The organism is Streptomyces lacaronensis, assembly GCF_047337785.1.
In the GTDB taxonomy this organism is placed as follows: Bacteria; Actinomycetota; Actinomycetes; order Streptomycetales; family Streptomycetaceae; genus Streptomyces; species Streptomyces lycopersici.
Window position 1 is genome coordinate 12,017,129 of the sequence record NZ_JBLHDK010000003.1, and the last position, 55,309, is coordinate 12,072,437.

Consider the following 55,309-nt stretch of genomic DNA (forward strand, 5'->3'; position numbering starts at 1 on the left):
CTCCCAGCGGCAGGACGCGCCCAGCAAGCTGTCCGCGCAGCCGGTCTCCGGCAGTGTCGGTTTCGGCGAGCCAGTCGGCAGTGATCAGCAGTCCGGCGTGCTCGGCGACCTCCTCGGGTGGCAGGGCGGTGACCGCGGCGGCCTGGTCCAGGTGCGGCCCGCCGTCCTCGGCGCGTCCGAGGCGGCCGTCGGGGCGGGCGTGGGCGGCGGTACACAGGGCCAGGAGCCGGGGGGCGGCGCCCAGCTTCTTCTTGCGGAGCTTCCGGTCACCGACGACTTTCTGGGCCCAGCCAGAGATCCTCGCGCGGCTGGTCTTGCCGAAAGTGAACGGGCGGGGCTGCTCAGGCAACAGCGTGGGGACGGTGACCTCGACGGGGTCCTCGGGGCGGGAGGCCATCACCTCGGCGACGGTTCCCGGCAGGCGCAGCCAGCCGCCGGTGACCAGCCGCCCAAGCACCCGCTCGGCATCGTCTTGGAGCCAGCCGGTCAGATCCTGGCCGGTGACGTTCCCGGTACCGGCGCGCGCGGCCCGCAGGGTGAGCATGAGCACCGCCAGGCGCACCTCGGCCCCCGGGTGTGGGGAGTGGGCGGCAACGTAGTCCAGCACGGCTCGGGCGGGCACGCCCTGTTGCCGGGTCAGCAGCCGTTCCACCAGATGGTTACCGCTCACCCTGTCACCGACCACCGGCTGGTTGCCGCCTGCCGTGTCACCGACCGTCTGGCCGCCACGGTTGGCGTGCATCTCGCGGGTGGTCTGCGCGGCCTTCTCGGCACGCTTCGCCTCGTGGCGCAGGGCGCCGTCGCCACTGACGTCGGCCCACGAGGCGAAGGCGCGGGCCTTGCGCTCGTGGAGCCTGGCGAGGAGAGCCGGGTCGGGTTCGGCGCGCTGCTGGTAGGCGCGGAAGGCGTCCCCGAGCTCGATGAGCTCCATCCGCAGGACGTCGGGCTGAAGGTCGTGCGGCACGATCCGCTCCGCGATCTTCCCCCACCGCTTCGCCCGCCGGGATGCCCCGCCCGGGGAGGCGGCGCGGGCACGAGGGACCGACGTCGGCGCAGACGCAGCACCGGCCGCGGGGGATGGGCCGTGGTCGGAGAAGACCGCCGCCGCACCATGACCGACCGTGTCGCCTGAGGGATCCCGCTGTGCGGCCGGTTTCCCCGCCGCCTGGTCCGTCCCGGCCGGGGCCGTACGGGCCGCGGGCGGGGCGGTGTCCAGGACACGGCAGCCGGGAGTAGCGGCCGCGCACCGAGCGCACGTCTCCGCGATCCGCCACAGCCTTCCGGCACGGTCCGCGTACACGGTCAGGACCACCGGGCCGCCGCACTTCACCGCTTCTGCCGCCGACCGCGGCCTGCCCCGCTGCCCGGCGACGGGGCTGGTGCCGGTGTCGGGGGTGTGCCATGCGCAGTCGGCGGCGCGGCAGGCGCACCACGCTTCGCCGCGCGGCCCGCCGCCTGTGCGAATGCGGGCCAGGTGCATGTTGACGTGTTCAACTGCGGCCTTGCGTCCCGCGGCGGCGCCGGGGAAGCGTTGATCGGCGCAGGCCGGGCGGGAGCAGGAGAGCCGGACCGAGCCGGCGGAAGGGCGGCCGTAGGGGTCCAGGCGCACCGTCCATACCCGCCCTGCGACGCGGTCCTCCTGCCATGCGCCGGTCTCCACCGCCATGTACGTAACTCCCAGCATTGCTTGATCCGTTGCCCGGGTGGTCCCCCATCATCGGGGATGATCGCCGATCAGCCCCCAGGGAGCGGAAGTTTCAGCCCGGCGTGCCCTGGCAGCGCAGCAGAAGATCAGCATTCGGCTGGATCCGGCCACGCCAGATGGCTGGCTCGGCTTGGATAGTGCGTCGAGACCAGGCATCGGCCAAAAGGCGGAGCACGAGCGCCGGGCGAGCCCGCCGACGCCATGGTCGGCGACGCCCGACAGCGTCGACAGGAGACAACAGCCCGTGGACTTCCCGGCATTCACCGAGGCCGCGCCGCTGACCGCGCTCGAGATCGAGGCACTGCGCGCCCTGCACGTCACGCTGCAGGACCTGCGGCACGAGTACGAATCCGCGCTCGCCGTGACCCACCGCTCCTACCGGCTGGAAGAGAACGCGGAGGTGTACACCCACGGCCGGGCCCTGACCCACCACCCCGACGCCTTGCACGAGCTCAGCTGTCTGGCCGACCGCTACGAGCGCGGCGTCGGGCTGCTCACCTGGCGCTACGCCAGCGCGGCCGCGGTGCTCGGCACCAGCGTCCTGGACCGCGTCACGGGCGGCCGGCCCGCGCTGACGGCATCTGTCGTGACGGCACTGTGCGAGGAGCCGACCCTCGGCCAGCTGCGGGATGCCTTGTCGATCCCGTCCACTGACCTGCTGATCGCGCGTGAGCCCGTGCTCCGGGACCGGTATGAAGAGGAGCGCCAAGCACTGCTTCGTGCGGTGGAGGACATCATCGAGTTTGCCGTCGAGCTCGGCGACGGCGTGCCGGGGACGGCGGCGGCCCTGTGGGCCGGGCGGCTCACCGCGTTCGACCGCCTGGGCACGGACCCGCTGTACGAAGGTGTTCTGGGACGGCTCCTGCCCTTCGCCGAGCAGTTCCCCAACGAGATCAGCTGGTACCTGAAGTCCCGGGCGGGCGCACTGCCCCGCCAGATCCGCACCTGACACCGCACGAGGTTGGGCTTGTCGACAGCGTTGCGCGAGACCAGGCGGCGCGCAGCGGAGTTCTTCAGCTGAAACCCGATGCTCCAGGCCGGCTCTCTGGCTGGCCGGGCTTTGAATCGATGGTGAACGCACTGCGGGTGCCGGACAGGTGCAGGATGCGGGCGAGGAAGTGCGGGACGGCGCATAGTCGCAGCTCGACGTCACCGGCTCGAGCGGTGCGGGCGGCGGCCAGCAGCGCGTTCAGCCCGCTGCAGTCGCAGAACGTCAGTCCGCCGAGGTCGATGACCACCACACGGTTATCGCCGACGGCCGTCTGGAGTGCCTGGCGCACCTCGTCGGCGGTGACAAGGTCAAGCTCTCCCGACACCGCGACCCGGCAACTGTCGGGTCCGGTGGCCATACGGTCCACTCTGATCGTCTCGTGCACCGGCGTGCCTCGGCGCGAGCAGGCTCCCCAGAACTGATATCCAGGAAACTCCAGGTCAGCGGTTGCGTCCACCGTCCCCTGTGCAGCGCGTGCGCGTGCCTGATCACCCGGGTGATCGTTGGTGCGGATGGGGGCACGTCGCTCCGACACCGCGGTCGACGCCTGATGCGGGAAGCCGGCCGACGTCGCGGGGAGAGGGGGTGACGCCGTCGGGCGACCGTGCGAGGCTCTGCCCCCGTAGCCGTCCAGCACACTGCTCTGCGCCCCGGGAAAGTGGTGGCGCGGTCGGCTCGTGTGGAGACATACGATCAGCTGTTATGAGCATCTCGCGCCGACCGCTCGGCCACGGTCCGCAGCCGCAGTCTCCTGCTGTTGCTCAGCTGGAGACGGGCAGCGTCCGCAGGATGAGTGCTGCGGAGGCCGACATCGACGCGGCTGCGCTGTACCGGCCTGGTGGTTTGGAACACCTCGCCCAACTGCGTGAGCGTGGCGTGCTCGGCTCGCCAGCTTGCACACCGCTCACTGCTGACCGCGCTGGGCATGGTGGAGCTGGTGAGGGTGGTCAAGAGCCGCACCGTCTACCGACGCTCCGGTGAGGAAGACCTGGTCGTCGCGATCGACGCCGCGGTCGATGCCGGCATCTTCACAACGGTCGAGATCATGGGTGAGGACAGGGACGAGGAAGCCGACCGCTTGAACCAGGTGGAGAAGGAACGGGGACTGGACGCTTTCGACGTGGTGACGCTGCCCTACCGCGACCTTGTCATGAGAGCCCCGTCGGCGGAGCGGTCCTGACCTGTGCGGCCCTCGCCTGAAGTAGCCCCGATCCGCAGGTCACTTCTGCCTGCGGGCATATTCGGCGGGTGTCTGGCCGTACTCCTTCTCGAAGGCGTGGACGAAGTGGCTGCTGTCGGCGAACTGCCAGTGTGCGGCTATTTCCGAGATGCTCGGGCGGGTGCCCGGCGCCGTCAGTTCGAGGCGGGACTGCTCCAGGCGTCTGCGGCGGATGTACGCGGCCACCGAGTCGTCGGTCTCGGCGAAGGCCCGGTACAACGTCCGTACGGAGACCTTGAGTTCGCGGGCCAGAGTCGCGGGGGAGAGATCGGGGTCGGTGAGGCGGCTGTCCGCGATGTCTCTGGCCACCTGGGCCAACGCGGGGGCCAGCAGGGGTTCGGTGTCGTCGAATGTCTGCATGAGCACCCCTTTGATCAGTTCGAGCAGGGAGTTGCGGGCGGCTCGTGCACGGCGGGGGTCAGGTCGTCGAGCGTCGCCTCGACTATCTCGGTGTACGCCATGAGCAGTTCGACGTCACGACGGCCGGGCGCGACGTGGTCTTCACCTTGGCGCTGGCCTGCACGCTGGAACTGCCCCTGGCGATATTGTGCGCTGTCGCCGCGCTGCGACCGCCAGGGGTGGCTTCCGTTCAGGCAGCCGTGGTGCAACGGGTGGCCGTCCATGTCTGACTCGCTGGATGCCCGGATGCGGGACGGGATCGACGACCAGGTAGCGGAAGCCTTCGATGCCTACCTGGCCGACCGGCTGGCCGAACCGGGTCCACTGCGCGCGTCACTGGCACGGGGGCGCAGCGCCGGGGTGGTGCTGGGCACCGTCGGGCTGGGCGCCCTCGCCACGGCGCTGGCGCCGACCGGAGGCGCCGTCGTCTGCTGGATTTGGGGGGCGATCGCGGTGATCGATCTCGTCTGGCTGCTGACCGCGCGCCGTCGTTGACGGTCCGTGGGCCAAGCTCTCGCCGACCGCCGATCGTACTCGGCCCATAGAGTCCGGTCTTCGAGCAAGGCAGAGCTGAGAGGTGCGCACGGGCGCTCTCTGCCGTCACGAGCCCACCAGCGGATAAACCGGTCACCTGACGCTGCTGGTTAGTGCAGAGAAGCATCTCGCGCTCCTGCGGTCGGCAGGCGTTCTTCGAAGGACACGTGCACGCGCTGACCGCGCTGGGCGGAGTGCCGACCGGTCAGGTCCGTTACGACAACCTCACCCCGGCCGTGAAGAAGGTGATCTTCCGCAGCCGCTCGCGGAAGGAGAATTCGATGAACTCGGCTACCTCGAACTGGACCGCCGCGGCGCGGAGATGCTCCTCCAGGTTCTGGCTGAGCGGGGGGAGAAGAACAGCATCGCGATCGCTTCCAACGAGGCGTTCACCGATTGGGCCGGCGCCTTCGGCGACGCCACGGTCGCCGCAGCGATGCTCGACCGGCTCCTGCACCGGGCCGCGGTCCTGGCATCGACGGCCCCTCCTACCGGCTCCGCGGCCACCAGAACAAGGCCGAGGCCATCCGAGCCGGGGCGAACGCCTGTGTCTCCTGATAACGCCCCCGACACCACCGAGGTCACGTCCGAGATGGCCCGTTGCTGCCCGGTCTGCACGACCGTCTTCACCGTCGCCACCGCCACCAGCCGCCAGGTCTTCTGCTCACCCACCTGCAAGGAAACCAACCGCCAGAACAAACCCGTCCAGCAGACCTGCCCGACCTGCCACACCGCTTTCACCACCACGGTCGGCCAACGCCGGATCTACTGCTCGGACGAGTGCCGGACCACCTCCCGCACCAGCGAGGACGCCCGGGAGAAACGAACCTGCCCCGTGTGCGAGGGCCCTTTCGATGCCCTCAGGACAGTCCGCCAGATCTACTGTTCACCGGCCTGCCGCAAGACGCCGAACGCAGACGCGACCAAGCCCGGGACGAAGACCGGGCCGGCCGCCTCGGCGAGAGACCGACACCGTCGCCACTGCCGGAGTTGCCACCACAGCCCAAACCGGTCAGCCGAGCGTCATCACGCCAACCAACCCTGGAACGCGACCCGTTGGAGCCGACCGCGACCCGGAACTGTCCGCACTGCCGGCAGCCGATCACCATCGTCGCGCTGCTTGCGACCCCGGACGCCGCCCGCCCCTCTGTCCCCACGACCATCCCCGACATCGTTCCGCTGCGAAGGACTCCATGACCATCCACTGACCGTCACCGCTCACCGGGCCCGCCGACCTGACGGTCGGCGGGCCCACACCGTCAGACCGTCGAACGCAACCGGTCCAATTCGCTGCTGATCACATCCCGCAGCACGTCATGCTGCGGACCAAGCCTGAACCGCTCATCACTCCACCGCTCATGCGGATACAGCCACACAGGCTTGCCCGCCAGCTCGGCCGGCTCCCACTCGAACCGCGGCCAGACGTGGGCATGCAAGAACGGGTCCGTGTTACCGAGGATCTCCAGATTGACCCGGCGAAAATGGGGATCCAGCCGCCGGCAGGCCCGCTCAACCGCTTCCCCGAGTTGGTCCATGTCGGACAGAAACGCCAGCCGCTTGGTCTTCGGCAGGTCAGACAGCCGTTGAACACCGGGTTCGTCCACGAGGAGGACCGAGTAACCCGGCAAGAACTGAACGTCCCCGATCACCGCGAATCCCGACTCAAGCCGCCGCAGCACGGTGAGATTCTCCCCTCGCAGAGCAGCCTCGATCCGATCCATCCGCCAGTCACCAGTCACGGCCAGAACCTACCCACAGGTGATCAAGACCCGATCCTCGCTCCCCACTTTCCCCACACATCAAGGACCAACCAAGTGAGGCGAGAAGCGACCTCGGCCGTTTTCAGGAATCGCCATCACGGCCCGGCCCGGACGCACCTCGGAAATCACCGCCTGCCGGCACGACCGGCTCACCGCCAGGCTGCGGGACGCCGGCCCCGTAGCCATCGCCGACCTGGGATCCGTCGGGCTCGACGACAGCGGCTCCGATGCCGATCCGGCGGTGATCACCGGCTACAAGGCCGCCAGGAACCGGCCGCTGACACGAGGGCAGAAGCTGTCGGACAAAGCCCTCGCCGCCGTGTGGGCACCGGTCGAGCACGGCTTCGCCCACCTGAAGAACTGGCGCGTACTCGGCAAGATCCGCACCGACCCGAAGTGGGCGACCGCACTGATCAGGGCTCTACTGGTCCTGACGAACCACGAAGTCGCCCGCTGACCGACGATCTTCCCCGTGGACACCAGCCGACGACCAGCACGAGTAGCTCTCCCGACACTCACACCAAACCCGCGACCAGCAACTTCAGCCTGCACACCGCTCACTGAGGGTTCCCCTGTGAGATCCGGACGTTCGTCAGGCCTGATCGTCGTCTGTTCGTGTGTGCGCTGACGCGGCGGGCAGCTGCACCGTGACGCGCAGCCCGCCAGCGGGGCGGGGGGTGAGGGCGAGGGTTCCGTCGTGTGCCTGGGTGATGCTTTTGACGATTGCCAGGCCGAGGCCGACACCTGCGTGGCCGGTGTGCAGGCGTTCGGTGCCGCGCTGGAACGGCTCGGTGAGTGTCGAGACCAGCTGCGAGGTGAGCTTCTCGCCGGTGTTGTCGACAGTGAGCACAACAGTGTGGGGGCGGACGCTGGTATTCACCCATACGATGCCCTGGTCAGGCAGGTTGTGGCCGATCGCGTTGTGCAGAAGGTTTGTGGTCATCTGCAGCAGGAGCGCCTGTGAGCCGATGGTGATGCTCATCTCGCCGGAGGTTTCGATGGTGACGCCGTGCTTTTCCGCCAAGGGCAGGAGCGTTTCCGTGGCTTCTTCCGCCATGAGGGACAAGTCGACGTGTTCCCTGGTGAATGACTGCTGGTTGGCGCGGCTGAGCAGGAGCAATGCTTCAGTGAGGTCGATGGCCCGGGTGTTGACCACGCGCAGGCGCTCGACAAGCTCGCAGATGTCGCGGTCCGGATCTTTGCGGGCCACGTCGAGAAGCGCCTGCGTGACCGCCAGCGGGGTGCGCAGTTCATGAGAGGCATTGGCCGCGAATCGCTGCTGCTCGGCGACGTGGGCTTCGAGCTGCGCGAGCATCATGTCGAAGGAGTCGGCGAGTTCGCGGAACTCATCTCGGCGGCCCGGCAGGCGGATCCGGTAGGAAAGCGGCCCGTTCGCCACCCTGCGGGTGGCGTCGGTGATGCGAATCAGCGGGGTGAGCATCCGGCCGGCCAGAATCCACCCGCCCACGAGACCGAACACCAGCAAGAACGCCAGCACCAGGATCCCCGCCGGGACGAAGACGACCGGGCCGAAATTGCTCGGGTCGAAGACGCGCAGGAAGTCGGACCGATCGGGGACGTCAAGGCTGTTCGACCTTCCCCGCAGAAGGAACACCCACACGGCGGCAAGCAGCAAGGCGCCCGCGACCACGAGGAACCCGGCGTAGCTGAGGGTGAGCTTGAGGCGGACGCTCAGCCCCTGACGCCTATCCACGCGCTGTCCGGCCATCGGCGTCCGCTCCTGTGTCGATGCGGTAACCGACCCCGGGCACGGTGGCGATCAGCCAGGGCTCGCCGAGGCGTTTACGCAGGGCCGAGACCGTGATGCGCACGGCGTTGGTGAACGGATCCGCGTTCTCATCCCACGCTCGCTCCAGCAACTCCTCTGCACTGATGACACCGCCTTCGGCAGCGACGAGGACTTCGAGCACAGCGAACTGCTTCCTGGTGAGCGCGATGTAGCGGCCCTCGCGGTAGACCTCGCGGCGGAAGGGATCCACACGTAGGCCTGCGATCTCTCGCACAGGTGGTCTGTTGTGGGCGCGCCTGCGGTCGAGTGCTCTGAGCCTGAGCACGAGTTCTCGCAGCTCGAAGGGCTTGGTGAGGTAGTCGTCGGCGCCGAGCTCGAACCCGGTGGCCTTGTCGTCGAGCCGGTCGGCAGCGGTCAGCATGAGGATCGGCATGCCGCTGCCGGAGGCGACGATGTGCTTGGCGATCTCGTCACCGGTAGGTCCGGGGATGTCCCGGTCGAGGACGACGATGGCGTAAGCGTTGGTGCTCAGCAGCTCCAGAGCGGTATCACCGTCACCGGCGATGTCGGCCGCGACCGCTTCCAGGCGCAGCCCATCGCGGATGGCCTCTGCCATGTAGGGCTCGTCCTCAACGACTAACACGCGCATAGTCGCATGCTACGAGCCGGTGCCATATCGCCGGCGTATCGAAAACCGGATACGGGCCGGCAACACCACGCCCCCTCGACTGGAGGCATGAACGAACCACATATCATCCCACCTCGGCTCCGCGACCGGCTGTTCGCCGTACTTGCGGTGGTCCTCGCCGTGCTCCTGCTCCCCGTTGCGTTCGTCCGCCATCCCGGCCCCGCCGAACTGGCCTGCCGCTGGGCGCTGGGGATCCGATTTCCGCTTGAGGACCTCACCGGGCTCACCGACGAGCCTGTCCAGTTCACTTCGGCGAGCCGTGATCCGCTCCAGCTCCTGGCACGAGTAGCTCTCCCGACACTCACACCAGACCCGCGACCAGCAACTTCAGCATGCACACCGCTCAGTGAGCTTCTTCGGTGTTGCCGCTTCGCAGTGAGGACAGCTGTGGCGATGGACGTCATGCGGTGGGACTGCCGCGGGCCCGCGGAAGACCCGCCAGGACGTCAGGCGGGTGGCGCCGCGTTCGACCGGTGCCCGGGCCGGCCGGGCCCGGGCAGTGGGCGGTCTTATCGGTGGGGGCAGTTCCCGCAGGGGCCTGCGTCTGCTGCCCCTGGCCCCACTGACCCGCCCCTTTGGGAAACGATCACAAAGCCAACCCGAAGCAAGCGGTCTTCCATCACGCCGGGCAGTGCGGGCCAGGGGTTGTCGTGAACATCCTGTGTCATCGCCCGCCGCTGGCCACCGGCGGCTCACCGGTGCAAGCGGCCTCGAAGGAATTCGTGCGGACTCCTCGGCCGGCCGTGGCCGAAGGCACCGGCGCGGCTGCGGCAATGACCACCCGCTGCCCGCTGTAGGTTTCGGCGGACCGTCTGCGCCAGGTGTGAGGCGAATGGGTGGCCCGATGCTGTCATCGGCCGATCTGCTGATCGCTGCGAGGGCACGTGCGATCGGCGGGCACGGCCCCCCAACCGCGCCGGCTGCTGCTTTTATGCCCGCTTCGCGTCGCGCCCGCCGAGTTACGCCACCGGCGGGCTGCCTCAGCCTCGACGGGACATGTAGACGTCGAATGCCTTGTAGAGCAGGCGATTCAGCGGCAGATCCCATTCGCCGAGATACTCCACGGCTTCGCCGCCGGTGCCGACCTTGAACTGGATCAGGCCCAGGTGCGGGGCCTTCTTGTCCACGGTGTCGGTGATGCCGCGCAGGTTGTAGACCGTACATCCGGCCGCCAGAGCATCAGTGATCATCTTCCACTGCACGGCGTTCGACCCGCGTACCTCCCGTTTGGCCGTGGCGGAGGCGCCGTAGCTGTACCAGGCGTGTTCGCCGACCCGGATCCAGATGGTGGAGGCAACGAGGTCGCCTTCGTGGTGGGCGAGGTAGAGCCGGATCCGGTTCTTGTCCTCGGCCAGCAGCGCCTCGAACATGGCCGGGAAGTAGCTGAACGGCCGCGGGATGAAGTGATCACGTTTCGCGGTCTCGAGGTAGACCCGGTAGAAGTCGGGCAGGTCCTCGACACTGCCCTGGGTCACGATGACGCCCGCTTTGCCGGCCTTCTTGATGTTGCGCCGCCAGAGCTGGTTCATCCCCTTAAGAAGCTGATCTTCGTCCTTGCCGGCCAACGGGACCTGGAAAACCCAGCGCGGCTGCCCGGCGGAGAATCCTTCTTCTTCCTTCGGCGGGCGCCAGCCCAGATGCCGCAGCTGGATGCGTGCCCGGGCGGCGGCGTCGTTGACCGTGTCCGGCGGCACGTCGCTGAGCCTGGTGATCTCCGGGTCGGCGATCGCGGCCTTGATCGTCTCAGCACTCCAGGTACGGGCCACCGCCGTCGTCCCGATGCGTATGGCGAAGGCGCCAGAGCGCTTGAGGTGGTCCACCAGCGGGCCGAGCCAGCCGGCCAGTTCATCCGAGGACCAGTCGATCACCGGCCCTTCGGGCAGGTACGCCAGCGACGTCTTGAACCCGGGCAGCCGCCGAAACAGCACCAAACCCGCGCCGACCAGTCGATCGCGGTCGTCGAACCAGCCCAGCGACTGCGACCCCCACTCACTCTTCACCGACGCCCAGGCTGGGGTCTGCAGGAAACTCACCGCAGGCTGGGTCGCGTTAAACGCGGCGTGATCGCTCGCCGTGATGACCCGTACCCGAAAAGCCACAGCCGCTCCTACCTGTCGTTCCTTGGTTGATCTACCAGCACATCGGGGGGTCCGGACACGAGCGCGGCGGCGACCTCGTCGAGGCGCGCCCCGCGGGATGCCTTGACGAGCACCACATCGCCGGCCGTGAGCCGACCGCGCAGCCACTCGACGGCCGCGGCGTTGTCGGCCAGCGCCACCGCCCGCTCTCCGGCGCCGCCGGCGAGCGGCCGGGCGCCGACCGCGACCACCACGTCGGCCCGGCGGGCGGCGTACTCCCCGATGGCGCGGTGCGCGGCCTCGCTGCCGTCGCCGAGTTCGAGCATCTCGCCGAGGACGGCGATGCGGCGCCCGCCCTCGATCGCCGCCAGCGCGTCCAGGGCGGCACGGGTCGAGTCGGGGTCGGCGTTGAAGGAGTCGTCGAGCAGCGTTGCGCCGCCGGCGAGGTCACGCAGCTCCAAGCGCCACTTCGACAGCCGGACCGTGGGCAGCGCCGCTGCGGCCGCATCGAGGGAGACGCCGGCCACCAGCCCCACCGCCGTGGCAGCCGCCGCGTTGAGCGCCTGGTGCGTGCCCACGAGCGGCAGCGTGACCGGAGCCCAGGCGGTGGCGGTCCGCAGGGTGAAGGACGGCCGGGCGAGCCGGTCCAGCACCACGTCGAGTACGCGCACGTCGGCGTGTTCCGCCCGGCCGAAGGTCAGCACCGGGCGGTCGGTGAGCGAGCGCATCGCGACCACCCGGGGATCGTCGGCGCCCAAGACCGCGGTGCCGCCGGGCGCCAGACCCTGCACCAGCTCACCCTTGGCCTGGGCGATCGCCTCGCGCGACCCGAGATAGCTGAGGTGGGCCTGGCCGACGTTGAGGACGACACCGACGTCGGGCGCGACCAAGCCGGTGAGGTTGGCGATATCGCCGATGCGGCGCACTCCCATCTCAAGGACGAGGAAGCGGGTGGCCGCGCTGGCACGCAGCATGGTGAGCGGCACGCCGAGCTCGTTGTTGAGCGAGCCGGTCGTGGCGATCGTCGGCGCGGCGCTCGACAGCACGGCCGCCAGCAGGTCCTTGGTGCTGGTCTTGCCGCGGGATCCGGTCACCCCGACCACAGTCAGCCCGTCGCGCAGCCGTGCCACGACGTGGGCGGCGAGCGCCTGCAACGCGGCCTCGGCGTCCTCGACGACGACGGTCGGCAGCGCCGTGGGCCGGGAGCCGAGCACAGCCACCGCGCCGGCCCGGCCGGCCTGGACGGCGTAGTCGTGGCCGTCGGCGTGTTTGCCGACCAAGGCGACGAAGAGGCCGCCCGGCTCGGCCTGCCGGCCGTCGAGTACGGCCGGCGCGGTCACCGTCACGGCGTCGTCGCCCTTGACCCTCCCGCCGACCACTGCGGCGATCTCGCCGAGGCTGAGCGGGATCACGCCCAGACCGCGCAAGGATCGGCGAAGCACATCGAGACCCGGCCGGTCGCCAGGACGGCGAGCGGAGGCGGGCTGGCGAGGTGAAGGAGGGCAGAGGCTGGCTCGCTGGTACTCATACCCTCCAGCCAAGAGAGCGTGATGTTGCCGGAGCGTATGCAGTTTTCGATACGCCGACGATATGTTGCCGGCCAGCCCCCGGCGAGAGCAGGCAAGTGGCTGCTGGGGCCGCGCCGGCTTCGCCCGCGGGATCGACCGAACACCCCGGCAGTTCGAGCATCAGGTCCGGCAGCAGCGTTGCTGGCCCGCCCCGGCCCTGCTTCGGGATCGCCCTGAGCGGTGAGGGCGACACGGCAGCGTGTTGCGCATTCACCTCCGCCGGCCCCCCCTGCGGGGGTGGGGACTCGTCCTTGAAGATCAGGACGAGCATCGTCGCGCCTTGCAGCGGCCGACATATCGTCGGCGTATCAAAAAACGCATACGCTCCGGCAACGCCACGCTCTCTTGTCTGGAAGACATGAGTTCCAGTGGACCAACACGAGCGGCGGTGCGCCGCACCCGAGCGCCGGCGTCGTCCTCACGGGCCGTCTCGACAACGGAAATCACGGTCTATGGATGCGAGCAGGATGAGGCCCTTCTCTTCCGAGAAATGGCGCCTCGCTTTGGTGTGGTGCCAACCATCACGAAGGAAGCGGTATCTGAAGCCAATATCGACCTGGCAGCCGGGAACCGATGCATCAGCATCGGCCACAAGACGCACGTCACCCGTGCCACGCTCACCGCACTGAGCCGGGCCGGTGTGGAGTATCTCTCCACACGAAGTGTCGGATGCAATCACATCGACGTGAGCTACGCGAAGAGCGTCGGTATCTCCGTCGGAAACGTGGCGTATTCTCCCGACAGCGTTGCCGACTACACGCTGATGCTGATGCTGATGGCCGTGCGCCACGCGAAGGCCACCGTCCGCCGCACCGATGCCCATGACTACCGGCTGAGTGAGATACGCGGCAAAGAGCTGCACGACCTGACTGTCGGAGTGGTCGGCACGGGGCGTATCGGCACAGCAGTCATTGACCGGCTGCGAGGCTTCGGCTGCCGCGTGCTGGCCTACGACAATCGCCCCAACACCGCTGCCGATTACACGCCGATCGACGAGCTGCTTCGGCACAGCGACATTGTCACGCTCCACACCCCGCTCACCGCAGAAACGCGCCATCTCGTCGATCGCCGACGTATCGAGCAGATGAAACACGGCGCGTTCATCGTCAACACCGGACGCGGGCCGCTCATTGATACCGAAGCCCTTCTATCGGCATTGGAAAGCGGCAGATTGGGCGGCGCGGCGCTGGACGTCCTCGACGGTGAGGAAGGAATCTTCTACACCGACTGCCGGAACAAGCCCATCGAGAACCGCTCGCTGTTGCGACTTCAGGAGCTGCCGAATGTGTTCATCAGCCCGCACACGGCCTATTACACCGACCACGCGCTGAGCGACACCATCAGAAACACCCTCATCAACTGCCTCGACTTTGAAAGCGGGAAAACGTGCACAGGTTGAAGATCGGCATCATCTTCGGGGGCTCTTCCGAAGAACACCTCGTCTCCGTCAAGTCCGCCCAGGAGGTCGCAAAGAACCTCGATGCCCGTACATACGAGCCGTACTGGATCGGCATCACGCAGTCCGGTGCCTGGAAGCTCTGTGACTTCCCTGGCACAGACTGGGAGAACGGCGGCGCCCGTCCGGTCATGCTGTCACCCGACCGAAGCGTCCACGGACTGCTCGTCCTGGAACAGGGACGATTCGAAGTGATCCGTCTGGACCTCGTGCTGCCCGTTCTGCACGGCACGCTCGGCGAAGACGGTGCAATCCAGGGGCTGTTGGAACTCTCTGGCATCCCCTATGCCGGCTGCGATATCCAGAGCTCCGCCATGTGCATGGACAAATCCCTGACCTACACCATCGCCAAGAGCGCGGGAATCGCCACGCCAAATTTCTGGGTGGTCGCGGCGGACGAGAAGGTCGACGCCGGCCAGCTTCCTTATCCCGTCTTCGTGAAGCCGGCCCGTTCGGGCTCATCTTTCGGCGTCAGCAAAGTCGCCGGAGAAGAGGACTTGCTGAGTGCACTGGAGGCCGCACGACAGTACGACTCGAAGGTCCTGATCGAAGAGGCCGTGGCCGGGAGCGAGATCGGCTGCGCGATCCTGGGGGAACCATCCGCCCCGATCGCGGGCGAGGTGGACCGTGTAGCCCTCTCACACGGGTTTTTCAGGATCCACCAGGAGGACTCACCCGAGACTGGTTCGGAGAACTCGACGTTCATCGTTCCCGCCGACATCTCCGAAGAATCGCGCCAGCTCGTCCAAGAGAGCGCCAAGACCATCTACCGCGCACTGGGCTGTCAGGGGCTTGCCCGCGTGGACATGTTCCTCAAGGACGACGGCCAGGTGGTGCTCAACGAAGTCAACACCCTTCCCGGCATGACCTCCTACAGCCGCTATCCCCGCATGATGGCCGCCGCAGGCCTGCCGCTTTCCGACGTGATCGACCGACTCGTGTCAATGACACTGCACCAAAAAAAGCGATGAACGACGACTTCGTGTACCTGGACGAGCTGGTGCCCGGAATCCGGTGGGATGCCAAGTACGCCACCCCGGACAACTTCACCGGAAAGCCGGTAGACGGATATCTGGCAAATCGGATAGTTGGCACAAAGGCTTTGTGTACGGCCCTGGGGCACGCGCAAGAAGAAGCCGCGTCCCTCGGCTTCGGCCTGCTTGTCTGGGACGGATACCGTCCGCAACGCGCCGTCGACTGCTTCCGACGCTGGTCAGAACAGCCGGAGGACGGCCGGACAAAGCAGCGCCACTACCCCAATATCGACAGATCCGAGCTCTTCGACAAGGGATACGTGGCCGCCAAGTCAGGCCACAGTCGCGGCAGTACCGTCGACTTGACGCTCTACAGCCTCGCCACCGGAGAAAACGCCCGCATGGGCGGCGGCTACGACCTCATGGACCCGATCTCACATCATGGAGCAAGAGGAATAACGCCCACCGAAGCGAAAAACCGCGAGCACCTTTGCTCCATCATGGAAAAATGCGGATTTGCTCGCCACGCCTGCGAGTGGTGGCACTACACGCTGAAAAGCGAGCCTTATTCAGATGTCTATTTCGACTTTCCCATCACATGATGGAAGCCTCCCGTACGTCTCACAATGGGGAAGCCTGGACCGGAACGACGAGGTCGTCATGCGGCGTGCCGCCCCATCGAGGCTCGACGTCTTCCTGAGACGCACCGATCCATCGCAACTGCACGACTGGGCCTCCGATGGATACCACTCGTGCGAGGAGTACCTCTTCTGGTCCCGCAAAGTCTGCGGCTTGGCATGCCTGCAGTCCCTGCTCCACGGCTGGACGGACATCCGGCTGCCGATGCGTGAACTCCTTTCGCTGGCCCTCGACTGGGGCTGCTACGTGATGGAACCCCAAGGCAAGGTCCAGGGACTGATCTACAGGCCATTCATGGCCTGGGTCAGCTCACAATTCGGATTCAAATGCCAACTGGTCGAGAACACGCCGATCCAGGAATCCGCCCGGGCGGTGCGCCCCGGGCAAGCCCTGATCGCTTCAGTGTCTCCTGAGATTCGCGAACCAAGCACCTACAAACCGCGACGGGGAGGGCATCTCGTGGTGATTCATGAGGTCCATGGCGGGACGGTGCGGTTCCATAATCCGTCGGGCTACTCCCACAATGCAGACTCCGCATCGCTGCCCATGCACGTATTCGAGCGCTTCCATGCAAGACGAGGAATCCTGGTCAGCGCGACACCGTGAGGCCAGGCGAACCGGCACCGCGCGCCACTGAGAGCGCGCGATTGAGGGTCTGCTGAGTCGGCATCAGCTTTGGCCGGCTCTGCGGCGAGCCTGTCCAGCGTCCAAAGTCGAACGCGGCGCTGCTTCTTCTTCGCCTGCGTCCGCGGTCGGGGGCTTCCTCCACCATCTTCCGGGCGGCGGGAGCCAGCCGAGTCCGCTGCTCAAGCGACCTGACGGCCGTGCGTCTCCAGGTCGGGAACCTCGATCAGAAGGTGGACCGGCTGGAGAGCCGCCTCGAGGAGTTCGGGCAGAAGATGGACCGGAACCAGGCCCAGATCGTGGAGCTGCTCACGCGGCTGGTCGGTCAGGACCCGGACACCGGCTGAACGCGTTCCTCAACAGGACAGGGCCCGGAATCCCAGCCGCCGGGGTTCGGGCCTTCTTCCTGCGGCGGCCGCGGCAGCGACGGATGCGGCTGAGCTGGGCTCTGTCGGGTGAGCCGAGCTGTTCCACGGTCCCACTGGCCAGGGCGTCCGTGGCCAGCACGCAGTGCGCCTCCCGGACGCCTGCTGGGAAGACCTCGCCTGCGGCCCGGCCCGGGGCGCGCAGCTGCTGCGGCAGCCCGGCCGGTGACCGGCCCGCCGGATGGTAGAACCGGGCATGACCTTCATACTGACTTCGGCTCGTCAGGGTGAGGTGGGGGCACCGAGGGTGAGACCGGTGCCGACTATGAAGCCGTCGAGGGTTTCGGGCCGGTACTGGAGGCGTAGAGCCGGTTGCGGACGAGGACCTCCAGGCGGTCCAGGGCGACGACGGCGAGGTTGGCCAGGCTGCGCTTGACGTGCGCCCACACGCCCTCGACCGGGTTCAGGTCGGGCGAGTAGGCGGGCAGCAGGAACACCGTCAGCCATTGCCGTGCCTCGATCAACTCTCGCATCATGCGGGAGACATGGGTGTTGAGCCGGTCCCAGACCAATACGACCGGTGCCTTGATGAGCTGGTGGGTGCGGTCGAGCAGGGCGATAGAGTCGCGCTCGCTCATGCTGCGGCGCTTGCCCTTGCCCGCCGGGTGCGCGATCGGCCCGGCCACCGACAGCCGTCCCGAGCGCCCGTCGGCTGACCGTCACGACCGGGGTGTATCCGCGTCGGATGGAATTTCCGGCTGATCAGCGTGGTCACCCGCGCGGCGGTCCACACCTGGTCCTCCACCCAGCCATGCGCGGTCGGCCCCTCGGCCAGATACGCGGCGAGCTTCTCCAAACAGTGCGGTGACAGACGGCTCCGTGATCCGCTCGGTCCGCGCGAGGCCAGGGCCTCGATCCCGCCGTCCCGCCACAGTTGGTGACACCGGTAGGCCGACTTCCGGCTCACCCGGAGGCGCTGGGCGACCTCCAGCGGCTTGATCTCCTGCTCGGACAACTCGGCCGCCTGCCGCCGTACGGCCTGCCGACGGCAGCGCCCCGCAGCGGTCAGCCCGCCCCCATCCGCGTATCTCATACAGCATGAGATACAGCCCGCACCCCGGACCACCAGGCACATCGACAAAGAGCACCCTGACGAGCCGAAGTCAGTAACGCCGGGCGTGGCGGCTGCCGGTATCAAAGCGACAGGGAACGTGGTCAGCGCGGTGGTCGGGCGGTACCGGCCTGTGGGCATTCCCCGGCTGGGCAGCAGGGAAGACCGCGCAGAGGCGTACCGCCGGTTGCTCGACGCCTCGACCCGCTCGTTCAACTACGCGTACCAGTTCGCCCACCTGAAGCGCGAAGCCGGACGCGCCGCGCACAAGCTGCTGCTGGGCCAGTTCCCCAGGCGTGGGAGGTCAGCAGCAAGCTCATCAGCGCGCTGCACGGGGTCCGGCTGTGCGGCAGCGTCCACGTCATCGCCGCGGCGGAAACCCTCGTCGAGGCCACCAGCAACCTGGAGCTGAACGAGAACGGCGCCCGCCGATCCCTCATGCTGTGGGAGTCTTGTGGTGTTCGATGAGGTGGTCGTGGTTCAGTGTGGGCCGGTGGGGTGGGGTGGGTTGACGATGGCCTGCCGGTTACGGGTCGGTCCGGCGGTCAGCCGTGGATGGCGTTGAGGGTGGCGGCGAGTTTCTCGGGTGCGCTGATCATTGCCATGTGGCCGGTGTCGAGGTCCATGACGTCGGTTCGGAGCAGTGCGATGGATCGTTGCTGGAGTTCTTCCACGTAGCACTGGTCGCGCGTGAGGTGGATGTAGGTCCGGGGGATCTGGCGGCTGTAGCCGCTCAGGTCCACGGTTTCGCTCAGCAGGGCGGCCGAGTCATCGGCCAGCCGGTCCAGGGTGGATGCGGTGGTTGCCTGATCCATGTCGTTGCACAGCATTGCGGCGGCGCCCTCGCGGGTCTGGTGGTAGACGCCGTCGGCGATGGACTGCTCGACCGTATCCCGCACTCCGGGGTCGATCTGGTCAAGTACCCGGGACCTGTCCGCCGGCACGACGGCCGATACGAGGACGACGTGGCGGATCCGGTCGGGTATGAGGTCCAGGACGCGCGGGATCGTGACTCCCGCGAAGGAGTGACCGACCAGTACCACGTCCCGTAGATCCTGCGCTTCGACGTCTTCCCGGACCGCGTCGGCACAGTCCGCGAGAGTGACCGTGCCCAGGGGGACTGCGGCCCTGGCCCCGCGCCCGGGAAGGTCGACTGCCAGCGTTTCCGCTCTGAGGTGGGGGATCAGCTCCTTCCAGCAGTTCGCGCCGAAACCTGCGCCGTGGATGAGAACGAATGCCATGGTCGGCCTCCTCGTCAGCGACTTAAACGGAACCTTAATTGAATTCAGTTCCGCTGTGCAGTCTGGTGAGAGCGGGGAGGGGCCGGGGACCCGGCTCCGTCCGCAGGACGCCGCCCCTGCCTCATGAGCTGTGTGAGCTGATCACTCGCCTCGGCACGGAGAACCCCCGCTGGGGCATCGGGCGTGTCCATGGCGAACTGCGTCGCTTTGGGCGCAAGGCCGGCGCCGTGACCGTCCGACGCGTTCTGCGCGATACCGGCCGCGGCCCCACACCCCGCCGTCACCCGGCGCGCCGCGAAGAGCACGGTGTCATCCGGGGTGAGCTGGCGCCGCTGGTTACGCCACGGTCGGTTCTGCGCGGGCATGCATGCCTTGACGGCGGTGTCGTGTCGGAGTGCTCCGTCGGCGGTTCACAGCCGGACGACGCAGGCGCGTTCCTCCAGCTGGGTCAGCAAGTGGTGGGAGGGCGCGCAGGTGTTCCAGCGGAGATCCAGCGTCTCCAGGGCTGGCATCCGTGCGACCTGGTCCGGAATCTGGGTGATGCGGTTGCTGCGGAGGTCGAGGTGCCGAAGCCGGGGGAGGCCGGCCAGCGACTCGGGCAGTTCGGTGAATGCGTTCTCCCGCAGGTCCGGGTGCCGCAGTTGACGTAAGTCCTGTCACCGTTGACGGCAGGGTGGTGAGTGCGTTCCCTCGCAGCCAGACCTCGCGCAGTTGGGGAAGGTGGCCGATGGTGTCAGGCAATCTGGTCGGCCGGGTGTGCTGAGCCCGGAGCTCGATCAGTTCCGTCATCCGGCCGATGGTTTCGGGCAAGGCGGTGAGAGGGTTCTCGCCGACGTTGAGGTAGTTGCGGCCGCGTGAGGTTTCCCAGCGTGTCCGGGAGCTGGGAGAGGTTGTTGTCGTGGGGGTAGAGGCAGTCGCTTGAGTTGGTCCAGGTCGCCCAGTGAGTCGGAAGCGAGGTGAGTTTGTTGTGGCCGAGGTCCAGCGTGGTCAGGCTCTTCAGTTGTCCGGTCTTCGCAGAGAGGGCCGTGAGGCCGTTGTCTGCCAGGATCAGCACTCGCGGCTGGGTGTGTTGCCGGGCCGGCTCGGGCACTTCTCCAGGCTGCCGGCGCCAGAGACTGGGTGTGGGCTGCACGGTCCCGTCCTTTCCGTTGGCCATCTCCCTGGAGATTCTCGCGTGGCCCGGACGGTCCAGCCGCCGGCCCGGCCCCCGTTCGACTGTGGTGCGCCATGGAGAGGCCCTGACTCCGTCCACCGCCGGGGCGAACGGAGGAATGGTCGGATCCTGTGGTCCTGCGCCGCTCGGCTGCTGCTCGCCGCTTTCTGCTGGGCCGCCCGCCGTGGACCTTCGCCTGTCTGTGTCCCGCCGCCTGGGGCGTCACCATGCGCCCGGCCGCCGGGCTGGGCGCTGCATGCTCCTCACCGCCGTCTGGGCACCATGCAGCCGCCCGCCTGCTGTGCGTCCCGTCCCTGCGGTCCGCTCGGCCGCCCGCGGTGCGGCCGAGCTCGCCCGGATCCCTACCGGGCCCTGCGGCGGCCCCGGGTTTGGCGTCCCTGGCAGGCCAGGCCGCCGGTGGTCGGCGCCGTGGACCGTTTCTACGCGTTGGAAGCGCCCTGATGAGCGGCTTGTTCGGCAGGCTGGTCCAGCCGGTGTGCTGCTCGCGTGCCGTGGGAATGCCGAAGCTCACCGTGGGCTCCGTGTGCGGGATTACCCGGGGTGCTTTCGCGGACCATCGTTGGACAACAGTGCGTCGGCGGCGCGGCTGACGGCCTCAAGTGTCGCGGGCATGGACTCGGGCGGGATGTGGGCCAGGATGCGCGTGCGCACGCTCGCCACATAGTGGGGGTGCGCCTGGTCGGCTGCGGCGCGCCCGGTGGCGGTGAGGGTGGTCACGTTGCTCCGCGCGTCGTCTGGGTCACGGTCTTTCGTGACGAGGCCCTGGGTGCGCAGTCCGTCGACGACGCGGGTGATACGGCTGGGGGTGAGCCCCACACACTCGGCCAGGTCGGCCATGCGCAGGCGCTGGCCGGGTGTCTCGGTCAGGACGATCAGCACCGCGAAGTCGGTCATGGCGATCCCGGCCGTGCGGGTCATGTCTTCTTCCAGGAAGCGCGGCAGGCCGTGCACAAGGCGCCCCAACTGGCGCACGAGCTGTTCTTCCTGGGGGCTCAGCGGGATGTTCTCGGCCACGTGGTCATCATGCCCGAGTTCACTTGCTCAAGCAAGGAAACTGCTGTAATGCTTGCTCAGGCAAGGAAATGGTGTGGGAGAAGAAGGGACCGCGATGACCGACCTGTCCGGCAAGGCCGCTGTGGTGACCGGTGGAAGCCGTGGCATTGGCGCCGCGATCGTCCGCCGGCTGGCCCAGGAGGGTGCCGATGTCGCTTTCACCTACACCAGCTCTCATGAACAGGCGACGGCTCTGGTGGAGGAGCTCCGCGGGTGGGGGCGTTCCGCGATCGCTCTGCGGGCCGACAGCGCCGACCCCGAGGCCCTGTCCGGCGCAGTGGATGCCGCGGCCGCGGCATTCGGGCGGTTGGACATCCTGGTGAACAACGCCGGCGTTGTCGTGGCCGGCCCGGTCCGCGATCTCACCGTCTCGGACATGGACCGCGCCCTGACCGTGAACGTGCGCGCGGTGTTCGTCGGAATCCAGGCGGCGCTGCGCCACCTCCCCCCAGGCGGACGGATCGTCACGATCGGCAGCAACATCGCCGACCGTGTCCCCTTCCCCGGCGCCGCTGTGTACGCGGCGAGCAAGGCCGCGCTGGGCGGCCTGACACGGGGGCTGGCCCGTGAGGTCGGGCCCCAGGGCATCACCGCGGTGTTGGTGCAGCCCGGCCCGACCGACACCGAGGCCAACCCGGCAGACGGCCCCATGGCCGGGTCCCTGCGCGATGCCACGCCGCTCGGCCGCTACGCGGCGCCCTCGGACATCGCGGCGACCATTGCCCACCTCGTCGGCGAAGGAGGCCGGCACATCTCCGGTACCACGATCACCGTGGACGGCGGACACAATGCCTGACCCGCGCCGCGGCCCTCATCGTGCGGAGCACCCGCCACGGTCCGCCCGGCCTTCCCCTTCCCGATCGCCGTTCCCGAGGCAGACCTGCAAGAGGCTGCGTCACCGCCTGGAGAACACCGGCTGGCCCGCCCCCGAGACGGTCCCGGACACCAGCCGGGGCCCCAACTCGCCGAGATCCAAAGCCTGGTGGAGTTCTGGCGCACCGCACTTGCCGCCGAGCTCGAAGAGCACTTCGCGTCACCAGGAAGAAGACATGAACGGCAGGGGCCGGGCCGGTACGCAGACGTCGTACCGGCCCGGCCGGAGGTCGCTCTCCTCGCCCGGCTACGGGGCGGGCCGCTTCTTCACCGGGGCCTGCTCGGCGGCCCGCGCGCGCTGTCCCGGAGGGCGGACACGAGGCCGGCGACCTTGCCTCTGGGCGTGGCCGGCGCCTGGCGTCTGCCCCGGCGTTGCGCGAGGAGGATCCGGCCGCGGTCCGCTTCGGATGGCCCGTATGACCCGGTCACGGCGGTATGACGGGGGCCAGGGACGACACAGAGCTCACCGGTGTCGAAAGGTACGGCCCGCCCGCAGTGACAGTAACGGGCGCGGTACGAGCGGGTCCGTGGTGAGTGAGCGGGTGTGCGTCTTCATGGGTGTCGGACAGGCTCAGCAGGCCGCGTCGACGGAGCTCAGCTTGTTGTCGTGGGCAGGGTTGAGGTTGCCCTTGAACCACCCCGGCATGGTTCCCAGCTTCCCGGTGTAGGTGCCGTCGTAGAGGATGACAGGTGTCGGTGTCCTGTTCCAGGCGGAGGTCGCCTTGCCGTCGAGGTAGTCGGGGAGATGGTGTCGTCCGCAGCTGGGGACGACCCAGAACAGCTTTTCGCCGTTGTAGTCCTGGAAGAAGCATGTGCCTGCCCCGCAGCGGTCGTACGCGTCCTGCGCGATGACGTCGCTGCTGGTTCCGGTCACCCTGTACAGTCCCTCGACCCCGGCGACTTTGGTGAAGCGGGTCTCGGACGCGCTTGCGGCGTTTGGTGCGGCAAGTGTCGCCGCGAGCGCGGCGGCACCGGCGAACACAGCTAGCAGTTTCCGCACGGATGTTCCCCCTTTGGCTGAGAGTGTTGTGCTGGAGGTGCCAGCCCTCTTGTGCACAAGGGCGGAAGGCGGGGCGGCACAGCCCGTTGCCCGCCCTTCGTGTTCCCTCTCTGGCTGGCCCTCACATCGTGGCGCGCGGCGTCGGCGGCGAGTTCGCGATGCGTGCGGTGTTACTTGTCGCTGGGCGCGCTCTGCGGCGCTTCGGCCAGACTGCGCAGGACCGCCTGCCGGAGTTCTCTGGGTGCCACGCCGTACGCGGCGCGGAAGGCCCGGCTGAAGTCGGCCGGGCGCAGAAACCCCCACCGGGCGGCGATGGCGCCGATCGACCGCCACCGCAGCCGCGGGTTGGTGAGGTCGGCGTGACAGCGTTCCAGGCGGCGCCGGCGTATCGAGGCTGCCACGGTCTCCCCCTGCTGTCGGAAGAGCGTGTGCAGGGAGCGCACGGAGATGTGGTGGTATGCCGCGATGTCCGCCGGTCCCAGGTCCGGATCACCCAGGTTGTGGTCGATGAAGGCGTTGACGCGGGCCAGCATGGCCTGCTGGCGGGTCTCGGCCGGAAGGTCGTCGTAGGCTCCGAGGTGCTGGGCCAGACAGGCACCCGCCAGGTCGAGCGCCATCGCCCCTAACCGGGTCAGATCACGCGGGTCGCAGTCGGGGCCGTAGACGTCCAGCGTGGTCATGAACCGGGCGAGAATCGCTCCCATGCCGGTGCGGGTCGACATGGGCTGGGCGAGCAGCCGGCAGACCTTGTCCGGTGGAAGCGGCAGCTCCTGGCGCGGCAACTGCATGATGACCACTTGGGTGTGGCGGCCCCTGTCGGGCACTGCGCCTTCGAACGGGTGCGATACGTCGAAGAGCACCATGTCGCCGAGCACGAGCCCGGAGTCCTGGCGCCGCTGGCTGATCCACAGGGGGGTGCCGGATACGAAGGTCAGCTGGTACGTGCCCGGGTCGGCCCGCCGGATGTCCGCGCGGGTGCGTCTCAGGTACGCGGGCGGGCTGCTGAACGCGGCCACCCGTACGGAGCCGAGGTCCAGCACCGAGGCCCGGGCAGGGAAGCCCGCCGCGCCCTTCGCGCTGCTGAGGGTGAGCGGTGCCAGTTCCCGGGAGACCAACTCGCCCCAGAACGGCAACTGTTCCTTCGCGGGCAGTTCCTCGTTCGACACCTTCAACCACATGACCGCCCCCCCGGATCACCGTACCGACGACCATGGACGAGAAGCTTCCCCAGCACGCCGGGGCGGGTCAGACCTGGACCCGCCGGCTCGCCGCGCTCTTCGAGGCCGTGACCACATCCCGGATACCCGACTCAACCTTGCCCGCACTCGCTCGACTCCACGCTCATATCGAGGCCTTCGGCATCACACCGGAGTACCTCAACGACGACCGGATCGGCCGGGCCCTGGACGCGATCGCCCCGCGCCTGGCCCGGATCACCGGCGGCGCCGGCGCCAAGGCGATCAATGAGTTCGGCATCGACACCACCCGCCGGCACCGGGACATGACCAGCATCTCCCTGCACGGCGCCTGTGAGGACCCGGGCACCGGCTACCCGATGGTCCGCTACGGCCCACGCCAAGGACCGCCGCACCGACCTCGGACAGATCCGGGCCGGCCTCGCGGTCACCGCCGATGGTGGCTCCCCGTCCTGCACCGCGCGATCAGTGGCGGGGCCGGCGAGGTCTCCCAGGTCACGGATTCCATGCACGCCCTGCGGCAACTCGCCGAGCGCCCCGGCTTCCTGCTGCTGGGCGACTCCGAACTGCTGTCCTACGACAGCGTCGCCGCCATGAACGCCGCCGGCGTGCGCTTCGCCGTCCCGGCCGCGGCGGCCTGTGGTGATCCGGCCGTGCACGCGGCCCAGGACCTTCCCACCGCGACCGCGGTGGAGTACGTCGCCGAGCGTGACGCGCGCAAAAGCCCCCACCGGCGCGGCAGCTACCGCGTGGTGGAGGATGAGCGCTTCGTCCGGAAGGGCCGGCGCAGGAGCGATCCGCCACAGCACCTGCGCCGTATCCTGGTCCACCCCAGCGCGAACGCCGCCGGGCAGAGGGCCACCCGGGAGCGGAAGCCGGCCAGGGCCCGCGAGGGCCTCGGGCGTCTCCGGCGCGGCCTGGGCACCCACCACTGCCCCGATCAGGCCGAGGCCGACGCCCGCCTGGCGGCCATCGCCCACACCCGCCGCGTCAGCGCCTGCCTGCGTGCTGTCACCAGCACGGCACCGGACGGCAAGCCGACCTTGACCTGGTCCTTCGGTCAGGCGGCCATCGCCGCCGAAGCGGCTGCCGACGGCTGGTACGCGCTGCTGACAAACCTGCCCGCCGACCAGACCGACCCCGCCCAGGTCCTGCTGTACCACAAGGGCCGGCCGGTCATCGGGCGCCGCTGCGGCGAGTTCAAGGGCCCGCTCGCGGTCGCACCGATGTTCCTGCGCAGCGACAAGCGCATCGCCGCCCTGATCACCGTCATCTGCCTCGCTCTGCCGGTGTTCTGCCTGATCGAACGCCAGGTCCGCCAGGCCCTGGGCACCCCGCGCACCATGCGCGGCTTCTACCTCGAACCCCGTGCCGTCCGCCCCACCGGCGAGCTGATTCTCACAGCTCTGTCCGGACGACGGATCAGACCCGGCACCGCTGCCAGCCCACCCGTCGTCTTGATCACCGAGGGCATCCGAGCCAGGCTCCTGGACCTACTCGAGGTCGATCCACCCCGCCCACGCTGGCTGGACACGCGTATCCGCACCTGCGCAAGACAGGACTGGGGCGGGTATCGAGTCGTGATCAATGAGCACCGCAGCTTCCGGGCCGGGTGCCCCGTCGGGGGGCGGGGCCGGCGATGTGCGGCTGCGCCGTGTGGGCGCCAGTGACCGGAAGCGGTGCCGCAGGCAGGCAGCGGGGGCCGGGGGCCCCGGCCGTGTGCCATCCGGGGCGGTGCGTCAGAGCGTGGCGAGCCGGTCCACCAGCAGCTCCGTCCTGCGCTCGGTGTCCTCCGGCGGGAGCCGTCCCGCTCGGGTCAGGGTGGCCAGTCCGCGCAGGGACGCCCGGAACGTCTCGGTGAACAGCTCCGGGCGCACGCCGTCCCCGGCGACCTCGCTGAGGCACTCCAGCAGCGCGGCGAAGGCGTCCTTCAAGGGTTCGGGGGTGTCCTCCTGCGCGTACGCCAGGCCGCCGTCGAGCTGGAACAGGGCGTCGTGGACCGCCGGATGGCGTTCGGCGAAGGCGAGGTAGGCACGGGCCGGCGCGGTGACCCGGGCGCGGGGGCCGTCGGCGGCGGCGGTCGCGGCCGGCATCGCCACGGCCATCTCGGAAGCGCCCTGCAGAGCGACGGCGCCGATGATCTCGCGCTTGCCGCGGAAGTGGCGTCCTAGCGCCGCTAGCCAATCGAGCGACAGCAGTGATAGCGTTGCGTCATCTTCTAGCAGCGCTAGATCCCGGAGGGGTCATCATGCTCAATGCACTCGAGGTCGTCACCATCGTGGTCGTCGGCGTGATGGTGGGGGTGGAGTTCTCCGTCCCCTTCTTCAGCAACCCGATCCTCAACGCACTCCCCGGCGACAACGGCCTGCGCGGCCGCGTCCACGGGGCCCGACTGGGCGGCGCCGTGATGCCGTTCTGGTACATCGGCTCGCTCGTCCTCGTCGGGGTCTGGGCCGTCGCCGGATGGGACGACGACGGCACCGGCCTCGTCGTGACCGCCGCCGCGCTGCTGATCGTCAGCGTGCTCATGTCGATCCTGGTGCTCGTCCCGATCAACAACCGGGTCAAGACGTGGACCGCCGGCAGCCGGCCGGCCGACTGGAAGGAGCAGATGAAGCGCTGGGACCGCTGGCACTACGTCCGCGTCGCCGTCATCATCGCCGCCTTCACCTGCCTGGCGGCCGCCCTCACCTGAGCCCGCGGGCCGGCGCGGCGCCGGTGGCGCACAATCCCCACTCCCCGGACGGCAGCGGGCCACCGAAATCCCGGGCGTCCGGGCACGCAGCTGCCGCTGAGAGTCCACACCTGCGATCCCGACACGCTGCGCCCCTCGATCACCTGTACGGCTCTCGGCTCCGGTTCGGGTGAGGTCTTTGATCCAGATCACCCAGGCACGCAGGTCAAGCCCGGCGAGGTAGCGCTCCGGGGTCTTGTCGTAGCGCATCGCGATGCCCCGCCACGCGATCAAAGCGAGGATGCCGGAGCGTTCCCTGATGGGGGTCGTGGCCCGGACCGCGTACCGGGTGGAGTGGTGGCTCCGTTTCGGCCCCCCACCGTCCGGCAACGAGCCCAAGCTCACCGACCCCTTGGGGCGCTAGGTGATCGTCACGTTCGTCAAGGGCACCAACATGGGCCCCTACGAGGCCGCCCGGCAGAACCCCGGCGTGAGCGGACACGAGCTGTCGTACGTTGCCGACAAGCACTTCCCGATCGTGCTGCTGAACGAGGCGATCGCCGACCTGGTGAACGCGCACGCTCGCCTGGACATCTCGCAGGCGTGGGGCGACGGGACCGCGGTGGCGGCGGACGGCGCCCACATGGACACCTATCTCGACAACCTGCTCTCCGAGACGAGCGTGAGGTACGGCAAGCCGGGCGGCATCGCCCACCATCACGTCTCGGACACCTACATCGCGCTGTTCACGCGCTTCATCCCGTGTGGGGTGCGGGAGGCCGGCTACATCATCGAGGGGCCTGCTGGAGAACACCAGCGACGCGAGGGCACCATCTCCTTCTCTCTGCTGCTCAAGCGCCTGCGCTCGGGCTCACGGAAGAACGCCGCCTGCGCTGCCTTCCGCGAGGCCGGCCGCGTGATGCGCACTGTTCACCTGCTGCGCTACCTCTCGGACGCGCTGCTGCGCCGACGGGTCACGGCGGCGACCAACAAGGGGGAGTCGGTCAACCGGTTCTCCCGGTGGACCGGCTTCGGCAACCGCGGCGTCATCGCCGACAACGACCCCATCGAGCAGGGCGCACATCTCGCCGTACCAAACCGAGCACATCAACCGGTTCGGCGAGTACAGCACCCACGAACTCGGTATCCAGCCCGACGCGTACGACCCGGAACTCGACGTTGACTTCACCCCGCTGCGCGAGCAGGACCTGACCGCCGCCGGACTCGGCCAGGCCGCTTGACCGACCGCGAGCCTTCTGGTGTGAGCACGGGCCGTGGAGTCGAAGCGGCGCCCGAAGCCACCTCCTATGGTGTCGGGCGCTGGTCGGCTCGGCCGTCCAGACCGGCTGTCCTTATTGACTGGCGATTGAGGGTGTCGAAGCCGAGTTGCCAGATGCGCCGGCCGTCGTTCAACGCGACGGTGTTCACGGCTCCTGCCGGGAGATCGGCGGGGTACCGGGACGGCGGCGCGAACGTCGCCCGTCCCGGTCCGGTGGGTCAGTCGCGGTAGCGGGCGCTCAGGGTGTCCAGGACGTCCTGGTAGCGGCCCTCGGCCTCGGCATGGCGCTGCCACTTCACCCGCTCGACGAGGATCTGCTCAGCGTCTGGCTGGGTCCGCAGCAGGTCCATGACCTCGGTGAGGAACTCCTCCAGGGGCATGGCGACGTCGCTGTTCTGCTGGCCCATCAGCGAGGTCCGGGTGGCTGGCGGGACCAGTTCGATCACCTGCACGTTGCTCTTGGTCAGCTGCACCCGCAGCGACTCGCTGAAGGAGTGGATCGCGGCCTTGGTCGCGTTGTAGGTAGGGGTGGCGGCCAGCGGCACATAGGCCAGGCCGGAACTGACCGTCATGACTGTCGCCGTGGGCTGGGCGAGCAGACCGGGAAGGAAGGCGTTGACCAGGCGGATCGGCCCGAGCAGGTTGACCGCGATGGTGCGCTCGGCCACGTCGAGGGATGCCGGGTCGCGCAGGTCCTCCGGTTCCATGATCCCGGCCATGGTGACGAGGGCGTCCAGTGCCGGATGACGCTGTGCGAGGTCTGCCTGCGCGGCGGCAATGGAGGCCGGGTCGGTGGTGTCGATCTCGACGGTATCGATACCGGGGTGCTCGGCGGCGATCTGCTGCAGCAGTTCGGTGCGGCGTCCGCCCACGATGACGGTGCTGCCGGCGGCCTGCAGGCGCAGGGCCAGGCCCAGGCCGATCCCGGAGGTGGCGCCGGGGATGAAGACGGTGCTGCTGGTGATGTTCACGGTGTTCCTTCTCGGTGTTGTTCAGGTCGATGGGCGAGGGCACGCGGGCGCGCCTGGGGGCCGCGGGTCCGGTCGGACCGGCGGGGGTCAGAAAGCGGGCTTGGGCGGGGTGGACTCAGTCGAAGGACTGCGGACCCAGCACGGTCAGGAAGTCGAACTTCGCGATGGCGTCGGAACCCACACGGGGACGGAACAGGACCAGGCGGTGCCCGGTCGCCGGGCTGAGCACCACATCGCACTGCAGGTCCAGGTCACCGACCAGGGGGTGCAGGATGCGTTTGGGCGCCGAGGACAGCGCCGCGACATCATGTTCCTCCCACACGCGTGCAAACTCCCTGCTGCGGGCCAGGAGGTCGGCCACCAGCCCGTGGGCGGCGACATCGCGCATCGAACGTTTGGCCAGGCCGGCGCGCAGATCGGCGGCGTAGGCGCGGCCGATGCGTTCGTGCTCGGCGGGGTCGTTCAGCTCACGCGAGGCCGGGTCGGCGAACCAGCGCCAGGTCACGTTCGACTCGTAGCCGGGCAGTCCGGTCCATGCCCCGAGCAACGCCTCCGCGGCCCGGTTCTGCGCCACGACCGTCAGCAGGTCGTCGCAGACCTGCGCCGGGGTGCTGTCCAGCACGTCGAGCAAATACTGCATCGCCGGATCGACATGGGCCAACGGAGAGTGCGGCTCGGGCGGTCGCTGACCGGCCAGACGGAACAGGTGCTGCTGTTCCTCGCTGCTCAGGCGCATCGCCCGGGCCAGATTCGCCAGAGCCGCCTCCGAGGGGGTCTTCACCCGTCCCTGCTCCAGGCGGGAGTAGTAATCGGAGGAGAGGGCGGCCATCAGCGCGACCTCTTCGCGTCGCAGGCCAGGAGTGCGGCGCCGCCCACTGGGGGCCAGGCCCACGTCCCAGGGGCGCAGCCGCTCGCGGCGCGAGCGCAGGAACTCACCGAGCGCGTTCCGGTCCTCCATCACCGCCTCCTTCCGTCCGTACGGTGATACGAGTGTCGGTCAGTCCGACGTTGGCTACCAGGCCACGTTTAACCGGGGACTGCGAGACCTACCTCCGCGTCCCTGACGCCGCCAGTGCAGCGCAGTATGTGCAGGTGTGCGACATCCCGTTTACTGCGGTAGTACCGGAAGGGCGGTGCGGGCATGACGATCGAACCACTGACCGAACTTGGAAGCGGGGGCGCGCTTCGGTTGCCGCGCGCCCGGGTCGTGCCGCTGTCCTGTGCCGTTCAGAAATGCGTCGCTGCTGCTCATAGGGGGTCTGGCGAGACCTGCGGGGATGTTGGGAACATGCCGGGTGATCGTCTCACTGGTGTATCAGGTGACGCGGAAGCTGCTGTCGGTCCCGGCGGTGCTGCTGCACCGGCAGGCGGCCAAGGATGCTGAACTGCTGGTGCTCCGTCACGAGAACGCGGTGCTGCGCAGGCAGCTTGCGGGCCGGGTGCGGTTCGACCAGGCGGACCGGCTCTGGTTCGCGGCTCTGTCCTCGCTGATACCCAGGTGGCGCTGGACGCGGGTTTTCCGGTGACTCCGGGGACCCTGCTCGCATGGCACCGAAGGCTTGTTGCACGCAGATGGGACTACAGCAAGTACCGGAGCAGCCCTGGGCGCTCGGCGCCGATCCCCTCGCGGCCGCAGCGCCGGGCGAAGTCCGCGGCCCGCGCCCAGGCGGAGACCACCGGCCTCATCGGCCAAGCCGTGCACGAAGAGCTGGAGCGCGCCGAAGGCGACGCCGACGCCGCCATGAAGGCCCTGGTCAAGCGCGCCATCCCGGACGTCATGCGCTTGTTCGAGGAGACCCGGGCCACCGCCCGCTACACCTACACCGCCTACCCGGCACTGCCTCACATCCTCAAGAAGCCCTCGAAGAAGGAGCCGGACCAGATCTGGGAGGCTCGCCCCAACTTCCACCACCCCGACTACTCCCTCAAGGGCTCCGGGAGCGTCGCGGTCACCGCCCTGGACGTCAACGCCGCCTACCTCTCCGCCCTCAAGACCTGGCTGCCGATCGGGAAGCTGGAGCACTCCACCGGCGCGGACGGCGTGGACCCCAAGCGCTCCGGAGTCCACCTGATCACCCCCGCCCCCTGGCACCACCCGCACCTGCCCGACCCCCTCGGCGACCGCGACCAGCCCGGCCCCGTATGGGTCACCAACGCCACCCTGCGCCTCCTGCTGCGCCTCTCCGGGCCGAAATTACGGGCTCATCGACGCGCCGGTCATTCACGAGTCATGGAGGTCCGGGGCGACCGAGAATTTCCTGGACGCCCTGCGGAAGACGCTCACCGCGGCGCGGGAGACGGCTATCGCCGAGGACAACAGCATCACTTTGGAGTACATCAAGGCGATGTATTCGAAGTTCATTTCCACGATGGGCGAGTCGATTCATAACCGCGAAATGGTGCGCCCGGACTGGATGCGCATCATCCACAGCCAGGCGTACGCCAACCTCCGGGGCAAGGCATACAAGGCCCACCAGGCCGGTCTGGACGTCATCGCCATGATGGGCACCGACGAGCTGCACGTCACCGGCGACTGGCGGCAGGTCTTCTCCGAGGGACGGGGAGTCGCCCAGATGAAGATCAAGCACAGCGACGCCAAGGCGTCCGGTGAGTACACCGTCGGCAAGGTGACCCGCTGATGGCCTCCGGAAGCCGCTGGAGGCGCCTTGGCACCTTCCGCGCCCGAGGCGTCCATGGCGGGGTCGCTCTGGCCGAGGGCATCGACCGGATGGTCACCGGCATCGAGTCGCCCGTTACCTCCGAGCGCGGTCTGGCCGCCCGCCTGCGCTACCTCACCGCGAGCGACGCCGGCTACGAGGCCATGGACCGCGCGGGTGTCCACGTCAGGCCCCGCACCCTCATCGCCTGGCCGGCCGAGGAACAGACACCCAGCAAGGCCAACCTCGCCCGCCTGGACGCCGCGTACTGGGACCTGCGCCGCCGCAACGTGGTCGCCGACCTCAAGCGACGGCTCGACAACCGCGGCCGCGGAACCCGTATCGAGATCGACCCTGCCGACCAGTCCCGCGTCGACCGCAGGCACCAGCGCGACCTGGAGACCCGCAGCGTCAACGTCCGCGGCGCCGTGTGGGACCGCGCCGTCGACGCCTGGATCGCCGAAGACATGGGAGAACTCGAAGCCGTCTGGGACGACATCATCCAAAGCACCCTGGGCACCGACTGGGACGCCTACACCTACGTCTCCTCGATCGGCTGGTCCGCATGATCTGACCCGCACACGTACGGCCCGGAGTCACTCCAATTGACTCCGGGCCGTACAACGTCACCGTATTCCTGACCCCGCGCAGCATTTGCACGCCCCACAGCGACACGGCCGGTCAGCACGCACGCGATCCGCCAGCTGCTGCTCGAAGTCGCCGCAGGCTGTACGAGGCGATCGGCGAAGGACTTCGAGAACGGCCTCCAGCGCACCCGGCTCGACGATCGGCTTACCGGCCGCCCATGAAGAACAGGGCCGAGGCGGGATTGGCCAGGTCTTTCGCCAGCTGCTCACCGCTGGTACCAGCAGTGAGCAGTTCCGCCGCTACTTCAGCCACCGCGGCCTTCGGGTCCTGACCGTCCACCACAACCTTGTCCTGCTCGGCGAGCACCTCCAGGACGTCGGCCGTCTGCCCGAACCTGCGGAAGCCGCTCAACCAACTGCTTGAGCACCTGGGTGGTCTCTGACAGCACTGGAGCTGACAGCAGTCCCGCGTCGTCCAGGACCACACGATTGAGCTCCTCGATCAGGTCTCGGGCCTGACGCGCAAGCCTCGCGGGGTCCGTTCTCGTTGCCATGCATTCACTCCCTGCCGCAGAGACAGGGCCCCTCAGAGCTTGTCTCACGTGGTGCCAGGTTGATGCGGCATGATGTTGCATCATCATGGGTGTTGGTGATCGGCGCCGCCTTCGACGCGGCCGGTCAGGGCGCGGTGGCCCGGCTGGAGCGGGTGCTGGTCCGCAGCCCGGGTGCTCCACTTGTCGGACAGCGGCAGGGGACTGGACGAGTCTGGACATCGGGCTGTCGCCGAGTTAGCCACTCATAGCAGCGGTCCGGCCTGCCCAAGGCGCTGCCGCGGAGCGAGCTGAAACTCCTGGTCCAGTTCGGTCCGCTGACCCCCGATCAGCAGCAGAAGCTCACGGCACTGCTGCCGAGCCTCAGCGACCCGGCACCGCTCTCGTACACCCTCCAGGGCAACGACACCTTCTGGGTGGAACCCGAGACCGGCAGCGTGATCGACGTCAAGCGCGTCCAGCAGCGTACCGCCGCGCTCACCGGACCGGACGGTACCCTCATCCCGCTGCTCCCCGTCATCGACGCCAGCTACCAGCAGACCCCGGCCGCCGTGTCCTCCGCCGTCAACGACGCCAAGAACGGCCGGGCCACCATCTCGCTGGTCGGCACCACCCTCCCGATCATCGCCGGCATCCTCGGCGCCCTACTGATCGCGGGCGCCACCGCGCCGCCGAACCCACCACCGGGCCACCCACGAGCCGCCCGCCGGCCCCACCTGCGGGCCGTCCACCGAGCCCTCCGCCGGCTCGGAGCCGCCCCAGGGAACCGGCAGCTGACGCTCCGCGCGGCGGTGGTGCGGAGTCCGGAGCGGTCCTCGGGCGGACGACCGTGCGAGTGCCCCATCCCGCTCCGCTCGCCGCAGCCGAAGAGATCCACGCACGGGGCGCGTCCGCCAGTGGGCCGCCGTGGACCGAACCTGGGCGGACGTGACGGCGGAGTTCGGCTCGCCGTCCGTGCGCTCCGGGCGGGAACAACCCCCTGTACGGGAAGGCGGTCGGCTACCTCACCGAGGACCCTCGGCAGCCGATGGCGGTCTTCCACCAGTGGAACGGCAGCCGACCCGGGGCCGAATCGTGGCCGCCCGAGCACGAGCAACCGCTGCTCCTCGCGCTGCGGTTCGGCGGGGGAGCGTTCCGCGCATCGGTGACCTTCACTCCCAGATGTGGCACCGGGCCACCGTCGGCTTGGCGGGCGCGCTACCGGACCGCCCCCGGTTGGTGCGGCACTCGGCGGCCGCGCTCGTCGAGTGGATGAGCGCCAAGGACGTCCACCCGGCGGGGGCGGTCCTGGCGGACCGGTACTACATCGAGAGCCTCTCGGACCTGTACCTGCGGTGCTTCGTCGCCGGGGCCAAGCGCCTCGCGGAGCACGGCGGGCGAGCTGCGACCGGCGGGGCCGGAGGGTCGAGCGAGGGGGAAGGGGCGAGCGGCCGGCACCGCCGCGTCGGCCGGGAGGGTTGACCGACGAGGTCCGCTTCCGTCCGCTCCCGCCCGGTCGCGGGAGTGGGAGCGGGTCGGTCAGCGGATGCGCAGGGGAAGGGCCTTCGGCCCGCGGGCCTGGGTGCCGCCCCACGCCACCGTGGACGGGTCCTGGAGGCTGAACTCCGGGATCCGCTCCAGCCAGACCTCAAGTGCGACGCGCAGTTCCATCCGGGCCAGGTGCGAGCCCAGGCAGCGGTGGATGCCGAGGCCGAACGCGGCGTGCCGGTTGCCTTCGCGGTCGATGAGGACCTCGTCGGCCCGGTCGAACTGGGCCGGGTCGCGGTTGGCGGAGGGGAAGGACAGCAGGATCCAGTCGTCGGCCTTCATGTCGACGCCCCGCCAGTGCATGTCCTCCTTCACCAGCCGGGCCATGGTGACCGGTGCGTAGGCGCGCAGGAACTCCTCCATCGCGGCCGGCAGCAACCCGGGCTCGGCCACCAGGCGATCGCGGTCCTGCGGGTTCCCGGCCAGGTGCCACAGGGAGGTGCCGATCGCGCTGTAGGTCGTGCTGATGCCGGCGATGAGCAGCAGCATGATGGTGCCGATGACGTGGTTCGGTTCGAGCTTGCGGCCGTGCAGCTCCGCGTTGAGGAGGTAGCTGATCAGGTCGTCACGCGGCTGCTCGACGTGCTTGTTGACCTCCGCGAGCAGGTAGATGAACACCCGGCCCATGTGCTCCAGGCGCTCTTCCCGCGACTGCTTGCCCTCGCCCTCCAGGTTGGTGGCGAGCTCGTGGAACCGTTTCCGGTCCTCGGGGGGCAGGCCGAGCAGGTCGCCGATGACCCGGCTCGGGATCTGCTGCGCGTAGTCGTGGGCGGCGTCGACGACGTCCCGTCCCTTGAAGCCGTCGATGAGGGAGTGGCAGAACGCCCTCGTGCCGGGCTCAAGCTTGGCGACCGCGGTCTTGGTGAACGCCGGGAGCAGCAGCTTGCGCGCGCCGTGGTGGAACGGCGGGTCGGAGGTGATGGGCGGCGCTTCGCCGATCGGCGCCAGGTCCCGCGGCGGCCGGAACTCGCTCAGGTTGGTGCCGAGCGAGGAGAAGTGGTCGGTGTCGTAGGCGATCGCTGCGACGTCCTCGTACAGGGTCGGCAGCCAGGCGCCGCCGAACCGCTCGGTGTGCGCGATCGGGCACCGCTGCCGCAGGTCGTCCATGATCGGGAAGGGATCGTCGGCCCACCGCGGATCCAGGTGCGAGAAGTCCGTCGCCCAGTCCGTCACCGGGCCGGTGATGATCTCGCCGCGCGAAGTGTGGAACCGATCCCGGTCGGCGTGCCGGAAGTCCTTGTTGAAGCGGTCGTCGGCGGCCACGTCACGCCCCCTCGGTCAGGGTGATCGCCCGCTCCGGGCAGCTCGCGACCGCGAGGCGGACCTCGCGCTCGTCGCCCGGCGCCACCGAGCCGTCGCCGGGAATGTTCCCGTAGCCCTCGCCGTCCTCGCCGAAGACGCCGGGGGCGATGTCGTAGCAGCGGCCGTGGCCCTGGCAACGTCCGGAGTCGATCTGTACTTCCACAGTGAACTGGCCCCTTGTCATGAGACTGATCCGCACGCCCTTCGGCATACCTCGTCGTGCCGTTCGATCAGCTCCATGCCGTGGCCCACGAGAGCACGGGCCCTCGCGAGGCGCGTGCGGCGGCGACCGGAACCCCCGAAACCCGGCGGGTCCAGTGGGCCGGATGCCCACGAGCGGTCACCTCAGCGTGCGACGTGCCGGATGCCGACGCGGTCCATGCTTCCTGGCACCGAGCGGCACGGAAAGGGAGGTCGGCCATCGCCCGGCCATCGCGCGGTAATTGAGTGCCCATCGCGGTCCGCGGCGTGCTCCAGTTACCCCGCAGTGGCCGACCGATGGCCGACCACCCTTTACACCACCGCGCGGCGCCAGCAAGCATGAGAGCGCGACGGGCCTGGCAACGACGAAGAGATGGTGATCCTCAAGGGTCGGCCGGATACGAGCACACCGCCCTCTGACGACACATCCGCCTGCTGAAGTACGGTTCCGCGACACGGCGATACACAGAAGATGAAAAGGTGACAGTCAATGGGGTATGTGTTCTCGCTGGTTCTCAGCCGGGAGATTACCGAGGACGAGATGACCACCCTGAAGGTGGGTTGCGGCGCCGCCGACTTCGGCACCGACGTGCTTCCGACCGACGCCGAGGTCACCGTCACGCGGGTGGACTTCCATGACGCCGTCTCCCCGACGCTGGCTGACGCCATCGACGCGGCTCTCGCGGCGGTGACCCAGGTGTCCGACCTCAGCGTGTCCGAGCTCACCGTCCCGGCCCAGCCGGCGGGTGCCAAGGAGGGCGAGGCCGCCGCGGCCGAGGCCAAGGAGCCCGTGGCCGCCAGCGTCGGTACGGACTGACAGCGGGTCGGTCTTCGCGCCGCCAGATACACGCCATCCGACCAGCCGACGGCGTGTTTCTGCGTGTCGGCCCCGGAGGCCCGGCCGGTTCCGCGGCCTCGGCCACCGACCCCGGGACGTCGTTCCCGGCAATGGGCACTCAGTTACCCCGCGATGGCCGGGCGATGGCCGACCGCCCTTTCGGCGGCCGTGCGATGCCGGACAGCATGAACACCGCAGGTATCCGGCTCGACCGCATGCCGGGGGGACCGCCCGTGGCCATGGGGCCCGTTCGTCCGTCGAACCCGCCCGACCGGGGCGTCATCGCCTTCCCGGAGACCTCCGCCGCCGTCGGCCTGCCGCGCAGGATGGCCGAACGGGGCCATGCGGATCAGCTTCATGACAAGTGGGACGGTTCACTGTGAAAGTACAGATCGACTCGGGACGTTGCCAGGGCCACGGCCGCTGCTACGACATCGCCCCCGGCGTGTTCGGCGAGGACGGCGAGGGTTACGGGAACGTTCCCGGCGACGGCTCGGTGGCGCCGGGCGACGAGCGCGAGGTCCGCCTCGCGGTCGCGAGCTGCCCGGAGCGGGCGATCACCCTGACCGAGGGGGCGTGACGTGGCCGCCGACGACCGCTTCAACAAGGACTTCCGGGACCCGGACCGGGACCGCTACCACAACATCCGCGGCGAGAACATCACCGGCCCGGTGACGGACTGGGCGACGGACTTCTCGCACCTGGATCCGCGGTGGTCCGAGGATCCCTTCCCGATCATGGACGACCTGCGGCAGCGGTGTCCGATCGCGCACACCGAGCGGTTCGGCGGCGCCTGGCTGCCGACCCTGTACGAGGACATCGCGGCAGTCGCCTACGACACCGAGCGCTTCTCCTCGCGGTCGGTGAACGTGGGCAACTTCCGCCCGCCGCGGGACCTGGCGCCGGTCGGTGAACTGCCGCCGATCACCTCCGACCCGCCGTTCCACCACGGCGCGCGCAAGCTGTTGCTGCCGGCGTTCACCAAGACCGCGGTCGCCAAGCTTGAGCCCGGCACGAGGGCGTACTGCCACTCCCTCATCGACGGCTTCAAGGGGCGCGACGTCGTCGACGCGGCCGAGGAGTACGCGCAGCGGGTCCCCGAGCAGGTGATCGGTGACCTCCTCGGCATCCCGCAGCGGGACCGGAAGCTGTTCCGCGAGCTCATCGCGAACGTCAACCGCGAGGACGCCCTTGACTCGCGGGACGAGCACGTCGAACAGCTGAGCAAGATGTTCGTCTTCCTGCTCGCGGAGATCAAGGAGCACGTCAAGAACCCGCGTGAGGACCTGATCAGCTACCTCCTCAACGTGGAGCTCCGGGGCCGCAAGCTCGATCCCAACCACATCATCAGCATGATGCTGCTGCTCTTCGCGGCGGGGATCGGCACGACGACCAAGTCGATCGGCTCGTCCCTGTGGCACCTGGCCGGGAACCCGCAGGACCGCGATCGCCTGGTGGCCGAGCCCGGGTTGCTGCCGGCCGCGATGGAGGAGTTCCTGCGCGCCTTCGCGCCGGTCACCATGTCCCGGCTGGTGAAGGAGGACATGCACTGGCGGGGCGTCGACATGAAGGCCGACGACTGGGTGCTGCTGTCCTTCCCCTCCGCCAACCGGGACCCGGCGCAGTTCGACCGGGCCGACGAGGTCCTCATCGATCGCGAGGGCAACCGGCACGCCGCGTTCGGCCTCGGCATCCACCGCTGCCTGGGCTCGCACCTGGCCCGGATGGAGCTGCGCGTCGCGCTTGAGGTCTGGCTGGAGCGGATCCCGGAGTTCAGCCTCCAGGACCCGTCCACGGTGGTCTGGGGCGGGCGCCTGGCCCGCGGGCCGCTGTGCCTTCCGCTCCGGATCAGCTGACGCAGGGCGGACCGCAGTACGTTGAAGGGCCCTGGGGACCCGGCTCGCGCCGGGTCCCCAGGGCCCTTTCCACTGCACCGGTGGACCGGCCACGGTCCGCCTTCCTGGCCGAAGCCGCCCCTCGGGGCGAACGCCGAACCCCGGCCGGCTCAGCCCGCGCGCTGCGCGGTGAGCGGCCGGGGTTCGGCGGCAGCCGGCCCTACGCCGTGGGCGTGCTCCAGGCGCGCACCTGCTCGACGACGGCGGTGACGTGCTCGATGGGCGTGGTCTTGACGATGCCGTGTCCCAGGTTGAACACGAACGGCCCCCCGCTCAGGCCGCGCAGGATGCGCTCCGTCTCGGTGTGGAGCACGGGACCGCCGGCGATCAGCAGCTGGGGGTCGAGGTTGCCCTGCACGCAACAGCCCAGCCCGCGCTGGAGGTTGCGCGCGGCCCAGTCGAGGGGAACCGTGGAGTCCAGGCCGATGCAGTCCGCACCGGTCGCCTCGGCGAAGCCGTTGTAGGAGAGCCCGGCGCCCCGGGGGAACGCGATGACGGGAACGTCCGGGTACCGCGCCTTCAGCGCGCTGATGATGGCGGCGATCGGCTTGACGCACCAGCGGTCGAAGAGGACGTCCGGAAGCACCCCGGCCCAGCTGTCGAACAACTGGACCGCTTCGGCGCCCGCCTCGATCTGACGGCCGAGGAACTGGATGATGGCGGTCGTCAGCAGGTCCATCAGGGGCTGGAACCCGTCGGGGTCGCTCAGCGCCCACTGCTTGACGACGGAGTGCTCCGAGGCGGCGCCGCCGCGGCCTTCGACCATGTAGGTGGCGATGGTCCACGGTGCGCCGGCATAACCGATCAGGGCCGTCTCGGCGGACAGGGCGCGGGTCAGCTGAGTGACCGTCTCGTAGATCGGGGCCAGTTCCTCGTGGAGGCGGGAGATGCTCAGGAATTCGGCGATGTCCGCCGTCGAGCGCACGGGCGGCGTCAACACCGGCCCCTCGCCGACCCGGTAGTCCAGGGTCTGGCCCAGTGCGGCGGCGACCTGCGGAAGGTCCGCGAACACGATGGCGGCGTCGAGCGGGAAGCGGCGCAGCGGCTGCAGGGTGACCTCGACGGCGTGCTCGGGCGTGGTGCAGAGCCCCACCATGCCCCCGGCCGCCTCGCGGACCTTGTGGTACTCAGGCAGGTACCGTCCGGCCTGCCGCATCAGCCAGACCGGCGGCCGCTCGGTCCGCTCTCCCGCGAGGGCGCGCAGGAGCAGCTTCTTGGGCTGGACATTGCCGGACCCCGGCTTCGGACCGACTGCTTCCCGGATGCCGACGTCCACGCTGTTCCATCCTGTTGAATCGCCCCGGTATCGGCGGGACTCAAATAGAGAGCTCGGACCCCTCGGAAGGGGGCCGTTGGCAGCGTAGCAGAGCCCGGTCGGCCGTCCCGGCGGGCATTTGACGGTCAGTCAAGGGGCCGGTCAGATCCCGGACGGGCCGTGCCCCGGGATGGAAGTCCCAGTTACCCCGCAGTGGCGGATCGTAGGCGGAGCGCCATTTACGCCTCCGTCGGGCGCACGCGAACATGATCGCCGTCGAGACGGCGATCGGGAGGATGACCGGATGAGCCTGGCGGGACGCGCGGAGGCGCCGATCGGTCGGACGGACCGTTTCTTCATCGGCGGGCAGTGGGTGGCGCCGTCGTCCAGCGCCGTGATCGACGTGATCGACTCCGGGACCGAGGAGGTCTACTTCAGGGTCGCGCAGGCGCAGGCCCCCGACATGTCCAGGGCTGTCGCGGCGGCGCGGGAGGCCTTCGACGAAGGTCCCTGGCCGCGCCTGACGCCGGCCGAGCGGGCCGGGTACCTGCGGGCGATCGGTGCGGAACTCAGGCTCCGCGGTGAGGACATCGCCGAGATCTGGCCGCGCGAATCCGGTGTCCTGCACACCTTCGCCGCCACCGCCGGCACCGGCGCGGAGGCCGCCTTCAAGCGGTACGCCGCGCTGGCCCGCACCTTCCCGTTCGAGGAGCCGGTCAAGCCGACGGCCGGCGGACAGTTCGGCATGATCGTCCGTGAGTCGGCCGGTGTGGTCGGTGCGATCATCCCGTGGAACGCCCCGATGGGGATGATCGCCAACAAGGTCGGCCCCGCGCTGCTCGCCGGGTGCACGGTGGTCCTGAAGTCGGCGCCCGAGGCGCCGGGGGAGGGCTACCTGATCGCCGAGGCCGCCGCGGCGGCCGGGCTGCCGCCCGGCGTGCTCAACGTCGTCACCGCCGACCGCGAGGTGTCCGAACTGCTGGTGCGCGACCCGCGAGTGGACAAGATCACGCTCACCGGGTCGACGGCCGCGGGCCGGCGCATCGCCTCGATCTGCGGCGAGCGGGTGGCCCGCTGCACGCTGGAGCTCGGTGGCAAGTCCGCCGCCGTGATCCTCGACGACATGGACCTCGGGACGGCTGCGCGCAGCCTCGCCCAGGCCGAGTGCTTCCTCACCGGACAGGTCTGCTCGTCGCTGACCCGGATCGTGGTCAGCCGCTCGCGTCACGACGAACTGGTCGAGGCACTCGTCGGCGTGTTCTCCCGGGTGCGCGTCGGGGACCCGTTCGACCCGCGCTCGCAGATGGGGCCGCTGGCGGCCAGCCGGCAGCGGGACCGGGTCGAGGGGTACATCGCCAAGGGCGTCGCGGAAGGGGCCACGCTGGCCACCGGAGGCGGTCGCCCGAAGGGCCTGACCCGCGGCTGGTACGTCGAGCCCACCGTGTTCGGCAACGTCGACAACCGTTCGGTCATCGCCCAAGAGGAGATCTTCGGCCCCGTGCTGTCGGTCATCCCCGCGGCCGACGAGCAGGACGCGATCCGGATCGCCAACGACACCATCTACGGCCTCAACGCGGCGGTGTTCACCAACGACGTCAACCGGGCCCGCGAGGTCGCCAGGCAGCTGCGCTCCGGCACCGTCGGCCACAACGCGCTGCGCAGCGACCTCGGCATCGCGTTCGGCGGGTTCAAGCAGTCCGGCATCGGCCGCGAAGGCGGGCGCGAGGGACTGCTGCCCTACCTGGAGACCAAGACCGTGATCCTCGAAGGCCGGCCGGCCGGGTACGAGGACACCGTCTTGTGACGGCAGCTGCCCTGACGCCGTGTCCGCTCGTCGGCCGACCCCTGCCCGCCACGTTGCTCGACACCACATTGACCACCCGGCTCACCCGTGAGCCCGCACAGCCGACGAGGACACACTGATGACTGACCTTGAGGTCCGCCCGGAGGAGCTCCAGGCCCTCGCCGTTCTCTTCGGCCTCGGTGACCCGTACCCGGAATACGCGAAGTGGCGTGCGCGGCAGTCGGTCGTCCGCCCGCACGAGAAGCTGTTCGTCTTCAGCCGCTACGAGGACTGCGCGGCGGTCCTCGGCAGCTCGGCCTTCGGCCACGCGCCGCGCGAGGCCAGCCCGTTGCGCAGCCTGTGGCGGGGCGTCGGCCGACCCGCACCCGCTGCCCCGGACACCGCCAGTGCCGCCGACGCCGACATGGCCGTGGTCACCGCCCAGGACAACGCCAGCAACATGCTCCGGCTGAACCCGCCCGACCACACGCGGCTGCGCCGCCTGGTGTCCCGCGCCCTCACCCCGGCGAGCGTACGGGCCCTGATGCCGCGCATCGAGGCGATCACCGGCGAGCTGGTGGGCGAGCTCGGCCCGAATTTCGACATCATCGGCGATCTCGCGCTCCCGCTGCCGGTCCGGGTGATCAGCGAGCTGCTCGGCATCCCGGAGGCCGACCGGCCGATGGTGGTGACCTGGGCCGAGCAGCTGTCCCGGAGCATCGACCCCGGCTTCCTCATCACGCCCGAGGACCGCGTCGCGATGCGCACGGCCCGGGACAGCTTCCACGAGTACCTCGGGGCGCTGATTCCCAAGCGGCGCAGCGAGCCGGGCGACGACCTCGTCTCCGCCCTCGTCCACGTCCACGACGAGGACGGCACGCTGACCGAGCACGAGATCATCATCACCTGCCGACTGCTGCTCATCGCCGGCCACGAGACCACCCGCGGGCTCATCGGCGGGTCCGTCCTCGCCCTGCTCAACCACCCCGCCCAGCTCGCCGCCCTGTGGGCCGACCCGGACCTGGTCGAGCGGTGTGTCGAAGAGGCCCTGCGCTACGACCCGCCCATCCAGCTCCTGGTCCGCTCCACGCTGGAGGACACCACGGTCGGCGACACCACGGTCCCGGCCGGCGCGCGTGCCCTCATGCTCGTCGGCGCGGCCAACCGCGACGAGGCGCTCGGCGACGACCCGGAGGACTTCGACTTCCTCCGTCCCGCCCGCCGGCACCTGTCGTTCGGCCACGGGATCCACTTCTGCCTGGGCGCCCCGCTGGGACGCGCCGAGGCCGCCATCGCCCTGCGTCACCTGCTGCCGGTCCTCGCCGAGGCCCGGATGACCGAGCCGCCCGTGTGGAAGCCCCACACCGTCCTGCGCGGTCTTGAGCGCCTCCGCCTGACCACGTCGAACTGACGGCTGGTCAGCCAGAGGTGGGCCAGTGACGGTCAGGCGGCGGAAACCGGCGGCTGGAGGGCCTCGCCGCTGCCGGCCACCTCAGATGGCCGGCCCTTGGCGAGGGCCGGGATCGCGGCGGCGAACCGTCGGAGCGCGGCATCGAGGTCGGCCAGCGGCGCCGTCGCAGCGGGTTCCGGCAGCTCGGGCAGGGGGTCCGTCGGGGCCGACACGGCACGGCGCAGCAGGCTGACGGTCTCGGCGGTGGCGCCTTCGCGCGCGCCGGGCTCGCTCGCGGCCAGGGCGTGCACCGGGCCGCGAGCCGCGAGCAGCGCCTCGCCGGCATCGGCCGGCGTGATCCTGTGTCCCGCGCCCAGCCTCCGAGTGGCCCTGCGGTACAGCCGGTGTGAACGGGCGCTCGCGTTCAAGTTGGTGGCCGCGGCGTCGAACGCGGCAAGCGCCTTGGCGGTGGAGGCCCCGTCGCGGCGGGCATCGAGCAGCGAGGCGAGTGCGGCGAGGGTCGCGCCCAGCCGGGCGCGCACCGCGTCGCCGGTGCGCACCGGCACCAGGAACCAGCCCACGACCACCGCCAGCACCGCCCCCAGGACCAGCGCCTGCAGGCGGATGAGCAGCAGGTGCTCCGGGGACTGGCCGAAGTACCCGTAGAACATGGACAGCGCCGTCGTGATGCCCGCGGCGTAGAAGGCGTAGTTGTAGGTGCGCAGGGTCGTGGCCACGGCCAGCACCACGAAGATCAGCACGATGCTGGTCGTGCCGTGGGGTTCGGCCACCGCGGCGATCAGTGCCGCGACGAGCGTGCCCGCCATCGCGCCCAGACCACGCTCGACGCCCTTGAGGGCCAGGTCCCCGCGGCCGACCGGGCCGAGGCTGACGACCATGGCACTGATCACGCACCACTGCCAGTGCTCGCCGAATATCAGGTGCCCGAGCGAGAACGCGGCGGTCAGCGCCACCGCCATCTGGAGCGCCATCCGGCTGCGGGGCGACAGTCCGGCGCGCCGCGCCGACCGCTTGGCGGGGGCCTGCGCCGGCGGCGAACCCGGAAGGCCGGTCAGCTTCTCGGCGACCAGGCGAACCACGCGGACCCACACGAAGGCACTGAACCCCACCAGCGCCGTCCAGCCGCAGATTGGCCACCACGCCAGGTGCCCCGTAGCGGATCCGGCGGACAGCAGGGCGGCGATCAGCGCCAGCGGAACCAGTGCCCCCAGCCGGGTGACCGCCGCTCCGAACCGCCTGGTCCAGATCGAACCCGACATCAGCGCCACGAACACCGCCCCGCCGATCACGGGGTGAACGGCCATCTGCGCACCGAGCCACACGCTCGCCCCCGCGAGGACCGAGAGCGCGACGGCCGCCATGACCTTCTGCGGGACCGGCTCACCGCCGGGGCGGCGCGACACCGTGAACGCGAAGATGACGGCCGGCACCCCGAGCACCGCCCCCGGGTACCCCGCGGCGAGGCGCGCGATCTCCACCGCCGTGAAGAAGGAGCCCAGCACGGCGACCATCGCCACCGTCGAATAATATACTTTAGTTAGCATTATCACCCTCTGCATGGCCAATTCTGCGCAGATTACCGGGGCTCCGCTTCCGCTAATACTACATGCGGTTTAGTATTGAAAGATGGACACCGACGACTGCGCCCAGGCCCTGCTCCACGGCCTGCTCCGCCTGGGCTCCCGGCTGCGCCACGAGCGCCCGGCCGGTGCCCTGACCGCGAACAAGATCATCGTGCTGGGTCACCTGCGGCGGAACGGGCCCTGCACCCCCAGTGCCGTGGCCCTCGCCGAGCACCAGCAACTCCAGGCCCTGACCCGGACGTTCGCCGAGCTGGAGGCCGACGGCCTGATCACCAGGCAGCGCTCGGAGACCGACCGGCGCGCCTCGATCCTCTCGATCGCCGACGCCGGCGCCCGGGCGCTGTCCGACGATCTCGCGCAGCGCGCCGCATGGCTCGGCAGCGCCCTCGGCGCGCTCAGTCCGGTCGAACAGCAACTGCTGGCCCTGGCTGCCCAACTGCTCAACCAGTTGGCCGACGCCCCCGCCACGACCGGCCCGGACGGGCGGACGGGGACGCACGCCCCCTGACGGGCCCGGCCTGAGGCGGGTGGCGCGATTTGGACGCTAATGTGATGCGCCTGAAATCGCAGGCTTAAGTCTCTCTCTCTGATTCTCGGTGGCTGGCGGAGTGACCTTGGTGAGGTAGTCGGCGAGGGATCTGAGGATTTCGTCGGCGGTCTTGGTCCAGGTGAAAGGCCTGGGGTTCTCGTTCCACGAGTCGATCCAGGCCTTGATGTCATCCTCCAGCGCCTTCACCGAGGTGTGGACGCCTCGGCGAATGAGCTTGTCGGTCAGCAGGCCGAACCACCGCTCGACCTGGTTGATCCAGGAGGAGCCGGTCGGAGTGAAGTGGACGTGGAAGCGGGGGTGCTTGCCGAGCCAGGTCTTGATCTCGGGGGTGTTGTGGGGGGGCGTAGTTGTCACACACCAGGTGCACGTCGAGCCCGGCGGGAACCGCCTTGTCTATCGTGACCAGGAACTTCTTGAACTCGACGGCCCGATGGCGGCGGTGCAGTTCACCGATGACAGTGCCGTCGGCGATGTTGAACGCGGCGAACAGGCTGGTGATGCCGTGCCGCAGATAGTCGTGGCTGCGGCGTCCGGGAACGCCGGGCATCATCGGCAGGACCGGCTGGGACCGGTCCAGCGCCTGGATCTGTTGGGTCGGGGACGGGACGCCGTGCGGCCTTTCGGCCGTCGGTTTTCCCGTCCCCGCCCGCCGAACCCGGCGTGCGAGTCGTCCCCGCACCGGGCTCTCCATGTGATCCGATGGGTTCAGCTGACGAGTTCGGAGACGTGCCCGACGAATGCCGCATCATCGTGACCGGTCCGGCGGAAACGAGCTCCGGACGGGTCGATCTGGTCGATGTTGAACGGCGTGGCGATCTGCGCTCCGCGGAAGCGGTAACGCTCCACGCGCATCTTCGCCGGGTTGTAGAGGACCAGGCCGTCCTCGCAAATCCGGTCGGCTCCGTAATAGCGCCGCCGGGTCTGTTTCCAGGTCATGTGGGGGTGCTTGCGGCGTATCCAGTAGATCACCCGCCACCAGGCATACCAGCCCAGGTAGGCGAACGTCCTCTTCGATGCGCCATAGCGGAAGTACGCAGCCCAACCCCGCAGGATCGGGTTGATCTTCCGCAGCACGTCCAGCAACCGGAGCGAGACCGCTCCTGCTCCCGTAGCCTCCTTGATCTTGTGCATCACCCGTGTCAGGGCATCCTTGGACGGGATCGTCAGCACCACCCTGCGGCCGTCCCCTCTGCGCCTGCGCTGGATGCGAAAGCCCAGGAAGACGAAGCCGTCATCGATGTGGGTGAGGTGTGTCTTCTCGACCGAGAGGGTCATCTTCAGCCTGGTGGCCAGCATCTCGCCGATCTCCGCTTTGATGTTCTCCGCGTCGGACCGGGTGCCGGAGACCAGCACCACGAAGTCGTCGGCGAAACGCACCAGCCGAAATTTCGGCAGCCCCTTGCGACGACGGTGCTGCCGCCGCCATCCAGGGCTCATGTCCTGTTCTCAGATCCGTGCGAAGTGCCGGTCCAGGACGGACAGGTAGATGTTGGCCAGCAGCGGGGAGGCGACCCCGCTTTGCGGTGTGCCCGTCAGGCTGTCCGCAAAGCCACCATGCCGCTCAACAACCCCGGCCCGCAGAAACCCCCGGACCAGCCGCAACACCTTACGATCGGCGATGCGCTCTGCCACCAGATCCATCAGGATCTGGTGATCGACATTGTCGAAGCATGCGGTGATGTCACCCTCGACCACCCACTCGTATGAGCGGCTGGTGAGCTGGTGAATCTCGGCGATGGCATCCTGAGTCCGACGTCCGGGCCGATACCCGTAACTCGACGGGTAGAAATCTGCCTCGAAGATCGGTTCGAGGATCAGCTTGAGGGCCATCTGCGCCACCCGATCGCGCAGGGTCGGAATCCCCAGGGCACGGACCTTGCCGTTCCGCTTGGGAATGATCGCCTGCTTCACAGGAAGCGCGGTGAAGCTGCCGTCCTTGAGCGAGGACCTCAAATCCTCAAGGAAGGCCAGTTCTCCAATGTCCTCCTCGACGTGGCGGCGGGTGACCGCGTCCACGCCCGCTGTCTTCGCGCCCTTGTTGCCCGACACCCGCTCCCAGGCCACTAACAGCGTGGCCCGGTCGCAGATCAGGTTGAACACGTCAGCGAACCGGCGGGCCGGTTCAGCTCGTGCCCATCGATGCAGCTTTCGCTGGTGGTCGAGTACCCGTCGCTCGGCCGTCATACTGCCCGGCCACGATGGCGCGCTGTTGTTCAACGGCGACTCTCCCCGCCCCAGTCGTACTGCTGATCACACTGCCGCCCTTCCCCATGCGGCCAGCTCTGTCGGGTAGCGGGGACGCATTACTGCGTCCCCGCCCCCTAAGAACCGGACGTGCAGCGCCAACCGCATCCGGCTCAAGCAAGCCCCGAAGGCTCGCGGGCACGCGGAGAAGCTAGACCTACTGGGATATCGGCATTGCGCCGACGTCGACAGGAGGTGTGCACGAGACGAAGGACCACGTCCGACCTGCCTTGACCTGGAACGAGGGCGATATGTTGCTTCGTCACCCCCCGCCGGATCACAACCATCCACTTTTCCCATTCAGCGGGGCTTTGCGGTTGGTGATCGGCGTACAACAGGAGTCCGCCGCATAGTTGGCAGCGACCGTCTTGCAGCGTCAGCAGCCGCATTCCGAACGCGTCCAGAGACGTGGGCATCCCCTTGCGCCGCCGTTTGGCCCAGTAGTCCACCAGTGCCGGATCGTCCGGAGACGAGGTGCCAGGGACCATCTGATGTCGAACGATTTTCGTCCAGGAGAATTTCCGTAGGTGGGCACCGGTCTCCCGATCCTCGAACACCCATCGGTTCCTACTGGACTTGTTGAACTGACCGAAGTACCGGTTGACAATCCAGTTCCTCGACTTGTTCTGGTGGCCATGCTTAGCCCACTTGTAGGTGAGCTTCCACATGTAGTCGTCCAGCGTGGTGAACGCCTTGCTGGAGACCACCGTCCGGTAGTAGGCCGACCAGCCGCGTACGATCGGATCGATCTTGTGCAGCACCGCACTGACGTTGGCCCCGCGTAGGGCCCTCATCTCTGTGCGTAGCCGTTCCCGGATTCGTCTCAGAGCCGCAGGACTCGGTTTGATCAGCAGCTTGCCGTCATAGCGGCGGACGTTGAATCCCAGAAAATCGAAACCGGAGTCAGCGTGGACAATTCTCGTCTTGTCCTCGTTGAACTCCAGCCCTCTGGGCCGTAGCCACTCGGCGAGCTTCGCCTTGACCTTTGCGGCTTCGTCATAGCTGTGACACAGCGCGACAAGATCGTCAGCGTACCTGATCAATGCTGGTGCGCCTTCAACCGACTCGGCAGCGTTAGTGCCGAGCTTGCGGTATCGGACTCCGGCGGCTTGTTCCATTCCATGCAGAGCGATGTTCAGCAACAGAGGACTGACAACTCCCCCTGGGGGGTACCTTCTTCTGTTGGGGCGAGCCGACCGCGATCCACCACTCCGGCCTTCAGCCAGCGTCTGACCAGTTCCCTGGCGGGGAACGCGCCGAGCTGGGAAAGAAGGTACTCGTGGTCAATGCGGTCGAATGCCGCTTTCAAGTCCGCATCCAGCACCCACATCCGCTGAGGATTCTTGCCCTTCAGCGTCAGATAGATGGCGGATATCGCGTCATGACAGCCGCGGCCGGGCCGAAAGCCATACGACTTCGGCTCGAACCGCGCCTCCCACTCGGGTTCCAGCGCGTTGACCACCCGCGCTTGCAGGACCCGGTCAGCGATGACCGGGATACCAAGTGGGCGCTTCTTTCCGCCTGCTTTCGGAATGTGCACGCGCTTTACCGGCAGGGGTGTCCAGGTTTTCGCACGGTATTGTGCCCAGTCGGTCAACATGACTTTCGACTGAGGTAACAGTGCCGTTCGCCCGTCCACTCCGGCGGTCTTGCGCCCAGCGTTGATCTCCGTCACGCGCCGCACGCTGAGGAGCGTATTGGCACGGGAACGGAGCATCAATTTCTGCAAGTTGCGAACTCGTTTGAGGTCGCCTTCCCGCGATGCCGTGAAGATTCTCTGTCGCAGACGCCTTACTTCGTCCTCGGCGGCACGCCAGTTGATGTCGCGCCATTCGAGAACGTCGCCCTCCGGTCCGTTCGCCATCTCGTCCGCGTCGGCTTGCGCCTGCACGTTCGCCATGGCGTCTAACTTGTCCTTCGGTTCCGGCATCGTTCTCTTCGTCTCTCCACAAGCTCACCTCGCCTCCGTCAGCACCCTTTCGGGTCCGGACATCCGCCCGTATCCGGCCGGTTATACGAGACGGTCGGCGGAGGAGCCAGCCATGATGTCCCGCTTTCCCGCTGCCTTTCGGCCACCGGCATTCGCTTCTGAGGCCATCCTGCGCCCGCTGGAGAATCGGGCCTTCCTTACGGTCGGCTTGCCGCAGACGCCTTGGCGTCGACGGACTCCAACGGGGTTGTCACGTTCCCCACGAGTGAGGTACGGCCGGGTCGGGTGCCTCCTATACCCCGAGGACGACGGTGTTCTCCCGACCGGCTTCGAGTCTTCCGGTCGGCGCCTGTCGCTTTCCAGCGACCAGTCCTTGACCCCGCTGCCGCAACCCATCTGCGGGGCTTCCGATGACGAGGCATCGTCAGAGGTTCACGGTTGTTCACCCTGTCGGCCTTCCCCGTGACCTGTAACTCCCGGATGGAACGGGAGTCCTTGGGCCTGAAGACCTGAGCTTCGCACCCCGCCGTTACCAGCGACGCACGTCAGGCCGGGGACAGATCCTCGAACACTGATCCGTAACTACACCTTCGGCATCAGCCGACCTCCTTCGGTGAAGCTCACTCAACTCGTGCGACTTTCGTGTCGCACCCTGGCCTCGGAGTACTACGGCGGCTCCGCCACGGCCCGGTGCCCACAGCGGGCGTTGCGCCTGCCCGCCGTCCGGCCGGCAGCCGGACGGGAGGGGCGGCACCGGACCGCTTCCCACGTTCACTGATGTCCGTTATGACGGGTGTCGGCGTCCGGCTATACCCCGACGGCATCGCCACGGGCCGCACATCGCAGTCTTGGCCCGGGCCTCCCGCCGCCCAAATCACACGGACGACGGAAGCGGGCAGGCCAAAAGCCACGGCCTGCCCAGCACCGCAGAGCGATCCATCCACCAGGTTCGGCAGATCGCTGACGACTAACGGTGCTTCTGACACCGGTTCAGTTCCCTTACGCCTTCCTGTCCTCGCCAGCGGGCACGAGCCGTCTGGCAGTACCGACTCGCCCCTACATTGTCGAGGCCGCTTCCAGCCTCACCCCCAACCCGGGGCTTGGCCTGCCTCCAGCTTCGACCGGTCACTGCGATGACCGGCGGCGGGCCCTTCCTCCCGCACGGTTTCCATCAGCGCCTCGTGGCGCACGGGACTTCTCGTCCACGCACAGCACCACGGCCTTCTCGGGCGGGTGGTGGTACAGGCCGACGACGTCGACGACCTTCGCGACGAACTGCGGGTCGGTGGAGAGCCTGAAGGCATCTTGCAGGTGCGGCTTGAGGTCGAACTTCTTCCAGATCCGCCCGATAGTGGACTTCGACAGTCCGGTGCGGGCGGCCATAGAGGCCCGCGACCAGTGCGTGTCCTGGCCCGGGGTGGATTCCAGCGTCGCGACGACAACGTCCTCGACCTGGTCGAGCAGGATGGACGGCGGGCGACCGGGCCGCGGCTCGTCGACCAGACCGTCCAGCCGCCGCTTGACGAACCGGGCCCGCCAGCGGTTCACCGACTGCTCACTCACACCGAGTTCGGCCGCCACCTGCTTATTCGTCCCGCCCTCCGCGCACAGCAGCACGATCCTCGCGCGCAAAGCCAGGAACTGCGCGGTCTTCGCGCGCCTCGCCCAACGCGTCAGCTGAGCCCGTTCGTCATCGCTGAGCACCAGCTCCGACTTACGCCGGCCCGGCCGCGGCTCATCCGCAAGTCCGGCCATCCGCCGGACAGCAAACCGCGAGCGCCACTTCCTCACCGTGTCCGCGGTTACCTTGAACTCCGCCGCCACACGCATATTTGGCTTCCCGTCCGCGCACGCCAAGACGATGCGTGCCCGCTCGACGAGACGGGGCGCCACCGCCCCGAGCCGGTTCCCGACTTGGGAAGGTCGGTGAAGTCATTGGGCGCCATGACCTTGCGCTGCACGACGGAGAAGAAGATCTCCACCTGGTTCAGCCAGGAGGCGTGCACCGGGGTGTGGACCAGCACCGTGTTCGGGAACGCCGCGGTCAGCCGGTCTGCGGCCTTCTCGCCGCGGTGGGAGGAGCCATTGTCGACGACCCAGAACACGCGTTTTGCGCTCGTGTACGGTTCCTGGCTCATGACCTGAGCGACGAGAGCCATGAACGGGTCGATGCCGGTGCGTGCTTCGGTGCGGCCGAACACGCGGGCGTGGTGGACGTCGTAGGCGGCCAAGTAGGTCAGCGCTCCGCCGCGGCCGTAGGTGTGGTTCACTCGCATCGCCCTCGCCTGCCCTGCTGCGAGGGTGGGGTGACAGCGGCAGCGGGCCTGGATGGAGGTCTTCTCATCCGCGCTTATGACGTACTCGTCCGCACCGAGCGGCCTGCCGTTGAAGGTGCGGGCGTAGAGGTCCAGCACGCGCTCGGCCTTGGGGCGGAAGTCAGGGTCGGTGATGAAGATCCAGGATCGGTGCTGCCAGGGCTTGAGGGTGTCCTGGGCGAGCCGGCGACGCACGGTGGAGGCAGACACGAACGTGGCGATGTCTCGCGCCATGGCCTCGCGGGCCAGCTCCGGGCACGACCAACGCGACAGTGGCGCGCCGGCGTCGAAGGGAAGCCGACAGGCCAGGGCCTTGACCTGGGCGACCTGCAAGGCGGTGAAGCGGGGCGGACGGCCGGAGCGCTTGCGGTCGACTAGCCCAGTGAGTCCCAGCGCAGCGAATCGGTTCCGCCAGGTCCGCACGGTGTCCAGGTGTAATCCGGTCTCACGGGCGATGTGCGCGTTGGAGCGCCCACGCGCCGCGTGCAGGACCACCTGAGCCCGCATACGCAGCCGGTGCTCGGTCTTTTGACCGTAGGCCATCCTCTTCAGCCGCTCGCGCTCGGCGGGGGTCGGGGCTATCGCACGGGCCGGGGCAACAGACAAGACAGGCAGGCCAATCTGTAGAAGTGGTTTTTTGCCGCCCGCATTCTGGGAAGCCCTGCCTGTCGCACCCCCGGCACCCCGCCGGATCGTCCGTCAGCGGTTGACCTCGAGGTTGATCAGGAGGAGCAGGGCGCGCCGTGGCTGGTGCGCACGTGGGCACAGACCTCGGTCACAGCCCCGCGTGGGAGGGCATGCCGCCGCTGCTCGCCGCCGCATGCCCGGGACCGCCGAACTTGGTGTACGGGCTGTCAGTCGGTGCGGTAGCCAGCCATGATCGAGGCCGGGTAGCGGCTGCCTGCGGAGCCCTGGGGGAGGACCTCCCGGATACGGGCCAGGTCGGCCTCGGTGAGTTCTACGTCGGTGGCGCCGACGTTCTCCTCCAGACGTGTGGCGCTGCGGGTGCCCGGGATCGGGATTACGTCCTCGCCCTGGGCGAGCAGCCAGGCCAGGGCAAGCTGGGCGGGGGTGATGCCCTTGGTGGCGGCGAGCTTTCGGAGCTGCTCGGCGGCGTTCAGGTTGTAGGCGTAGTTCTCGCCCTGCCAGCGCTCGTCCCAGCGGCGCATGTCGCCCTCGGAGTACTCGTCAGCGGGCTTGACCACGCCGGAGAGGAAACCACGGCCGAGCGGCGAGTACGGTACCAGGCCGATCCCCAACTCTCGCAGGACCGGCAGGATCTCGTCCTCTACTTCGCGTTCGAAGACCGAGTACTCGTACTGAAGGGCTGTGACCGGGGTGACGGCGTGTGCGCGGCGGATGTACTGCGGGCCGACGTTACTCAGGCCGAAGTACTGCACCTTGCCCTCGGCGATCAGGTCACCGACAGTGCCGGCGACCTCCTCGGCCGGTACGTTGGGGTCGGAGATGTGCTGGTAGAAGAGGTCGATGCGGTCGGTCTGGAGGTAGCGCAGGCTGTTCTCGGCGACCTTGCGGATGTTCTCCGGGCGGCTGTTGACGCCGCTCCCCGGCGTCTTGCTGGTCATGTCGAAGCCGAACTTGGTGGCCAGGATGACCTCGTCGCGGAAGTCCTTGACTGCGCTGCCGAGCAGCGTCTCGTTGCTGCCGGTGCCTTGGCCGTACAGCTCGGCGGTGTCGAAGAAGTCGACTCCGAGTTCGTGGGCGCGGCGGATGGTGGAGATGCCGTCCTCGTCGTTCGAGGGGCCGTAGGCCAGGGACATCCCCATCACGCCCAGTCCGAGCGCGGAGACGCGCAGTCCCTGCTGTCCCAGGGTGCGGTGCTGCATGAGATCGCTCCTCGTGTCATGTCGGCAGCCCATAGCTGACCAAACCAAACTGTTCGGTTTGAACCTACGCCTGTCTGGAGTGCAACGCAAAACCGAACGGTTCGGTCGCCTATCCTGGGCTCATGCCTCGCTCCACCAACCCTGACCGGACCTCGGACGCCGCCATCGCGGGCGAGTCCGCCGACTCCACGCGCCAGCGGATCGTCACCGCAGCCAAGGAGGAGTTCGCCCGGCACGGGATCGCCGGCGCCCGCGTGGACCGCATCGCCAAGCAGGCCAGGACGAGCAAGGAACGTGTCTACGCCTACTTCCGCAGCAAGGAAGCCCTTTACGCGCACGTCGCCGAACGCGAGACGACCGCACTCGTCGAGGCCACTCAGCTGGACCCGGCCGACCTGCCCGGTTATGCCGGCATCCTCTTCGACCACTTCACGGCACGTCCGGACCACTACCGCCTGATCATGTGGGGCCGCCTGGAGCTGGCCGAGCCCGCAGACAACACCACCAGCCCCCTCCAGGCCACGATCGCCGGCAAGCTCGACCAACTCCGCGACGCACAGCGCTTCGGGCTGCTCGACCCGGCCTGGGACCCGGTCGACGTCCTCGCCCTGATCAACCAGATCGCCATGACCTGGGCAGGTCAGCCCGAAATCGCCGCCGCTGCCGCAGACCAGGCCGTGGACCCCTCCATCGCCGCCCGCCGCGCCGCACTGGTGGCCGCCGTCGAGCACATGTTCCCTCGCTCGGACTGAGAACAACGCCCAAACCGTTTGGTTTGACGCACACCTCCGGGTATGTCCGTTGAAGATGACCTGGTGGACGAACGCGCGGTCCGCTGGCGCGGGAGTGATGACGTCGAGCCCGCGGCCGGCCAGGCGGTCGGTGATGGCCGTGGCCATCCGGATTGGCGGTAGCAGCCCTTGTCAACGGCTGTGCCAGCCAGGAGCTCGGCGACACCCGACAGGCGCGCCGTTCAGGGGTCAACCCCCGAAGGACTTCCGGAGCCGACCACTTAGCGCCTTTGAGTTGGACTTTGTCGATGGCGTACGGCGCCGTTGGGTGGCGTCGGGGCTGGGCGGAGTGTCCGGTTCGAGGATGTGCCGCCGGTGTGCGGATGCGCTCTTCGCGGTCACCGATGCGGTGTTGTGTTCGGACGGCCCGGTCACGTGCTGGTCGAGTTGACGCTTATAGGTTGAGCATCGGCGTGCGGGACGGGGCGATGTACGGCGTGGTCAATCACGGCTGGCTGGAGCCGCACCGCCTGCGCCAGCTACTGGCCGCCATGCCACTGCCGCGTGCCGCCGGCGGGCGGATCGTGTTCGCCGGCGATGTGAGCAACTTGCTGCGGCCCGACGTCCCCACCAGCCCGGAGTTGCTGTTCTGCCATACGGCTGGGCCGAAGTGCTGATCAGTTCGTTCCCCGGTCAGCTGCTCACGTCGCCGCGCTGGAGACGGGGCGCACGTTCTGAAGGGCCGTGCTGGACGCGATCCGGCTCAGCCCGTCCGACGAT

At 68.7% G+C, this 55,309-nt stretch carries 54 protein-coding genes and 7 pseudogenes (1 of these 61 only partly in view); 29 read left to right on the plus strand and 32 right to left on the minus strand.

Translation table 11 applies throughout. The annotated features are described in order from the left end of the window. Positions 1 to 1,666 carry the 5' portion of a hypothetical protein gene (locus ACMTAK_RS51495; RefSeq protein ID WP_413812589.1) on the minus strand. It extends 11 nt beyond the left edge of the window, so the window shows 1,666 of its 1,677 coding nt (coding positions 1-1,666); it begins with the start codon at positions 1,664 to 1,666; its stop codon lies beyond the left edge, outside the window. A 283-nt stretch (positions 1,667 to 1,949) separates the two neighbouring features. Here ACMTAK_RS51495 and ACMTAK_RS51500 point away from each other — a divergent pair, with 283 nt between their 5' ends. Next, positions 1,950 to 2,654 carry a hypothetical protein gene (locus ACMTAK_RS51500; protein ID WP_413812590.1) on the plus strand — a complete coding sequence of 235 codons (705 nt, stop codon included), beginning with the start codon at positions 1,950 to 1,952 and terminating at the stop codon, positions 2,652 to 2,654. 64 nt (positions 2,655 to 2,718) lie between these two features. On the opposite strand, the gene ACMTAK_RS51505 is transcribed toward ACMTAK_RS51500, so the two are convergent. Beyond that, complete coding sequence (locus ACMTAK_RS51505) at positions 2,719 to 3,054, minus strand: STAS domain-containing protein (protein WP_413812591.1); 336 nt, start codon at positions 3,052 to 3,054, stop codon at positions 2,719 to 2,721. Between the two features lie 567 nt (positions 3,055 to 3,621). On the opposite strand from ACMTAK_RS51505, the gene ACMTAK_RS51510 reads away from it, so the two are divergent. Beyond that, on the plus strand, positions 3,622 to 3,876 hold the full coding sequence (locus ACMTAK_RS51510; protein WP_413812592.1) for a hypothetical protein: 255 nt from the start codon (positions 3,622 to 3,624) through the stop codon (positions 3,874 to 3,876). Between the two features lie 39 nt (positions 3,877 to 3,915). Here the strand turns inward: ACMTAK_RS51510 and ACMTAK_RS51515 are convergent, their stop codons facing one another. Next, positions 3,916 to 4,275 (minus strand): helix-turn-helix domain-containing protein, encoded by a 360-nt coding sequence (locus ACMTAK_RS51515; RefSeq protein WP_413812593.1) that lies wholly within the window; start codon positions 4,273 to 4,275, stop codon positions 3,916 to 3,918. Positions 4,276 to 4,319: 44 nt separating this feature from the next. On the opposite strand from ACMTAK_RS51515, the gene ACMTAK_RS51520 reads away from it, so the two are divergent. From ACMTAK_RS51520 to ACMTAK_RS51530, 3 genes are all read left to right on the plus strand, one after another. After that, complete coding sequence (locus ACMTAK_RS51520) at positions 4,320 to 4,544, plus strand: hypothetical protein (protein WP_413812594.1); 225 nt, start codon at positions 4,320 to 4,322, stop codon at positions 4,542 to 4,544. Next, complete coding sequence (locus tag ACMTAK_RS51525) at positions 4,537 to 4,809, plus strand: hypothetical protein (protein ID WP_413812595.1); 273 nt, start codon at positions 4,537 to 4,539, stop codon at positions 4,807 to 4,809. Before ACMTAK_RS51520 ends, ACMTAK_RS51525 begins: the two co-directional genes overlap by 8 nt. Before the next feature lie 361 nt (positions 4,810 to 5,170). Then, positions 5,171 to 6,145 (plus strand): ATP-binding protein, encoded by a 975-nt coding sequence (locus ACMTAK_RS51530; RefSeq protein WP_413812596.1) that lies wholly within the window; start codon positions 5,171 to 5,173, stop codon positions 6,143 to 6,145. Here ACMTAK_RS51530 and ACMTAK_RS51535 read toward each other — a convergent pair. Further along, positions 6,108 to 6,587 (minus strand): HIT family protein, encoded by a 480-nt coding sequence (locus ACMTAK_RS51535; RefSeq protein ID WP_413812597.1) that lies wholly within the window; start codon positions 6,585 to 6,587, stop codon positions 6,108 to 6,110. The genes ACMTAK_RS51530 and ACMTAK_RS51535 overlap by 38 nt on opposite strands. A 121-nt stretch (positions 6,588 to 6,708) precedes the next feature. On the opposite strand from ACMTAK_RS51535, the pseudogene ACMTAK_RS51540 reads away from it, so the two are divergent. Beyond that, a pseudogene (locus ACMTAK_RS51540) lies at positions 6,709 to 7,065 on the plus strand (transposase family protein); the annotation flags it as partial. 135 nt (positions 7,066 to 7,200) lie between these two features. On the opposite strand, the gene ACMTAK_RS51545 reads toward ACMTAK_RS51540, so the two are convergent. The 4 genes from ACMTAK_RS51545 to ACMTAK_RS51560 all read right to left on the minus strand — a co-directional run bounded on the left by ACMTAK_RS51545 (position 7,201) and on the right by ACMTAK_RS51560 (position 12,536). Further along, positions 7,201 to 8,337, minus strand: a complete 1,137-nt coding sequence (locus tag ACMTAK_RS51545) for a sensor histidine kinase (protein WP_413812598.1) — start codon at positions 8,335 to 8,337, stop codon at positions 7,201 to 7,203. Continuing rightward, positions 8,315 to 9,007 carry a response regulator transcription factor gene (locus ACMTAK_RS51550; protein WP_413812599.1) on the minus strand — a complete coding sequence of 231 codons (693 nt, stop codon included), beginning with the start codon at positions 9,005 to 9,007 and terminating at the stop codon, positions 8,315 to 8,317. Before ACMTAK_RS51550 ends, ACMTAK_RS51545 begins: the two co-directional genes overlap by 23 nt. A gap of 1,019 nt (positions 9,008 to 10,026) precedes the next feature. Next, positions 10,027 to 11,145, minus strand: coding sequence for a lipid II:glycine glycyltransferase FemX (locus ACMTAK_RS51555; RefSeq protein WP_413812600.1), 1,119 nt, complete (start codon positions 11,143 to 11,145; stop codon positions 10,027 to 10,029). Between the two features lie 8 nt (positions 11,146 to 11,153). Next, on the minus strand, positions 11,154 to 12,536 hold the full coding sequence (locus ACMTAK_RS51560; RefSeq protein ID WP_413812601.1) for a UDP-N-acetylmuramoyl-tripeptide--D-alanyl-D-alanine ligase: 1,383 nt from the start codon (positions 12,534 to 12,536) through the stop codon (positions 11,154 to 11,156). Between the two features lie 436 nt (positions 12,537 to 12,972). Here ACMTAK_RS51560 and vanH point away from each other — a divergent pair, with 436 nt between their 5' ends. The 5 genes from vanH (at position 12,973) to ACMTAK_RS51585 (ending at position 16,732) form a co-directional block, all read left to right on the plus strand. Continuing rightward, entirely contained in the window at positions 12,973 to 14,091 is a 1,119-nt protein-coding gene (vanH, locus tag ACMTAK_RS51565) for a D-lactate dehydrogenase VanH (protein WP_461773837.1), read from the plus strand. Further along, positions 14,079 to 15,119 carry a D-alanine--(R)-lactate ligase gene (vanA, locus tag ACMTAK_RS51570; protein ID WP_413812602.1) on the plus strand — a complete coding sequence of 347 codons (1,041 nt, stop codon included), beginning with the start codon at positions 14,079 to 14,081 and terminating at the stop codon, positions 15,117 to 15,119. The genes vanH and vanA overlap by 13 nt, the downstream gene beginning before the upstream one ends. Further along, positions 15,116 to 15,724, plus strand: a complete 609-nt coding sequence (gene vanX, locus ACMTAK_RS51575) for a D-Ala-D-Ala dipeptidase VanX (RefSeq protein WP_413812603.1) — start codon at positions 15,116 to 15,118, stop codon at positions 15,722 to 15,724. The genes vanA and vanX overlap by 4 nt, the downstream gene beginning before the upstream one ends. Before the next feature lie 58 nt (positions 15,725 to 15,782). After that, complete coding sequence (locus ACMTAK_RS51580; protein ID WP_413812604.1) at positions 15,783 to 16,367, plus strand: hypothetical protein; 585 nt, start codon at positions 15,783 to 15,785, stop codon at positions 16,365 to 16,367. 218 nt (positions 16,368 to 16,585) lie between these two features. Further along, complete coding sequence (locus ACMTAK_RS51585) at positions 16,586 to 16,732, plus strand: hypothetical protein (protein WP_413812605.1); 147 nt, start codon at positions 16,586 to 16,588, stop codon at positions 16,730 to 16,732. Positions 16,733 to 17,032: 300 nt separating this feature from the next. On the opposite strand, the pseudogene ACMTAK_RS52765 reads toward ACMTAK_RS51585, so the two are convergent. The 5 genes and pseudogenes from ACMTAK_RS52765 to ACMTAK_RS51615 all read right to left on the minus strand — a co-directional run bounded on the left by ACMTAK_RS52765 (position 17,033) and on the right by ACMTAK_RS51615 (position 21,290). After that, positions 17,033 to 17,843, minus strand: a pseudogene (locus ACMTAK_RS52765) (transposase). 563 nt (positions 17,844 to 18,406) lie between these two features. Beyond that, positions 18,407 to 19,102 carry an alpha/beta fold hydrolase gene (locus ACMTAK_RS51600; RefSeq protein WP_413812607.1) on the minus strand — a complete coding sequence of 232 codons (696 nt, stop codon included), beginning with the start codon at positions 19,100 to 19,102 and terminating at the stop codon, positions 18,407 to 18,409. Between the two features lie 521 nt (positions 19,103 to 19,623). After that, positions 19,624 to 19,743: pseudogene (locus ACMTAK_RS51605) on the minus strand (leucine-rich repeat domain-containing protein); the annotation flags it as partial. A gap of 92 nt (positions 19,744 to 19,835) precedes the next feature. Then, the gene (locus ACMTAK_RS51610; RefSeq protein ID WP_413812608.1) at positions 19,836 to 20,258 is read right to left on the minus strand and encodes a leucine-rich repeat domain-containing protein; all 423 of its coding nucleotides are present in this window, start codon (positions 20,256 to 20,258) and stop codon (positions 19,836 to 19,838) included. Between the two features lie 549 nt (positions 20,259 to 20,807). Continuing rightward, the gene (locus ACMTAK_RS51615; protein WP_413812609.1) at positions 20,808 to 21,290 is read right to left on the minus strand and encodes a MarR family winged helix-turn-helix transcriptional regulator; all 483 of its coding nucleotides are present in this window, start codon (positions 21,288 to 21,290) and stop codon (positions 20,808 to 20,810) included. Positions 21,291 to 21,384: 94 nt separating this feature from the next. On the opposite strand from ACMTAK_RS51615, the gene ACMTAK_RS51620 reads away from it, so the two are divergent. Then, a complete protein-coding gene (locus tag ACMTAK_RS51620; protein WP_413812610.1) occupies positions 21,385 to 22,125 on the plus strand; it encodes an SDR family NAD(P)-dependent oxidoreductase in 741 nt (246 codons plus the stop codon). A gap of 648 nt (positions 22,126 to 22,773) precedes the next feature. On the opposite strand, the gene ACMTAK_RS51625 is transcribed toward ACMTAK_RS51620, so the two are convergent. Both ACMTAK_RS51625 and ACMTAK_RS51630 read right to left on the minus strand, forming a co-directional pair. After that, positions 22,774 to 23,202, minus strand: a complete 429-nt coding sequence (locus ACMTAK_RS51625; protein WP_413812611.1) for a peptidase inhibitor family I36 protein — start codon at positions 23,200 to 23,202, stop codon at positions 22,774 to 22,776. A gap of 170 nt (positions 23,203 to 23,372) precedes the next feature. Next, positions 23,373 to 24,380, minus strand: coding sequence for a helix-turn-helix domain-containing protein (locus tag ACMTAK_RS51630; protein ID WP_413812612.1), 1,008 nt, complete (start codon positions 24,378 to 24,380; stop codon positions 23,373 to 23,375). 32 nt (positions 24,381 to 24,412) lie between these two features. Between ACMTAK_RS51630 and ACMTAK_RS51635 the strand changes: the two genes are divergently transcribed. Then, a complete protein-coding gene (locus ACMTAK_RS51635; protein ID WP_413812613.1) occupies positions 24,413 to 26,068 on the plus strand; it encodes an IS1634 family transposase in 1,656 nt (551 codons plus the stop codon). A gap of 69 nt (positions 26,069 to 26,137) precedes the next feature. On the opposite strand, the gene ACMTAK_RS51640 is transcribed toward ACMTAK_RS51635, so the two are convergent. Then, positions 26,138 to 26,596, minus strand: coding sequence for a TetR-like C-terminal domain-containing protein (locus tag ACMTAK_RS51640; protein WP_413813249.1), 459 nt, complete (start codon positions 26,594 to 26,596; stop codon positions 26,138 to 26,140). Positions 26,597 to 26,646: 50 nt separating this feature from the next. Here ACMTAK_RS51640 and ACMTAK_RS51645 point away from each other — a divergent pair, with 50 nt between their 5' ends. Further along, the gene (locus tag ACMTAK_RS51645) at positions 26,647 to 27,093 is read left to right on the plus strand and encodes an anthrone oxygenase family protein (protein ID WP_413812614.1); all 447 of its coding nucleotides are present in this window, start codon (positions 26,647 to 26,649) and stop codon (positions 27,091 to 27,093) included. A 162-nt stretch (positions 27,094 to 27,255) separates the two neighbouring features. On the opposite strand, the pseudogene ACMTAK_RS51650 reads toward ACMTAK_RS51645, so the two are convergent. Next, positions 27,256 to 27,450 (minus strand): annotated as a pseudogene (locus ACMTAK_RS51650) (hypothetical protein); the annotation flags it as partial. Between the two features lie 46 nt (positions 27,451 to 27,496). Between ACMTAK_RS51650 and ACMTAK_RS51655 the strand changes: the two are divergent. Then, the gene (locus ACMTAK_RS51655) at positions 27,497 to 28,255 is read left to right on the plus strand and encodes a Tn3 family transposase (protein WP_413812615.1); all 759 of its coding nucleotides are present in this window, start codon (positions 27,497 to 27,499) and stop codon (positions 28,253 to 28,255) included. Positions 28,256 to 28,569: 314 nt separating this feature from the next. Here the strand turns inward: ACMTAK_RS51655 and ACMTAK_RS51660 are convergent, their stop codons facing one another. Both ACMTAK_RS51660 and ACMTAK_RS51665 read right to left on the minus strand, forming a co-directional pair. Continuing rightward, on the minus strand, positions 28,570 to 29,322 hold the full coding sequence (locus tag ACMTAK_RS51660) for an SDR family oxidoreductase (RefSeq protein WP_413812616.1): 753 nt from the start codon (positions 29,320 to 29,322) through the stop codon (positions 28,570 to 28,572). 115 nt (positions 29,323 to 29,437) lie between these two features. Then, the gene (locus tag ACMTAK_RS51665; protein WP_413812617.1) at positions 29,438 to 30,280 is read right to left on the minus strand and encodes a helix-turn-helix transcriptional regulator; all 843 of its coding nucleotides are present in this window, start codon (positions 30,278 to 30,280) and stop codon (positions 29,438 to 29,440) included. Positions 30,281 to 30,617: 337 nt separating this feature from the next. Between ACMTAK_RS51665 and ACMTAK_RS51670 the strand changes: the two are divergent. From ACMTAK_RS51670 to ACMTAK_RS51680, 3 genes and pseudogenes are all read left to right on the plus strand, one after another. Then, positions 30,618 to 30,931, plus strand: a pseudogene (locus tag ACMTAK_RS51670) (integrase core domain-containing protein); the annotation flags it as partial. A gap of 787 nt (positions 30,932 to 31,718) precedes the next feature. Then, complete coding sequence (locus ACMTAK_RS51675) at positions 31,719 to 31,961, plus strand: hypothetical protein (protein WP_413812618.1); 243 nt, start codon at positions 31,719 to 31,721, stop codon at positions 31,959 to 31,961. Further along, positions 31,961 to 32,548 (plus strand): type 2 periplasmic-binding domain-containing protein, encoded by a 588-nt coding sequence (locus ACMTAK_RS51680; protein WP_413812619.1) that lies wholly within the window; start codon positions 31,961 to 31,963, stop codon positions 32,546 to 32,548. Before ACMTAK_RS51675 ends, ACMTAK_RS51680 begins: the two co-directional genes overlap by 1 nt. 223 nt (positions 32,549 to 32,771) lie before the next feature. Here the strand turns inward: ACMTAK_RS51680 and ACMTAK_RS51685 are convergent, their stop codons facing one another. Further along, positions 32,772 to 32,978: a hypothetical protein gene (locus ACMTAK_RS51685; protein WP_413812620.1), complete on the minus strand. Its 207-nt coding sequence runs from the start codon at positions 32,976 to 32,978 to the stop codon at positions 32,772 to 32,774. A 492-nt stretch (positions 32,979 to 33,470) separates the two neighbouring features. Between ACMTAK_RS51685 and ACMTAK_RS51690 the strand changes: the two genes are divergently transcribed. Both ACMTAK_RS51690 and ACMTAK_RS51695 read left to right on the plus strand, forming a co-directional pair. Next, complete coding sequence (locus ACMTAK_RS51690; protein WP_413813250.1) at positions 33,471 to 34,265, plus strand: porin PorA family protein; 795 nt, start codon at positions 33,471 to 33,473, stop codon at positions 34,263 to 34,265. 13 nt (positions 34,266 to 34,278) lie between these two features. Continuing rightward, a complete protein-coding gene (locus ACMTAK_RS51695) occupies positions 34,279 to 34,578 on the plus strand; it encodes a hypothetical protein (protein ID WP_413812621.1) in 300 nt (99 codons plus the stop codon). A gap of 57 nt (positions 34,579 to 34,635) precedes the next feature. On the opposite strand, the gene ACMTAK_RS51700 is transcribed toward ACMTAK_RS51695, so the two are convergent. Both ACMTAK_RS51700 and ACMTAK_RS51705 read right to left on the minus strand, forming a co-directional pair. Next, positions 34,636 to 35,907, minus strand: coding sequence for a cytochrome P450 (locus ACMTAK_RS51700; RefSeq protein ID WP_413812622.1), 1,272 nt, complete (start codon positions 35,905 to 35,907; stop codon positions 34,636 to 34,638). 1 nt (position 35,908) lies between these two features. Further along, complete coding sequence (locus ACMTAK_RS51705) at positions 35,909 to 36,109, minus strand: ferredoxin (protein ID WP_413812623.1); 201 nt, start codon at positions 36,107 to 36,109, stop codon at positions 35,909 to 35,911. 528 nt (positions 36,110 to 36,637) lie between these two features. On the opposite strand from ACMTAK_RS51705, the gene ACMTAK_RS51710 reads away from it, so the two are divergent. The 4 genes from ACMTAK_RS51710 (at position 36,638) to ACMTAK_RS51725 (ending at position 38,841) form a co-directional block, all read left to right on the plus strand. Continuing rightward, the gene (locus ACMTAK_RS51710; protein WP_413812624.1) at positions 36,638 to 36,964 is read left to right on the plus strand and encodes a hypothetical protein; all 327 of its coding nucleotides are present in this window, start codon (positions 36,638 to 36,640) and stop codon (positions 36,962 to 36,964) included. 206 nt (positions 36,965 to 37,170) lie between these two features. Continuing rightward, positions 37,171 to 37,368, plus strand: coding sequence for a hypothetical protein (locus tag ACMTAK_RS51715; protein ID WP_413812625.1), 198 nt, complete (start codon positions 37,171 to 37,173; stop codon positions 37,366 to 37,368). Beyond that, positions 37,365 to 37,565 carry a ferredoxin gene (locus ACMTAK_RS51720; protein WP_358981780.1) on the plus strand — a complete coding sequence of 67 codons (201 nt, stop codon included), beginning with the start codon at positions 37,365 to 37,367 and terminating at the stop codon, positions 37,563 to 37,565. Before ACMTAK_RS51715 ends, ACMTAK_RS51720 begins: the two co-directional genes overlap by 4 nt. 1 nt (position 37,566) lies before the next feature. Continuing rightward, positions 37,567 to 38,841: a cytochrome P450 gene (locus ACMTAK_RS51725; RefSeq protein WP_413812626.1), complete on the plus strand. Its 1,275-nt coding sequence runs from the start codon at positions 37,567 to 37,569 to the stop codon at positions 38,839 to 38,841. Between the two features lie 199 nt (positions 38,842 to 39,040). Here the strand turns inward: ACMTAK_RS51725 and hemE are convergent, their stop codons facing one another. After that, positions 39,041 to 40,156, minus strand: coding sequence for a uroporphyrinogen decarboxylase (hemE, locus tag ACMTAK_RS51730; protein WP_413812627.1), 1,116 nt, complete (start codon positions 40,154 to 40,156; stop codon positions 39,041 to 39,043). A 283-nt stretch (positions 40,157 to 40,439) separates the two neighbouring features. Between hemE and ACMTAK_RS51735 the strand changes: the two genes are divergently transcribed. Then, positions 40,440 to 41,939, plus strand: a complete 1,500-nt coding sequence (locus ACMTAK_RS51735; protein WP_413812628.1) for an aldehyde dehydrogenase — start codon at positions 40,440 to 40,442, stop codon at positions 41,937 to 41,939. A 118-nt stretch (positions 41,940 to 42,057) separates the two neighbouring features. Further along, positions 42,058 to 43,329 (plus strand): cytochrome P450, encoded by a 1,272-nt coding sequence (locus tag ACMTAK_RS51740; protein ID WP_413812629.1) that lies wholly within the window; start codon positions 42,058 to 42,060, stop codon positions 43,327 to 43,329. 32 nt (positions 43,330 to 43,361) lie between these two features. Here the strand turns inward: ACMTAK_RS51740 and ACMTAK_RS51745 are convergent, their stop codons facing one another. Then, positions 43,362 to 44,840 carry an FUSC family protein gene (locus ACMTAK_RS51745; protein ID WP_413813251.1) on the minus strand — a complete coding sequence of 493 codons (1,479 nt, stop codon included), beginning with the start codon at positions 44,838 to 44,840 and terminating at the stop codon, positions 43,362 to 43,364. A gap of 115 nt (positions 44,841 to 44,955) precedes the next feature. Here ACMTAK_RS51745 and ACMTAK_RS51750 point away from each other — a divergent pair, with 115 nt between their 5' ends. Next, positions 44,956 to 45,420 carry a MarR family winged helix-turn-helix transcriptional regulator gene (locus ACMTAK_RS51750; protein ID WP_413812630.1) on the plus strand — a complete coding sequence of 155 codons (465 nt, stop codon included), beginning with the start codon at positions 44,956 to 44,958 and terminating at the stop codon, positions 45,418 to 45,420. 36 nt (positions 45,421 to 45,456) lie between these two features. On the opposite strand, the pseudogene ACMTAK_RS51755 reads toward ACMTAK_RS51750, so the two are convergent. The 8 genes and pseudogenes from ACMTAK_RS51755 to ACMTAK_RS51790 form a co-directional block, all read right to left on the minus strand. After that, positions 45,457 to 46,051: pseudogene (locus ACMTAK_RS51755) on the minus strand (IS630 family transposase); the annotation flags it as partial. Between the two features lie 116 nt (positions 46,052 to 46,167). Then, positions 46,168 to 46,839, minus strand: coding sequence for a group II intron maturase-specific domain-containing protein (locus tag ACMTAK_RS51760; RefSeq protein WP_413812631.1), 672 nt, complete (start codon positions 46,837 to 46,839; stop codon positions 46,168 to 46,170). Positions 46,840 to 46,908: 69 nt separating this feature from the next. Beyond that, positions 46,909 to 47,679: a reverse transcriptase domain-containing protein gene (locus tag ACMTAK_RS51765; protein ID WP_413812632.1), complete on the minus strand. Its 771-nt coding sequence runs from the start codon at positions 47,677 to 47,679 to the stop codon at positions 46,909 to 46,911. Between the two features lie 140 nt (positions 47,680 to 47,819). Continuing rightward, a complete protein-coding gene (locus ACMTAK_RS51770; RefSeq protein ID WP_413813252.1) occupies positions 47,820 to 48,500 on the minus strand; it encodes a group II intron maturase-specific domain-containing protein in 681 nt (226 codons plus the stop codon). Between the two features lie 138 nt (positions 48,501 to 48,638). Continuing rightward, a pseudogene (locus ACMTAK_RS51775) lies at positions 48,639 to 49,636 on the minus strand (reverse transcriptase domain-containing protein); the annotation flags it as partial. 1,125 nt (positions 49,637 to 50,761) lie between these two features. Continuing rightward, positions 50,762 to 51,466, minus strand: a complete 705-nt coding sequence (locus tag ACMTAK_RS51780; RefSeq protein ID WP_413812633.1) for an IS630 family transposase — start codon at positions 51,464 to 51,466, stop codon at positions 50,762 to 50,764. Next, the gene (locus ACMTAK_RS51785; protein ID WP_413812634.1) at positions 51,439 to 52,557 is read right to left on the minus strand and encodes an IS630 family transposase; all 1,119 of its coding nucleotides are present in this window, start codon (positions 52,555 to 52,557) and stop codon (positions 51,439 to 51,441) included. The genes ACMTAK_RS51780 and ACMTAK_RS51785 overlap by 28 nt, the downstream gene beginning before the upstream one ends. Positions 52,558 to 52,805: 248 nt before the next feature. Next, positions 52,806 to 53,798, minus strand: coding sequence for an aldo/keto reductase (locus tag ACMTAK_RS51790; protein WP_413812635.1), 993 nt, complete (start codon positions 53,796 to 53,798; stop codon positions 52,806 to 52,808). 122 nt (positions 53,799 to 53,920) lie between these two features. On the opposite strand from ACMTAK_RS51790, the gene ACMTAK_RS51795 reads away from it, so the two are divergent. Both ACMTAK_RS51795 and ACMTAK_RS51800 read left to right on the plus strand, forming a co-directional pair. Then, complete coding sequence (locus ACMTAK_RS51795) at positions 53,921 to 54,550, plus strand: TetR family transcriptional regulator (protein ID WP_413812636.1); 630 nt, start codon at positions 53,921 to 53,923, stop codon at positions 54,548 to 54,550. Positions 54,551 to 54,990: 440 nt separating this feature from the next. Then, entirely contained in the window at positions 54,991 to 55,206 is a 216-nt protein-coding gene (locus ACMTAK_RS51800) for a transposase (protein WP_413812637.1), read from the plus strand. Positions 55,207 to 55,309: the final 103 nt, after the last annotated feature.

What these genes read in the sequence shown, in the direction of transcription:
- ACMTAK_RS51600 (WP_413812607.1), bottom strand. Translation starts at nt 19,102, where the DNA reads ATGGCATTCGTTCTCATCCACGGCGCAGGTTTCGGCGCGAACTGCTGG.
- ACMTAK_RS51645 (WP_413812614.1), top strand. Translation starts at nt 26,647, where the DNA reads ATGCTCAATGCACTCGAGGTCGTCACCATCGTGGTCGTCGGCGTGATG.
- ACMTAK_RS51750 (WP_413812630.1), top strand. Translation starts at nt 44,956, where the DNA reads ATGGACACCGACGACTGCGCCCAGGCCCTGCTCCACGGCCTGCTCCGC.
- ACMTAK_RS51715 (WP_413812625.1), top strand. Translation starts at nt 37,171, where the DNA reads ATGAACACCGCAGGTATCCGGCTCGACCGCATGCCGGGGGGACCGCCC.
- ACMTAK_RS51665 (WP_413812617.1), bottom strand. Translation starts at nt 30,280, where the DNA reads ATGGAGGACCGGAACGCGCTCGGTGAGTTCCTGCGCTCGCGCCGCGAG.
- ACMTAK_RS51620 (WP_413812610.1), top strand. Translation starts at nt 21,385, where the DNA reads ATGACCGACCTGTCCGGCAAGGCCGCTGTGGTGACCGGTGGAAGCCGT.
- ACMTAK_RS51740 (WP_413812629.1), top strand. Translation starts at nt 42,058, where the DNA reads ATGACTGACCTTGAGGTCCGCCCGGAGGAGCTCCAGGCCCTCGCCGTT.
- ACMTAK_RS51515 (WP_413812593.1), bottom strand. Translation starts at nt 4,275, where the DNA reads ATGCAGACATTCGACGACACCGAACCCCTGCTGGCCCCCGCGTTGGCC.
- ACMTAK_RS51735 (WP_413812628.1), top strand. Translation starts at nt 40,440, where the DNA reads ATGAGCCTGGCGGGACGCGCGGAGGCGCCGATCGGTCGGACGGACCGT.
- ACMTAK_RS51550 (WP_413812599.1), bottom strand. Translation starts at nt 9,007, where the DNA reads ATGCGCGTGTTAGTCGTTGAGGACGAGCCCTACATGGCAGAGGCCATC.
- ACMTAK_RS51525 (WP_413812595.1), top strand. Translation starts at nt 4,537, where the DNA reads ATGTCTGACTCGCTGGATGCCCGGATGCGGGACGGGATCGACGACCAG.
- ACMTAK_RS51780 (WP_413812633.1), bottom strand. Translation starts at nt 51,466, where the DNA reads ATGCGTGTGGCGGCGGAGTTCAAGGTAACCGCGGACACGGTGAGGAAG.
- ACMTAK_RS51530 (WP_413812596.1), top strand. Translation starts at nt 5,171, where the DNA reads ATGCTCCTCCAGGTTCTGGCTGAGCGGGGGGAGAAGAACAGCATCGCG.
- ACMTAK_RS51795 (WP_413812636.1), top strand. Translation starts at nt 53,921, where the DNA reads ATGCCTCGCTCCACCAACCCTGACCGGACCTCGGACGCCGCCATCGCG.
- ACMTAK_RS51770 (WP_413813252.1), bottom strand. Translation starts at nt 48,500, where the DNA reads ATGAGGGCCCTACGCGGGGCCAACGTCAGTGCGGTGCTGCACAAGATC.
- ACMTAK_RS51745 (WP_413813251.1), bottom strand. Translation starts at nt 44,840, where the DNA reads ATGGTCGCCGTGCTGGGCTCCTTCTTCACGGCGGTGGAGATCGCGCGC.
- ACMTAK_RS51675 (WP_413812618.1), top strand. Translation starts at nt 31,719, where the DNA reads ATGGTGCGCCCGGACTGGATGCGCATCATCCACAGCCAGGCGTACGCC.
- ACMTAK_RS51695 (WP_413812621.1), top strand. Translation starts at nt 34,279, where the DNA reads ATGTGGCACCGGGCCACCGTCGGCTTGGCGGGCGCGCTACCGGACCGC.
- ACMTAK_RS51635 (WP_413812613.1), top strand. Translation starts at nt 24,413, where the DNA reads ATGGACGAGAAGCTTCCCCAGCACGCCGGGGCGGGTCAGACCTGGACC.
- ACMTAK_RS51630 (WP_413812612.1), bottom strand. Translation starts at nt 24,380, where the DNA reads ATGTGGTTGAAGGTGTCGAACGAGGAACTGCCCGCGAAGGAACAGTTG.
- ACMTAK_RS51510 (WP_413812592.1), top strand. Translation starts at nt 3,622, where the DNA reads ATGGTGGAGCTGGTGAGGGTGGTCAAGAGCCGCACCGTCTACCGACGC.
- ACMTAK_RS51610 (WP_413812608.1), bottom strand. Translation starts at nt 20,258, where the DNA reads ATGGCCAACGGAAAGGACGGGACCGTGCAGCCCACACCCAGTCTCTGG.
- ACMTAK_RS51545 (WP_413812598.1), bottom strand. Translation starts at nt 8,337, where the DNA reads ATGGCCGGACAGCGCGTGGATAGGCGTCAGGGGCTGAGCGTCCGCCTC.
- ACMTAK_RS51580 (WP_413812604.1), top strand. Translation starts at nt 15,783, where the DNA reads ATGCGGCGTGCCGCCCCATCGAGGCTCGACGTCTTCCTGAGACGCACC.
- ACMTAK_RS51505 (WP_413812591.1), bottom strand. Translation starts at nt 3,054, where the DNA reads ATGGCCACCGGACCCGACAGTTGCCGGGTCGCGGTGTCGGGAGAGCTT.
- ACMTAK_RS51710 (WP_413812624.1), top strand. Translation starts at nt 36,638, where the DNA reads ATGGGGTATGTGTTCTCGCTGGTTCTCAGCCGGGAGATTACCGAGGAC.
- vanX (WP_413812603.1), top strand. Translation starts at nt 15,116, where the DNA reads ATGAACGACGACTTCGTGTACCTGGACGAGCTGGTGCCCGGAATCCGG.
- ACMTAK_RS51680 (WP_413812619.1), top strand. Translation starts at nt 31,961, where the DNA reads ATGGCCTCCGGAAGCCGCTGGAGGCGCCTTGGCACCTTCCGCGCCCGA.
- ACMTAK_RS51790 (WP_413812635.1), bottom strand. Translation starts at nt 53,798, where the DNA reads ATGCAGCACCGCACCCTGGGACAGCAGGGACTGCGCGTCTCCGCGCTC.